The following is a 57,299-nucleotide window of genomic DNA, read 5'->3' on the forward strand; positions in this document are numbered from 1 at the left end:
AATTCGAGTGCCATAATTCAGAACAGCCACAACTTGACCAGCTTGGGCACCTCCTACTCGTAAATCGGCTGCACCGTACCAAAGGACAACAACTAAAACGATGTTCATAGCAAGCATTACAGCTGGCATCGTCAACTCTAATAATCGAAGTGCTTTTTTGTTCTCATCCATAAGGGGGCGATTAACATCATCGAATCGGTGCTGTTCATATTCACCACGATCAAATGCTTTAATCAGCCTCATATTGACTAAATTCTCCCGAATCACCCGGTTCACTGCATCCAACCTATTTTGAACTAACCTGAATAAACGAACCCCTTTTCCCATCATCCAAAGCATAAACAAAAACAGAAATGGCACTGCCAGTAACAAAATACTAGCTAGACCAGCATGGACGGTGAATGCGAGTATAAGACCTCCGATAATAAATAACGGTGCACGGAGCATGATCCGCATGGCCATAAACAAAAAGGATTGAACCTGGGTAACGTCATTCGTCATCCTCGTTATGAGAGAAGAGGTAGCAAAGCGCTGAAATTGATCTGCTGTAAAGGACTGGATCCTTGTAAACAGGTCACGTCGAACATCATGCCCTACCCCCTGACTGACATTTGCCGCAAAAAAGGAGTTCGTTATACCAGATGCGAATGCAAGCAAGGATAAAAAGAGTAGTAAACCTCCCCATACCATAATTGCTTCCATGTCCTGCTCCACTACGCCCTGATCAATGATAATCCCCATGAGCATCGGTTGAAGCAACTCAACTGTTAATTCAACTCCCATAAGCAACAAAGCTATAATAGCCGATTTCTTATATGTAAGCACATACCTAAGAACAGTCTTCATCGTAAAACCATCCAATCTATTGGGAAAATAAGAAAAGAGCAAGCGCCCGGTTAGCGACGTACAAACTGCTGCCCCAATGAGGTTCGATTAGGACCGCTGCCTCACGCAGCAACATCGAACCAACCCACGTCGTGTGGGCCGAAAGGAAACACGGAGAGCGCAAGCGAACCGATGTTGACTTATCGTAAGGAGGAGCAGGAAGTTTGCTAGTCGTTGGGCGCTGGAGCTAGACACATAAACGCCAGAAACTTATACTTTCTTCACTTGTAAAAAAAGAACCTCACGCCTGGAGTTGATTCTTAAGCTTTGAGGTTCCCCTGAAAACAGCTATTCAACGAACAGCTTACTTCTATGCTTATGAATGATAGAACCTTATGATTCAAACGTATTTTTCACTTTATTATAAATTGGTTCCGCTTGACTAAACAGCCATTGAAGCGCGAGGCCATGAAGGATAACGCCTATGACAGACGTAACCACAAACATCCATAACGTAGCGGATGCATGTACTTCAATCGCTCGATGCCCAAAGAACAATAAATGTTGAAACACAAGGCTAAAGGACATCCATAAAGAGGTGATATTCTCTTCAATCCACCATAAAATGAGGGATTGAAGAGCTAACACTCCAAACAACCCACCAAAGATGTATAGCTTCGATTGGTACGTCAGCTTTTGCACAAAGGGCTGTATATAATATTTTGTAATCGTTTTTATTCTAAATAAATAAATGATGCGTACTATACGGGCCATCTGGAAAAATTGATCGAGTGGAATGACAGCTATAACAAGAAACGGATTTTTCTTTAGAAACGTCCATCGTTCTTCTGCTTTCCATAATCGAACCACAAAATCTATAAAAAAGACAAACCAGATGAATCGGTTAATAAACGTATTATAAGCTTGTTCAGTCCATAGTGTGACAATGGTAATCATGACCAAGATAATCATAATACCTTCGTATATCCGCTTAAAAATCTTCATTCCTCACCCTCCCACGAGGAGCGTTACGTCTTAACTATTTCCATTATATCATCATTCAAAGGGCTTGAATGTTCTCAAGTCACATCCTTGTTAAACATTAGGGAACATATGTTATAGTTTTTCGGGTATCGAAATATATGCAGAATCCAAACCTCATGAAGGAGGAACATGATGCAACAAGAAGCGAGTGAACAACAATCATACAGCACCTTTAAAACGGTCATTGTATTAAGTTTAGCTGTCTGGTTAGTTGTTATGAATACGACTATGTTTAACGTAGCTTTACCAAATGTATTGAAAGATTTCTCCTTATCCCCGTCTGAAGGAGCATGGATTGTTTCTGGCTATTCTATTGTATTGGCTATATTTACAATCGGATACACAAGATTATCAGATTACATTCCCTTGCGTCGTTTACTGTTAATGGGGATGTTCCTATTTGGGTCAGCTTCCCTATTTGGTTACTTCACATCGAATTTCGTATGGCTAATTATTGCAAGACTGTGTCAGGCTGCAGGTGCAGCAGCAATACCTGGCCTTTCCTTTGTATTTGCAGGCCGATATGTTCCGTTATCTATACGAGGACGAGCTATGGCATTTATCGCTTCTGCATCTTCGTTAGGCTTTGGTTTAGGCCCTGTAGCAGGAGGTGCGATTACCGATTGGCTAGATTGGAATTATCTATTTTTATTCACCATGATTGTCATCGTTTTAATTCCGGTTCTTTATCGCATGCTTCCGAATGAAGAGGTGAAAAAAGGGACATTTGATTGGATTGGCGCAATCTTAACCGGTCTAAGTGTTACATCTTTTCTACTGTTCATCTCTACATTGCAGTGGTATTACCTTGTGATTGGTGTCGTCGTTTTATATGTATTGTGGAGACGGATTACCCTTCACTCTGTTCCATTTATACAACCGGACTTAATTAAGCATAAGTCCTACAGAATGATCATTTATATGAGTTATTTAGGGTTTAGCACTCACTTTGCAATACTCGTGATTATGCCGCTTATGTTACAGAATGTTTATGATAAAAACCCTACAACTGTTGGTCTCATCATATTCCCTGGAGCACTCTTGTCAGCTGTAGCAGCTATTTTCGTTGGGCGACTGATTGATCGATATGGGAACAGTAAAATCATGCTGCTTGCCCATGTATTGCTCACCATTTCCACCCTTGTATTCTATTTTCTATCCCCGGTGAATGAATACATGATTATGCTCGGCTATATGTTTACGAGTTTTGGATTTTCTAGTCTATCATCCAGTTCTACAAATGAAGTATCTCGCTTTTTACCAGATGAATTAATTGGTTCTGGCATAGGATTAAAGCAACTCATCCAATTTGTGGGCGCTGCGTCTGGACCCGTATTTGCTAGTCTTTTCTTAGAAATGGGAGGCACATCCTATTCCGTTCCCTCCTTTCAATATACATTTCTATTCATCTTTGGAATGATGCTCATTTCGACAGTATTGTATTGGTTATATAGCAAAAAGTAATGATGGTATGACGTATCAAACGTGTATCGCAAGAGTAACGTTATCTCCTACTACCTATTGGCCACCTAGAGAGAATTTTTTCTCTAGGTGGTTTTTTCGTTCACACCAATAATGTAAGCCCTTACCACTTTATCTTTATACATTTAAATGAATATATTTTCATAAAAATCGCTTTTTAACCTAGTTTCATTGTGTTATTATGCATTTACACTAATAAAGATACAAAAAACACGGAGGGTTATGTTATGAAGAAATTCGCAATTATTTTATCACTATTATCTATTATGGTATTAGGTGCATGTGGAAGTTCAAATGCTGAAGGTGAGGAAGGGTCAGATAAAAAAACCCTAGTTATGGGGACGTCTGCTGACTATAAACCTTATGAATTTATCGATACGAAAGAAGGACAAGAAATCGTAGGCTTTGATATCGACATTGCTAAGCATATCGCTAGTGAAATGGGTTATGAATTAAAGATTGAAGACATGGACTTTAACGGGTTGATTGCTGCGTTAAATAGTAACAAAGTAGATTTTGTCATGGCTGGTATGACACCAACAGAGGAACGTAAGGAAAAGGTTCAGTTCTCTGACATCTATTATGTAGCAAAAGATTCCCTTATATCCAAAAAAGAATCCAATATTAATAGCGTAGAAGATTTAAAGAATAAAACCATCGGCGTACAGCTTGGCTCCATTCAGGAAGGTAGAGCCGAAGACATGCAAAAAAACATAGAAGGTATTAAGCTATCTCAACTAGACCAAATCCCACAGCTTGTACAAGAATTAAAATCAGGTCGTATTGACGCAACGATTATTGAGAATACCGTTGCAAAAGGCTACCTGGAGAAAAACGAAGAGTTGACTAGTTTTATTATTGATAGCGAAGACGAGCAAGGATCAGCGGCAGCCTTCCCTAAGGAAAGCGACATTGTAGAGGAATTCAATAAAGAATTGCAAGAAATGAAAGAAAGCGGAAAAATGGACGAACTCATCAACAAATGGTTCGGAAAAGGATCTTCAGAATAGGGAGCTGAACAACAATGATTGACCTAATACCATCCATCCCATTCATATTAAAAGGAATACTCGTTACGCTACAATTCGTTGTTGCTTCAGGTATTGCAGGGTTTATTATCGGGGTTCTATTGGCATTCGCAAAGATTGGTAAGTTCCCTTTGTTAAAACGGTTTGCCGATGCATATACTGCATTTTTCCGAGGAACACCTTTGATTCTACAGCTCGTCTATGTATATTTCGTTGTTCCAGAAGTTACGGGCTGGGAGATTCCCAAGCTAGCTGCTGGAATTATTGCCTTCTCCTTAAACTCAGGAGCTTATGTATCCGAAATCATCCGCGCTGGTATTCAGTCTGTAGATAAAGGACAATTTGAAGCAGCTCAAGCGTTAAATGTTTCGTACTGGAAGTCCATGCGTAAGATTATTTTACCTCAAGCCATCAAGCACATCTTACCTGCGTTAATGAATGAATATATTATGTTACTAAAAGAGTCGGCAGTTATTTCCGTTATTGGCGCACACGACATCATGCGTCGCTCGCAAATTGTGGCAGCAGATACCTTTAACTATTTTGGTGCCTTAACCATCGCATTAATTATTTACTTTATTATGGTGCGTATTTTAGAAACATTCGGAGCGAAACTAGAAAAAAGGTTGCGATACAGTGATTAACGTAAACAACTTAACAAAACAATTTGGAGACAATCAAGTACTAACCGACATTACAACCGAGGTGAAAAAAGGAGATGTTGTCGCCGTCATCGGACCTTCCGGATCTGGTAAGTCCACATTTCTTCGATGCATAAACGGATTAGAAGAAGCGACCAAAGGGGAAATCATTGTCGATGACATCACGTTAACCGAAAAAACGTTAGCCCAGGTTCGGGAAAAAACAGGGATGGTCTTTCAACACTTCCACCTCTTCCCGCACCTTAAGGTAATCGACAATATCACCTTTGCACCGATTGAAACAAAAGGTGTTAAAAAGGCCGATGCAGAAAAACATGCCAAAAAGCTATTGGAAACAGTAGGACTTTCCGATAAAGCAAACACGTATCCCAACCAGCTTTCCGGCGGTCAAAAACAGCGTGTAGCCATCGCCCGCTCTCTGGCCATGGAACCAGAAATCATGCTATTCGATGAGCCAACATCAGCACTAGACCCAGAAATGGTAAAAGAAGTACTGGATGTGATGAAACAATTAGCTCAATCAGGCATGACAATGGTCGTTGTAACCCATGAAATGGGATTCGCCCGTGAAGTCGCAGACCGAATCCTCTTCCTGGATGAAGGAGCTGTTGTAGAAGAAACCACACCTCACGCTTTCTTCCATCACCCAGAAACAGAAAGAGCGCAGAGCTTCTTAGAAAAAGTGCTTTAATAAACAAAAGCGCAAGCGCCCGGTTAGCGACGTATATGCTGCGGCCCACACGACGTGGGTTGGTTCGATGTTGCTGCACGATGCAGCGGTCTTAACTCTATTTAACCTCATTACAGAACCCCTGCCGTATCGGCAGGGGTTCTATTATTATGGAATATCGTATCCCATCGAGCTTGTATAAATCTCAAACCATTGGTCTCTCGATAGATTATACTCTAGTGCATTTACAGCCCGATCGATTCGGTTGATTTTGCCTGAGCCCACAATCGGCATAATGTTCGCTGGGTGATTTAGCAACCATGCATAGAGCACCTCATCAATCCCGTCTGCCCCTAATTCATTGGCTACTTTTTCTAACGTTCCACGTAAGCGAACTGCTTTCTCTTCTTGACTATTAAAAATATCTCCACCACCTAAAGGAGACCAAGCCATTGGTGCCATCCGCTTTTCCATACATAGATCTAATGTTCCGTCTTGTATATTTTCAAGGTTGTAAGCAGATAGCTCAATCTGGTTCGTGACCAACTCTACATCTAAGAAGGACTGCAACATGTTCAATTGATGTTGCTTAAAGTTGGATACACCAAAATGACGGACTTTCCCTTCATCCTTTAGCTCACGAAATGCATCTGCCACCTCTTCAGGATCCATAAACGGATCAGGGCGATGAATTAGCAATAAATCAATATAATCGGTGCGAAGATTCTCCAAAGAATTCTCTACCGATTTTTTAATATGGGCCTTGCTTGTGTTGTAGTGATGGGAGTGATGCTCTGGACGATTTGGTGACTCAATAACAATGCCACACTTTGTAACGATTTCCATACGCTCACGAAGTTCAGGCTTTTTCGCTAGTGCTCTTCCAAACAACTCTTCACATGTATAACTGCCGTATAAATCAGCATGATCAAACGTGGTTATCCCTTGATCTAAACAATGCTCAATCAATTGAATCAGCTCTTCATCCGTGTACTTCCAATCAGATAATCTCCACTCGCCATGAATCACACGAGATAGAGACAAATCAGCCGCTAATTTTATCCGTTCCATATATGTATTCCTCCAAAATTTAGTAACATTCTTATACAATAACTTTACTGCACATAGAAGCAAAAATCTATTGCAACGCTTTCAATTTGTCCAAATCATGACAATGAGCCTAGATGGTTAGAAGTAAACCTTTTCATTCCATTATTATCCTTCTCCTTTTCTGTGAAGGAGGTTACACTTAGTATGTGAAATAATTCACATTATATAAAAAAGGGTGATGAAGCATGACATGGACTCAAGTTTACGATCCATTTAACAACATTTGGTTATCCGCATTTGTAGCAGCTATTCCGATTTTATTTTTCTTCCTAGCTTTGACTGTATTTAAAATTCGAGGAACCATTGCATCTTTATGTACCGTACTTCTTTCTTTCATCATTGCTATAAGTGTATATGACATGCCGACTGTCATGGCTTCTGAGGCGGCAGGATATGGATTTGCGTTTTCCTTTTGGCCTATTAGTTATATTGTCATTATGGCTGTGTACTTATATAAATTATCTGTTAAAAGTGGTCAGTTCAATGTAATCAGAAGCTCTATCGCTTCCATTTCTAAAGATGCACGATTGCAGATGTTACTGGTTGCGTTTTCCTTCAATGCCTTTCTCGAAGGCGCAGCAGGATTCGGTGCCCCTATTGCGATAACAGCTGCACTATTGGTTGGCTTGGGCTTCAAACCTCTTCAAGCTGCCGGAATTTGCTTGATTGCGAATACGGCTTCTGGAGCTTTTGGTGCGATGGGGATTCCGGTCATTGTGGCAGGTCAAGTAAGTGGAATTGATCCAAAGGTGATTGGACAATTCTTAGGAACATCCTTACCGATTATTTCTTTCACCGTTCCATTTTTATTAATCGCTATTCTAGATGGGTTGAAAGGGGTTCGACAAGTATGGCCAGCAGCACTCGTATCTGGCGCTTCCTATGCCCTTGCCCAATACTTTACAGTGACATTCATCGGTCCTGAGTTACCAAACATCACATCTGCTATTGCTAGCTTAGTGGCACTGGCGCTCTTTACGAAAGTATGGCAACCTAAAGAGATTATGGAACTTGACGTTCAAGAAAATGACATGCAACTCGAGTGTCCACTAACTTTCAAAACCATTGTGAAAGCATGGTCTCCTTTTATCGCACTAACAGTGATGGTAACCATTTGGAGCTTATCTTTTTTCAAGCAATTGTTCACACCAGAAGGATTATTCGCAGGCACCATCCTTCATATTCCAATGAATCACTTGCACAACCTAGTTCTTAAAGCTCAACCTATTGTAACAGAAGCAACACCTTATGCTGCTATTTTAAAAATAGACCTTTTATCAGCGACTGGTACTGCTATTTTCATTGCAGCGATCCTATCTATCATTATGCTACGTATCCCAGTCGGTGTCGCTTTAGAAACATTTAAAGAGACGATACAAGAGTTAGCGAAACCAATCTTCACCATTATGATGGTGCTAGGTTTTGCCTTCATCGCAAACTATAGTGGTCAATCTTCCACATTAGGACTAGCGATGGCAGCTACCTCTGACTATTTCCCATTGTTATCACCTGTACTTGGTTGGATCGGCGTTTTTCTAACAGGATCTGTGACATCAAACAATGCCTTATTTGGCAGCCTTCAACAAATCACAGCTGAGCAAATCAGGGTACTACCGCTTATCTTAGTGGCGGCGAATACATCAGGTGGAGTCATGGCAAAAATGCTTTCCCCTCAGTCCATTGCTGTCGCATCTGGAGCTGTAGGATTAGTAGGCAGAGAGTCCGAATTGTTCCGATTCACCCTTAAATATAGCATGGTTTTCCTTTTGATTACTGGCGTGGTTACCTTTGGACAAGCAATGTTTTTGTAAATGGATTCGGCTAGGGAGAAATGTGGGTTATGAGCGGGATTTTGAATTTATGATCGAGATTTCAGATATATGAGCGACCCTTATTTCATCCCCGCAAAAGGCAAAAGAGCAGTCTACTACGCATAACAGACTGCTCTCCTTGTGTTTACATATTCTGCTGTTTATACAATGCTTCTATCATTTTCACATTTTGCAGGGTCAATTCGTGGAAATCTGCAAATGAACCACCATTTTCAATAATCCTCATGAATGCTTCTACTTGTAGCTTGTATTGATCCCCTTCGATGATTTCTTCTTGTTGCCCACTCTCATTTTCAATAATAATCACACCTTGGTGATCGTTATTATCTGGACGATAGGCATGAGGTACAGTGATTTTTCCTTTCGTACCTAATACTTCATATTCATTTCGCAACGGGGCATTAAAGCTACAATCAATCTGAGCCAGTTTCCCATTTTCTAATGTGAGATTAATGAGACTCGTGGTATCGACTCCAAATCGGTCATCTACATGAGACATAATCTGGGCTTCAGTTGGTTGTGAGTCTAATATATTCAACGTGGAGTGAAGGCCGTAGCAGCCTACATCCCATAATGCTCCCCCACCTTTCTCCTTATCCAAACGAATGTTGTCTTTCGTCTTATCGAACATAAAAGAGAATGTAGATCGCATGTATTGTACCTCGCCTATTTCCCCGGCAATAATCAGCTCTTTTACTCGTTCATGTTGCGGATGAAACTGATACATGAACGCCTCTAAGAAATACACATCGTTACGGCGGCACTCCTCGAGCATTTCTTCTACATCTTGAACCGTTAAAGCAGCAGGCTTCTCACATAATATATGCTTGCCTGCCTGTGCAGAAGCGATGACCCACTCCTTATGTACATGATTGGGCACTGGAATATAGACGGCATCAACATCTGAATCAGCTAATAACTCCTCGTAGGTATCATAACCTTTGGTAATCCCAAAATCCTCTGCGATTTGACTTGCATCGCCACTTCTACTTGCAATCGCAACAATCTCAGCATCAGCTCGCTGTAATGCTGGAATCAACGCTTTCTTGGCAATATTAGCTGCACCTAGAATCCCCCAACGCATAATTGGAGCCCTCCTTTTTTTGCTTTTGAATGTGTTCACCTATGTATAGTAGTCAGGAAAATATATCCTAATATACAGAGTAACACATAAGGGGATCATCCAGCACAAAAAACACCGGGGGCTACAAGTCGAAATAAGAAACGATGTATATTAAAATTAAACGTACGTTATGGTACGTAATTGGGATAACAAATGAAACAACATATATGATTGGGGTATCGCATTGACACAAACGCTATTGAATAAGAAAAGCATCTGGATAAAAATCGGACTCATCGTTATTGGGATTACGATGCCTTTATGGTTAGGGGCTGAAGAAGTACGGCTAACCTCTCTTGTCGAAAAACTAGAAACAAATCCTAACGGGAACACGTTAATGATGACAGCTTTTTTACTCGTGATGCTGAATACGGTTCGAGCTCTTCCCCATTATCTTGGAGCTTTGCTATTAGGTGATGAACTCGGCTATCGATTACAGAGACCGTGGCTAAAAATCTTCATCCCCATTGCCATTGTCCCACTGGTATATGCGATTATTAATTTTTATAATCCACTCGACTATTACTTTGGAGGTCCAGCTCTGTTATTAGTTGCGTCGATTGTTGTCCTACAGCGTATCGCAAAAGGCCGTTTACGCCCTGTCATAAAGTCGTTTGTGTTTACTCAATTACTGTTTGGTATCCAATGGTTGGATACCGTCATTTTCCTTACCCCTTATGGCTTTGGTGGAGGGCCTATATCTACCAAAGTAAAAGAAGTAGCCGTATCACTTGGATTTGAAACCACCTTGTCCTTCTACAGCCTTGTTCTGTGCAGTATTTTTGTTGGAAATGCCATCGTTCTGGCTGTCTATTTAACCGTTTCAGAACAAAAATGGACGATGAGTCAGGACTTAACTATTGCTAGAGGGGAAATGATTGAATCACGTTCTGGACGAGAAGCGATGCACTTGGTTCATGATTTAAAAACACCTCTCGCCTTAATTGAAGGACTGAATTCGTTGATTCAAATGAAAACAAACGACAAAGAAATTCAGGATTATACCGAGAAAATTTCCGATTCCATTCAATCCACTAGTAATATGGTGTCTGAGATTCTTTATGACGAGCGAAAGAATTGGTGCACCCTGAAACGACTCATCGAATATGTACGAGCTAATAAGCTATCCTACGCTGCCATCACATTTGATTTTCAGCTCAACGCCCAAGAAGAGACCGAAGTCTATATCAATAAAATTCGAATGACTCGAGCATTAATCAACTTAATTGACAACGCTTGTGACACAGTCGATGGGCACCCAGATGCGCACGTTACGATTCATACTAAAGAGAATGAGGATGGGGTCTTTCTAGGCATTGAAGATAACGGAAGAGGCATGACCACAAAAGAACAGAAACATATTTGGAATCCAGGATATAGTACCAAATCCCACCCTGGTGTAGGGCTAACGTTCGTCAAAAACGTAGTTGAAGAACATGACGCCACCCTTCACATCGATAGTCAAAAAGGGAATGGAACGATTTTTTGGATTCAATTACCAAAGGAGAGTGTAAGACTTGAAAATCCTAATCATTGATGACGACCCTTCCCTTCGTTACATGTTAACGGAGATTTGTAAACATGCTGGGTGGGAATCAGATACAGCTGAAAACGGAAAAGAAGGAGTAGCATGCTTTCAACAGGGACAGTATGACCTTATCCTAGTCGATTATCACATGCCAGAAATGGATGGTCTTCAAACCGTTAAAGAAATACGATCAATAAACACACACATTCCTGTACTAGTGCTAACAGTGGATGAGCGGCAAGAAATTGCCGATCAACTATTGGATGAAGGAGCAACAGACTTCGCTTTAAAACCTGTTAAAGCACCAGATATGATTTCTAGAATTCAACTTCACGTTCAGCTAGCAAATATGCGCCAGCATCAAGAACAAGAGGAAGACGTCTATAGCACGAAAGGCATTAGCCGACATACATTGCAGCATATATCCAACTATCTCAAAAAGCAAAAAGAGCCCATATCTGTCGATGAACTCTCCAAAAATATTGACCTAGCCTATCCGACTGTTTATCGATACCTGATGCATTTACTGGATGAAGGAAAAGTGAACCAAGTGCTAAGTCACCAAAAAATCGGTCGTCCGAAAAAGCTATACCAATGGTACGCCTAAGAACAAAAGCTCAGGGCGCCCAGTTAGCGACGTATATACTGCGGCCCACATGACGTGGGTTGGTTCGATGTTGCTACGTGATGTAGCGATTTTAATCGAACTTCCTCTGTGTATTTTGAGATAAAGGCAACACGAAGAACGAAGTGATTCGATGTTAACTTATCGTACGGAGGCGAGGGAAGCATACTAGTCGCTGGGCGCTGGAGCTGGACGTGGCAAAAGCTCAGGGCGCCCGTTAAGTGACGTACAAACTGCGGCCCACACGACGTAGGTTGTTTCTAGATTAACTAAAGGCTTCTAAATACCCAGTCCAAACGTGAACAAGACAATAGCCAGAATAGCTCCGATCAAAGGTAGGACTACTGTCAACGCTCCCATTGCCCAATATGCCCTTTGGTGTGTTTCATCACAAATAGCACGTATGGTTGTAACAACATAGCCGTTCTGAGGAAGGGAATCCAGCGCACCAGAAGAGATGGCGATGGTACGATGCAAGGCTTCAGGGTTTACGCCCATATCAAGGTAATGAGGAGCCAAAATCGGTAGTGCGATTACTTGACCACCAGACGCGGAACCTGTGAGCCCTGCAATGACACTTACCGCAATTGCTCCTCCTACTAAAGGGCTCCCTGGAATGTTCGTCATGGCTTCTACAGACCTTTCGAATGCAGGAGATGCTTGTGCAACCCCACCAAATCCTACGACAGCTGCTGTATTGCCAATGGCTACGAGCGCACCTGTAGTACCTTCAGACAAAGCATTCGCAAAGTCCTGAAAATACTTCCGATTCAATACATACAGGGAAACCACTCCTCCTAACAAGGCTACGATTAACGCTGACTTTTCAAGCGTACCGTGGAGGAAAAAAGATAATAGTAAAACAATAACTAACGGCACCACACTTAATAAAGGATTGGGAAGTTCACGATTTGATTGATCGGGATCATCTTCTCGTTCCTCAAACTCCTCTCCATTCTCCTGTGCCCGTTTAATCATCTTTTTCAACCACCAATATCCCGTAGTAGCAAGGAATAAAGCTACAATAATACTAACTTCCCAACCTGCATATGGACTGGTATCCAAGTATTCAATTGGAATCCAGTTTTGAATTTCCGGTGAACCTGCCGAGGTCATCGTAAAGGTTACAGAACCAAATGCTAACGTAGCGGGAATAAAACGTCTTGGTAAATTGGCCTGTTGAAAAAGGCTAATTGCCATTGGATACACGGAAAATGCGACCACAAATAAACTCACGCCTCCATACGTTAACACCGCACATGCAAGTACTATGGCAAGAACAGCTCGCTCTATCCCAAGCTTTCCAATTACCCACTTCGAAACACTTTGTGCAGAGCCACTATCTCCCATTACTTTTCCAAAAATCGCTCCCAGCAAAAACATCGGGAACCACGAAGCAACGAAATCAGCAAAGCTATTCATATAGTTGTTTAAAAATGTAGCTGCATCTCCCTCTGTTGTCTGAGGAAAAATGGACAAACCACTCAACACAGCCACAAATAAAGCACATAACGGAGCTACCACTAATAAATTGAGCCCTTTTAAGGTCAGATACACTAAAAGAGCTAAACCGCCAATCAACCCTACGAAACTTAAGACCATATAGACCAATCCCTTAGAATAAGTTGTTCTCATTATGTGTGAAGAGTCGTTTTTTCATTCTTTTCACTTCATGCAGCTACTTTTATTCATTTTTTTCTCTTTCATAAAAAATAAGACATTCTTATAATGCAAATTAAGATTTCAAACAATTCGTATTATTGAGAACTTATCAACAAATTGCTTGGTATGTGACTAATCAACAACTTAGAGAAAGGGGCGTTCACCATGGAGCATTTTGGCATACTATCATTACTTCCTTCTGTTGTGGCTTTGACTCTAGCCATCTTGTCGAAGCGAGTGGTTCCATCCTTACTTGCAGGAATTCTGATTGGGAGTTTAATGATTGATATACGCACGAACGGTGTTCTTCATGCAATTATGTATTCTATAACAAATTTATTCGGGGCCATCGCCGGTCATCCAGCAGATTCAGACGCTGGTATTCAAGGGATGGGGATCATCAAAGAAGCCGGACGTGCTGAATTAATTATTGTCGTCTTTCTTCTTGGCGCATTCATCGGTGTTTTAAATAAATCTGGTGGGGCTTATGCCTTTGGAGAATGGCTCGCTACAAAAGTACGTGGAAAGAAAGGGGCGCAAGTATCTACAGCTGTGATGGGCACCTCCCTTTTCACCAGTGCTTACTTTAGTTCATTGGCTACAGGAACGGTTTTTAAGCCGATTTTTGATCGAATGAAGATATCTCGAGAGAAACTAGCTTTTCTATTAGACTCTACTTCTTCACCAATTAATGTATTGATTCCGATTTCAGGCTGGGTTGCCTTTATGGGCGCACTAATGGTGGACAACATCCCTAGTGTTGATGATCCTATTTCTGGGTTAGCTCAAACCGTGCCGTTCAACTTTTATAACATCGTGATGATCCTGATGGTGTTCTTATTTGCATCAGGAAAAATCAAAGATTTCGGACCAATGAAAAAAGCTGAAGAACGAGCTCAACACGTCAACTATAGTGGTGTGAATCCTGAGGTTTCAGCTACTACAGAAGAGCCTGATACATCTGAAAATACAAGAAAAGCAAAGCCATCCGATATGGTACTTCCATTGGGCGTAACGGTTGGTATGCTCGTTTTCTTAGGTCTATACAATTACACGCTACCTTATTTCTTCTCTATAGAAAAGCTACCTTTAGACGGTAACAAAATGCTTATTATCAGCTTTTCTCTAGGAATCATTGCAGCATTTATTAAGTATATGGCTTCCAACTTAATGGGGCCAAAGGAATTCTCCAATGAGCTTTTTGAGGGAAGTAAATCCGTCATCTTTGGCGCTGTAATCATTACACTAGCCGTAACCCTTGGTGACATCATGCGTGCACCTGCTCCTGAAGGTACTGGTGCTGCTGCATACATTGAACAAATCGCCAAAGGGGTAATCCCAAGTGCGATTATACCGTTTGCCTTGTTCGCTTTATCTGGTTTCGTCGCGTTCTCCATGGGAACTTCATTTGGTACATGGGCAATCATGATGCCAATCGGCGTTTCGTTAATGCTAGCTACAGGCGGAGATCCTATTATCGCAGCTGCAGCCGTTCTTTCAGGCGGTGCTTTTGGGGATCACACGTCCCCTATTTCAGATACGAGTATCATGTCTTCCGTTGGGGCTGAATGCAACCACATGCAGCACATTAACACACAACTACCATACGCCCTGACATCAGCAGGAATAGCATCTGTATTATTCCTTATAGCAGGATTTATCTAGTAGAACAAAAGCGGAAGCGCCCGGTTAGCGACGTATATGCTGCGGCCCACACGACGTGGGTTGGTTCGATGTTGCTGCGTGACGCAGCGGTTTTAGTCGAACTTCCCTTTAATCCGTAGGAGATAAAGGCAACACGAAGAACGAAGTGATTCGATGTTAACTTATCGTACGGAGGCGAGGGAAGCATACTAGTCGCTGGGCGCTGGAGCTGGACGTGGCTACTTCACTTTTTCAGTTTTACACAAGCATTGAATTTTATAGTACGCGTACGCTGTACGAAAAAACCCCTGGCTCTTGAACAAAGAGTACCAGGGGTTTTGTCTTATGAGGAGTGCGTATATTGATTTGCTTCGTGACGATACGCAGGTTTTAACGATGGGGCCTGCTTCGGTAATTTTCCAAACAGCCAGCTCGCAAATGGCGTAAACCTGTGAAATAGCCAAATAATCATAAAACATAGCGCACATGTGACTACATATCTCATTAAGAGCTCTACGTGGAACCAATAATTTGAATGTGTGGGAATAAAACGAGCTACTTCCTTCAGAACAAAAGGGTGAATAAGGTAAAAACCAAAGGAGTAAGCAGCAACGTTTCTCACTACCTTTTGAACACCTTCATACCAACTTTCGCTGAAGATTTCTGCCAAACGGAAGCACAAGTAACTTGCACTCATGATGAAGATTAAATTTATCACTTTATAATAAATGCCTGGCAATTCAATTGTGTTGAGAATATATAGGTGGTAGTGCGTGTACACCGTAGCTACACCTGCACTGACAGCCAATATTCCCAGCAGATAATTGGTCCGACTACGCACCTTCTCCTTTTGCTCTAAGAAATAAATGCCTAGCCAAGCCCCTAACAAGAAGGTGCCTAAACTATTCAAAAAGAAGCTAAAAGGGATAATATCAAATCTTGAATCTATCATAAAATAGATAAGTTCAATGGCAATACCAAACGCCCACATATATTTTTTAAACAGCTGTAGATGCTGAGCAAGGTAGATGAATATCGGTAAGACTAAATATAATTGCACGATAATAAATATGAAATGCAGCTGATAATACGATTCGCCTTGTATAATTCTTAACACAGATTCTGTAACATTCACTTCCCTAAACCCAATTTGATAGGCGTACCACTCATAAAATATTGCCCAAATCACATATGGCAACAAAATAAACACAGCTCGCTTCCGCATATATTCCTTCAAAAACGAGAGAGTAATAGATTTACTAAAATAATTATAGAAAAACACGAGACCTGTAATCATGATAAAGATTCCAGCCTCTATGCGAATGATTCTATTTAAAAAATGGTATTTCTGAAAGGCTCCACTATCCATTGGCAATGTATTGATGTACGTCCCTGTCACATGAACCAATACAACCATAAACATAGCAAAAAACCTCAAGAAATGAATTGAGCCAATTCTTTGCTTACTCATGTGCATTCTCCGTCCTATCTTTCCATTCACTTCACACTCCGTGCCCTAGCTTCTCAGTTGTATAGCCAGCGTTGGAGGTATTCAAGTACAAGACTTACTTACAAAAACTAGTACACTGTTCGTATCTCCTTGCTATTTTATGACGATAGCTTTTTTTACTATTAATCCACGAAAAAATTGCATAAACATATATAAAGACATCACGAAGGAGGCTTTCCATGCAAATACATGTTGTGCAAGCTGGTGAAAGCTTATGGAGTATCGCTCAACGCTACCAAACCACTATACAAGAAATTGCAGATGCAAACGAACTTTCTGACCCGTCCAGACTTGTTGTTGGATTAGCCCTCGTCATTCCTTCCTATTACCGAACTTATACTGTGCAAGCCGGTGATACACTGTGGTCCATTGCACAACAATATAGCATTTCGCTACCGACACTCATTCAAGCAAACCAACTACAAGACGTTAATGTTATATATCCTGGTACCACCCTTAGCATTCCACCACAAACATACATGGTACAGCCAGGTGACACACTCTTTCGTATTAGCAATGCTTTCGATATCTCCGTACAAACGTTATTGGACGCCAACCAAATAGATGATCCTAACCTTCTATACCCTGGCACCCAATTAATCATACCTACTCAACCAAAATATGCTATTGAGGTCAATGGCTACACCATTGATTCAGGGGAAGATGTACGAAACATTATGGAAGATGTTGGCGAATCCCTCACATATATTATGCCATTCGCTTATAAAATTCAAGAAGATGGAAGTCTTATTCCATTTTCAGATGATACCGTATTGGGAATGGCTCCTTCTTTTTCGGTCGTTCCCATCCTCTCTATTACTAATTTCACATACCAAGACTTAGGATCAGACTTAGCAAGTACTATCCTAAACAATCCTTCGCTGCAAAATACTCTGTTAGATAACATCCTTACAATATTAAATACAAAAGGCTACCAAGGTCTGAATGTAGATTTTGAGAACGTATTACCGGAAGACCGCGAGGCTTACAATGCATTTTTACAACGTGCTGTTGATCGATTACACCCAAAAGGATATTCTGTCTCGACAGCTGTAGCACCTAAGTATAGCGCCGATCAACAAGGTTTACTCTATGAGGCACATGATTATGAAGCTCACGGTCGGATTGTCGATTTTGTCGTGTTAATGACGTATGAATGGGGCTATCGTTTCGGACCACCAAGAGCCATTTCCCCTCTCGATGAAATCAGGAAGGTACTAGATTACGCTGTTAGTGTGATGCCGAGAGACAAATTGTTCATGGGATTTCAACTATATGCACGCGACTGGACGTTACCATTTGAAGAAGGGCAAGAAGCAGAAACATTCAGCCCACAAGAAGCTGTAAATCGGGCACTACAGTACGGGGCTACGATTCAATACAACGAATCTGCACAATCCCCTTTTTATCGATATGTAGATGCAGAAGGTAAAACACATGAAGTGTGGTTTGAAGATGCACGCAGTGCTCAAGCGAAGTTTAATACAGTCATTCAGTATGACCTAAGAGGGATTAGTTACTGGGTGCTAGGGTATGACTTCCCACAGAATTGGCTGTTACTTAACGACACATTCAAGATTGTAAAGAGCCCTTCATAATTGCTTCTGGCGACATGATTGAAGAAGGCATTTCTCATGCCAGACCGAGCATAAGCGCAGTGGAACCGAGCATATATCGAACCAAAGCAAGCAAAAGTAGAATCATCCCATATAAAAAAAGGGCTAAATGACACGATGGTCATGTTAGCCTCTTTTTGTCTTATTGATTCAATTTGTCCAGAAATCCACCTAACACGTCATCATAGGATACTTCCTCGTCTTCTTCTGATTCAGAGTCTGATGATATATCTTGACTGAGGCTTTCCCAATCAAGGTTATCTAAATCTTCATCCGTGGAGGTCGTATCCTGCTCTTCAGAAGAGGGTTCCCCTTCATTTGCAGAGGCACTTTCTTGCTGTGGATAGGCGTCTTCGTGTATTTCTGGTTCTGATTCTTGATTAGAAGATGCTTCATCATTTTCTTGTAGATAAAGAGCTTCATTGATATCAAGAGCATTACTGTTAAATGATGCTAATAGAGCACTCGAACGCACAGGATCAGATATAAGCTGATAGAGAATACTTCCTAGTAACGCCTCGGAATATTCATGTTTCACCCAGTCACGTTGCGCTTTATTGAGTTGCTTTGGAAGAGGGATACTAATCGTTTCCCGTTCCTTTGCCATAGACTGGCTAACACCCTTAATCACATAATCAGCGATGGTACTAGAGAAATTTCTCCGTTCGGTTTCTTTCAGGTTCTGAAGTTGTCTTAATATATGGTCCGGTGTGTCAGAGGGAATGCGAAATGTAATCGCTTGTCCCCTCTGTATCCCGTTCTGTGTCATACTATTTCACCCTACTTAGAGGTATTTGCGTGCTGCTTCTGCTCTACTTTTTTATTTTCTTCCTTCTTGTTGTTTTTACGTTGGAAGTCTTTAACGAGCTTGTAGTACGCATTGGCCATCATCCAGATGCTTTCTTTCTCGTCTTCGAAGAAATCGATGTTATAGCCATCTAAGTTATTGTTCAAGGACTTGATGTATTCTTTTAATACAACAGAACCTCCACCTACAAAGTAACAGATTTCTGTTTGAGAATTCTTTTGCCATACGTTACGCAAATGACGGTATTGCTTTTTCGCAAGCTCTAGTAAAATGCGGTCGGTAATATCGTGCACACTTGTACGACTACCTTTTACCATGATGTGGTTACGGTCATTTTTCTTCGTGATAATATCTACTACGTCACGACGACTATCTAACTCTACACCGTGCTTGGAACGAATTTCTTCGCGAATCTTCTCTAATGACTCAGAAACGCCAATGTTAAATCCTTGTGCTTTATCATCATCTACATTGCGATCTTTGATAACGGCAATATCGGTAGAAAGGCCACCAATGTCTTGAATGAGAATACGCTTATCAATTAAATCTTTGTTCGTAATGTTTAAGTCATTATCCATTACTAGATTGATAAAGGAAGCGAATCCTTCTGGGTACACTTTCACTTCATCAAACTTCAAGTTCACCTTGATACCTTGATATTTAGGAGTTACTAGGAATTCAACCTGGTGAACAGAGCCAAGAAGTTGAGAACGGTAACCAACATCTTTGCCTTCTTTTACTTCTCTTAATGGTAGACCAGTGCCAAGCGTATAGTTCGCTTCCACGGTGCCATTGTTTCGACTAAACGTCTTTTCGTTTTTATCTTGAACGGCGTCTAGTGCTAATGAAGCAAATAGCATAATAAGTGTTTGGTCTTCTTCCGATTTACTACTACCTGGGTCTAGTTCAGAAGCGTTATCACTTTTCGTTGCTAGATTACCAACACGATAGATAACATTGTTCTCTTGTAGGGCAGGGGAGTGGACTCGGATGTGGATTCCATCCATAGGGTCCTTCTGATCTAAATCTTCAATTCCGATAATCGGACGGTCTTCTATATCTCTGGCGATCACATTCGGTATGTACAGCTCAGAGTCTAGATTTCCGTATAAACCTTTGAGTGCATCATTACCAACGTCTACTGCAGCTATTCTTGATTGACTCATATGTGAATCTTCCTTTCTATTAAAAGTCCTTTTTAGTTTTTTAAGGATCTATTACTAAAATATAGAAGATTCTCAAAATAGTCAATCAGACATTTGTCGTGCATAATTTGTACACAAAAATGTATACAACACAAACAAAACTGTATACTTGTTTACATTTTTGTACACACCCTTTTAAGTCAATATGCGTACGCTTTTGTTTACTTGTTTACACTTTTGTGTACACTTTGTTTTCAAATTGTTTTCTTGTAATCATTTTTGTATACATCCTATTTTTCCTTCTAAAAATCTAGTAAATGAGTCTTTATGACCTCCCTACTGGCGTGATTGATTTGTATCTATTTTCAACTTATGCCTCTGTTAACATACGTCCACTCCGCCAATTCACCACTTATATTTAATTGTGTTGTGTAATTTTGGAAGTCGAATTTTTCAAAAAATTCAACGACAACGGGATGACTTATTTTAAATTTCTGTTATACTCTTATTAACGGAATATTAAAGGAAAATGTCCATAAATAAAGGAGGTAGTTTATTTGGAGGACATGATACAACATTATATATCCACTATAGAAAGCGATATCATACGTATTCGACGCTCCTTGCACAAGAATCCCGAACTCAGTAATGAAGAATTCGCTACATCTGCTCTTGTTCAAGAGACATTAACGGAATACGGTATTGAATATCGGACAGGTTTCGCTAATACTGGTGTTCTCGGAATTATTAAAGGAAATAAACCAGGGAAAACAGTCGCTCTACGCGCTGATATGGATGCACTACCAATCCAAGAAACCAATACACATGACTACATTTCCGAAACCTCAGGCAAGATGCATGCTTGTGGCCATGATGCTCACACAGCGATGCTATTAGCTACAGGATATACACTCCAAAACATGCGAGATTATATAGAAGGAACGGTACTACTCGTTTTCCAACCTGCTGAAGAGAACTCCCCTACTGGAGGATCGCAGCAAATGATGGACGACGGGGTGTTTGATGAGTTCACACCAGATGTGATTTTCGGACAACATGTATGGCCTTCTCTTCCTGTAGGCGAAATTGGCGTGCGAGATGGGGCAATGATGGGTGCGTCGGATCGTTTTACTGTAACGATTAAAGGACGCGGCGGTCATGCCAGCATGCCACAAGATGGGAATGACGCTATTATTATAAGTAATCAAATAATCTCTAGTTTACAAACGATTGTAAGCCGTAATGTGAACCCAATCGAATCGGCTGTAGTTACGATTGGAAGTATTAATGGAGGTTATCGCTACAACGTTATTCCAGATAAGGTAACGCTTGAAGGTACAGTAAGGACGTATAAACCAGAAGTAAAAGAAAAAGTAAAGCAACGTTTTCATACAATTGTTCAACAAACGGTAGAAGCGTTTGAAGGAGAAGTTGAGATTGAATATCTTGATGGTTACCCTGCTACAATCAATACGCCAAAATGGGCTCAACAAGCTAGACATTCTGCACAAAAGCTTCTTGGTGAAGCGTCTACTCCTAACTTAGACCCAGTCATGGCTGGTGAAGACTTTGCTAGATTTTTGGAACACTATCCTGGCGCATTTATTTGGCTTGGTACTCAAATTGAAGACAAACAAGAGCAAAAGCCTCTTCACGACCCAGCTTTCAAGCTAAACGAAAAGGCATTGCCAATTGGCAGCTCTTATATGGTGAATCTTGCTATTGATACACTCAATACCCTATCAAACCAGGAAAATGGTGAGGTAAGTGAATAAAGAACAGCAATTTGTTCAAACGATCCAAAATCAACTAATGCAATGGAGACGATGGTTCCATCAACATCCTGAACTAGGATTCATGGAGTATTACACCACCTATACGATTGGAAAAGAACTTGAGGCATTAGGTTTTACACTTCATATCGGACAAGGTGCTATAGCAAGCTCATCACGATATGGTGTTCCAGCTGCTCACCTACTACAACAACAAGAGGAAAAAGCTGCCTCATTAGGTGTTGAGTCAGATTGGATGAACTTAATGAAGGGTGGCCACACCGGTCTTGTCGCAACGTGGGATACAGGTAAAGAAGGAGAGCACAAAGCATTCCGTTTTGATATTGATGCATTACCGATTCATGAGACGGAATCAGAAGCTCACCTCCCCTACTCTGAAGGTTTTATATCCTCTAATCCGGGGGTGATGCACGCTTGTGGGCATGATGGTCATATTACCATTGGCCTTGGCCTTGCTCATTATATAGCGGCTCACCATAGTGAGCTCACTGGATCTTTCACCTTCCTTTTTCAGCCTGCAGAAGAAGGTGGACGTGGTGCTAAGGCAATGGTTGATAATGGATGGCTCACAGACGTGGACTCTTTTTATACCGGTCATTTAGGGATTACGCCTATGAATATAGGTACTATTGCAGCTGGTGTGGAAGGTTTTCTAGCTTCCACGAAACTAAACGTTCATTTTAAAGGAGAGTCATCCCATGCAGGGATGAAACCAGAGGATGGACGAAATGCCCTATTAGCGGCAGCAACTGCTTCTACGCAACTGTACACCATACCGCGTCATAGTGAAGGTGCTTCCAGGGTCAATGTAGGCAAGTTAGAAGCAGGTAACGGGCGTAACATTATCTCCGATACCGGCTACCTTGAGCTAGAAACTAGAGGAGTAACTGGGACCATTAATGACTATATGCTTCAAGAAGCAAAGCGTATCATCCATGCTTCTGCTTCTATGTATAACGTAGAAGCAACCATAGAGTTTGTAGGAGAATCAGAAGGGATTGTATGTGATGAAGACATGCTAGCATCCATCCCTCCAGAGGAAGATAGCTACATCAATCAAATACTACCTTCAGCAAAGGTTTCTGGGTCTGAAGATGCTAGTTTTATGATCAATGAAGTACAGGCCCACGGTGGAAAGGCAACCTACATGCTTTTCGGTACAGCCTTACCATTTAATCATCACCACCCCTCCTTTGATTTTGAAGAAGACGCACTTTCCGTTGCACTAGAAACGTACATTCATCTATTACAGGGAGGGACGACAACATGAACGACTTAACAAACTGGTTAGAAAAACACCTTTTACAATTAAATCTCGTTAACGAAATGGACTATGAAAATGGCTTCTCCCGCTTAAGTTACACTCCAGAGGAGGAGCAAGCTCACGAAGCATTTCGAACCATCGCCAAAAACCTCGGATTGCATATTTATGCAGATGAAGCAGGGAATCAATGGGCAACGTGGAAAGTGGATGAACACGCCCCGACCGTTGCTGTTGGCTCTCACTTAGACACGGTTCATGGCGGTGGTGGCTACGATGGTGTGGCAGGTGTCCTAACTGGCTTAGGTGCCATCAAGCTTCTACAAGATTTAAACGTAGAACCGAAGAAAAACATCGCCGTTATTTGTTTTGCATCCGAAGAATCAGCTCGTTATGGCGTTTCGACGATTGGGAGTAAAGCTATATCAGGTATATTAGATAAAAACGACTTAGAACATGTTACGGATGCAGATGGCGTGACGATTCGTGACTCCATCGAAGCATTTGGCCTTTCCTGGGACACAATCGATCAAGCAGAAAAATCCCCTGATGACCTTGAGAGCTTTTTAGAGCTTCACATCGAACAAGGCACGCAAATTGAGGATAATGATGCTGAGATTGGGATTGTACGTGGGGTTGCCTGCCCTATTCGCTTACAAGTGAATGTGAAAGGGATGGCAAACCACACGGGGACGACACCAATGAACAAACGATCCGATGCATTTGTAGCCATCGCACCATTGATTCCTTTCGTAGAAGAACAAGCTAATGCGATGAACAAAGAGCAAGAGCTCCCTATCGTGGCTACTGTAAGTACGGTTCACCTACAACCCAATGCCATGAATGTCATCCCAGGTGACGTACAACTAGGTATTGATATTCGTAGTGTGAATGACCAGTCTAAACGTGAACTCGCCAATCGGATTGAGGCCTACTGCCAGCAAATCGAACGGGAGCGAAACGTAAGCATTTCAATTGAAACACTGGTCGATAATGATTCTGTTTTTCTTGATCAAGACATTCAAGCGAAACTAGCTCATGTTACAAATGATCTGCAATTACAAAGCATCATCATGGATAGTGGCGCAGGTCATGACGTGATGAATATGGCGCAGCGATGGCCCTCTGGTCTTCTTTTCATCCCTTGCCGGGAAGGAATTAGCCATCACCCTAAAGAATATGCCTCTATAGAGGATTTGCACAAAGGCACCCATGTGATTGCAGAATATCTACGAATAGAGACAGGTGATGACAGTGAAGACGAAGATTGGCGTAATCGGGCCTAAAGATTCCGTAAAGCGCATCATGTATGTTGCAGATGAATTTGAAGAAATAGCTTTTTTCCCATATACGTATGAGCAGTTATCTGATGTAACGGATATTTTGACAAACCACCGCTATGAAGTGGATCAGTGGTTTTTTTCAGGAGTACTCAATTACACTTACGCGAAAGAGCAAGGTCTTATTACAGAGGAAGAAGGTACGTACCCTCCTCTTCATGGCTCAAGCTTCTTTGGGATTCTATTAGAAGCTCAACTTACAACAGACAAAGTATTCAAAAGCGTAAGCATTGATACTATCAAAAATGAAGAAATCGACAAAATACTATCCTATTATCAGTTAAGCTCACTAACGTACTACAACCATCCTTTTGAAGGTGGTGGTAAAACCGATCAGTTGGTTGAGTTTCATAGAAATTTATATGAGCAAGGCAAGACAGAGGTCGTCATCACTTCTATTAAAGACGTCTATTATAGACTAAAAGAGATGGATATACCGGTGTTTCGGGTAACCCCGTCCTATCTATCCATCAAACTCGTCATTCAATTTTTAGAAGAGCGGGCTCAATCCAATCGCTACCGTAATGCTCAAGTTGCCGTAATTGGTTGTCGAATGGATTTTAACCCAGATGAACTAGAAGAGCTCTATTATTCCTTTAAAACAAAGCACCAGGAACTCGATTTAAAACGATACTTGCTTACACTAGCGGAAAAAACAAACGGTTCCCTCATGCAGCTTGGAGACGGGTTATTCTTTATCTTTACGACCCGTGGAGAGCTAAGTGATGAGTCTGAAAGTGACCTATATGCCTTAATGGAGGAAGTCAAACTACAAACCAGCCTCCATGCAAAAGTCGCTATCGGATTTGGCGAAACCGTATCCCAGGCCGAACAAAATGTCCGCCTTGGTTTCCGACACACGAAACACTATGAAAAACCGACCATCCTAATCATGGATGAAGATCAAACGATTACACTAAAGCATCAGGAAGAGAATGAAATCTCCTATCAGACGATGGAGACAGGCTCTGCCTGGTTAGAAAAAATCAAAGGGGCTGCATTGAGTCCAGGAGTTGTATCAAAAATCATCTCCTACTCCAATCAATATGGTCGCCAAGAGTTTACTTCCCAGGATTTATCACGATGGCTTCAAAGCACGGAGCGTAACGGACGCAGAATTTTGACCGAAATGGAGCGAGTCGGGTTAGTCCAGCAATGCGGGGAAGCTCAATCAGGTGAACGAGGACGACCTAGAAAAGTGTACACCTTTACAACTGCATAAAAATACAGAGAGACAATGGTTAACTATTTTTGGATAAAAACGGAATGTTTAAGGAAGTTTTCCTAAATCCACAGAAAGGGTGAAACAATGGCTTCCACACAAGAGAACACTCAAGAAAAGCAAAGCAAAGGAATGTCCAGATTTTTAAACTTTATCGAACGAGCAGGTAACAAACTCCCTGATCCGTTCATGCTGTTCGTGTATCTTGCATTATTTATTATACTTCTATCATGGCTTGTATCAAGCTTCGGCGTAACCGTAAAACAGCCTGGATCAGGTGAGGTTCTCCCAATTAAAAGTTTAGTGTCAGCAGAAGGGCTCAAATATATCCTAACCTCCATGCTCACGAACTTTACTGGATTTAAGCCGCTTGGACTCGTATTAGCGATGATGCTAGGTATTGGACTAGCCGATAAAGTTGGACTATTAGAAACAGCTATCAAGAGTACTATTTTAAAAGCTCCTACAGCTTTAACAACGTACGCTGTAATCTTTGTAGGTATCTTAGGTAACTTAGCTTCAGATGCTGCATTCGTTATCGTTCCACCACTTGCAGCGATGGTCTTCTACACGATTGGCCGTCACCCATTAGCAGGTCTAGCAGCTGGTTTCGCCGGGGTTGGATCTGGTTTTACAGCAAACATTATTATTGCCGGAACAGACGCGTTACTATCAGGTATTTCAACAGAAGTAATGCAAAGTCTTGATTCAAGTGTAGTCGTAACACCAGTGGATAACTGGTACTTTATGATGGTATCTGTTGTCGTACTTTCCGTTACAGGTGCACTCGTTACCGAAAAAATCATCGAACCCCGTTTAGGTAAATACGAAGGGGAAATGAATTCGGAAATGCAGGCTTCCACGCCTCTTGAGAAAAAAGGACTTCGTAACGCAGCATTTGCAGGATTAGGTTATATCGCACTGCTTGTCCTTGCGATTGCGTGGCCAGGATCTCCATTACGTAATGAAGACGGTGGCATGGTTCCTTCCCCATTCTTAGATGGAATCATCCCAATTATCTTGTTCTTCTTCATCGTACTTGGTGTAACGTATGGTAAAACAGTAGGCAAGCTTGAAACTGGTAAAGACGTGTCTAAATTCATGGGCGAAGCCATGAAAGATATGTCAGGTTTTATCGTACTAATCTTCGCCGCTGCCCAGTTTATCGCATACTTTGACTGGACAAACATCGGTACTTGGATTGCCGTAAGTGGTGCAAACGCGCTACAAGCGATGAATATGACAGGAATTCCAGTCATCATTGGCTTCGTATTCCTAACCGCCCTAATGAACCTACTTGTCTTTAGTGGTTCCGCACAGTGGGCCCTAGAAGCACCAATCTTTATTAAAATGTTCTATCTATTAGACTATCACCCAGCCTTCATTCAGGCTGCATACCGTATCGCAGACTCATCAACGAACATCATTACACCAATGAACCCATATATCATTATCGTCCTCGCCTTCATGCGAGAATACGATAAAAAAGCTGGACTTGGTACCCTGATTTCACTCATGTTGCCGTACAGCATATGCTTCTTAGGTGTATGGATTGTGCTTCTACTAGCATTCGCATTACTAGGTATTCCATTTGGACCAGGCGTTCATATGTATCTGCAGTAAAAGATGGAATCCAGAGCTATTACAGCTCTGGATTCTTCAAGTTTAAAAAGAATATTGACAATCACGATCCGCGTTGCATAGAATATTAATTAAACTTTAAGAAAAATATTATTACAAAATCCCGACGTATAATCTTGGAGATATGGTCCATAAGTTTCTACCAAACTACCGTAAATGGTTTGACTACGAGAGGGGTTTGAGACCTGACGTATATCAATATACGTCTATCTTCTACCCCCTTTCTGTCAAACTCCAGGTGTTCGGTGCACCTGGAGTTTTTTTAGTATTGAAACGTAATAGATTGGCAATAAAATATCCGTGTCCAGCTCCAGCGCTTGCGCTTTAGATTTAAAAAGGAGGAATGGGAATGACGCACAACAAAGATCAGTTTCAAAAACAAATTGCTGTAGCCAACAAGACAATTCCTGCTGACCTTGTCATCAAAAATGGACGCATCGTCGACGTGTTCAACGGAGAGATCGTGGAGGGGGATGTGGCCATATGTGAAGGTGTTTTTGTTGGCATTGGGAACTATGAAGGAAAAACGGTTATCGATGCTGAGCATCGTTATGTCTCCCCTTCTTTTATAGACGGGCATGTGCATATTGAATCGTCCATGCTAACCCCCAATGAGTTCGCAAAAGTAGTACTTCCCCATGGGGTCACTACCGTCGTAACAGATCCACATGAAATTGCCAATGTAGCTGGCAAACCTGGGATTCATTACATGCTACAGAACTCAGATCACCTGGAACTAGACAGTAGGTTTATGCTTCCGTCCTGTGTACCCGCAACTCCTTTTGAGAATGCCGGAGCAACCCTTGCATCTACTGATTTGAAAGAGTTTTATTCCCATCCACGTGTACATGGCTTAGCGGAAGTGATGGACTATCCTTCCTTACAAAATGGCGCTGACTGGATTGTCGATAAGATTTTACAAAACAATCACCATCGCAACCATATTGATGGGCATCTCGCAGGTTTAGACACCCATGCTATCAACATTTACCGAACAGCAGGAGTCATGACAGACCATGAGTGCAAAACCGAAGATGACGCTCGTGAACGCCTGAGACGAGGTATGTATTTAATGCTTCGAGAAGGTTCTGTAGCCAAAGACCTCACCTCTCTAATTGGGGCAGTTACACCGCAAAACACGCATCGTTGTCTCTTTTGCACGGATGACAAGCACTTAGATGACCTAATCGAAGAAGGAAGCATTGATTATAACGTCCGATTAGCCATTCAATTAGGCCTATCTCCTATTCAAGCGATACAGATGGGAAGTTTGAACGCCGCTCAGTGCTATGACTTCAAGCAAAAAGGAGCTATAGCGCCAGGCTATGAGGCAGATTTTTTATTGCTAGATAACTTGGAGACCATCGATATTCATGAAGTGTATAAAGGCGGGCGGTTAGTAGCGAAAAATGGATCCTACGTTGGAACTGAATCCACTGTAAAACCTGCACCAGCCAAGCTAACGGATACCGTTCACGCACCTGAAGTGAAAGCGGACGATTTACGCATTCCATTGAATGATCAAGCATCTGCATCCATCATCCAAATCATCCCGAATGATTTAGTAACGAAAAAAATCGTAGACACTGTAGATGTTGTTGATGGCTCCTTCTCCCCTTCTGTAGAGAAGGACCTGCAAAAGCTAGTGGTGGTTGAACGTCACCACAATACAGGCAACATAGGCGTAGGTATTGTGAATGGATTTGGCTTTCAATCTGGTGCTATCGCAACGACGATTGCTCACGACTCCCACAATATCGTGGCTACCGGCACGAATGATGAAGATATCCTCGTTGCCATTGAAGAATTAAAAGCAATACATGGCGGCTTGGTAGTCGTCAAAAATGGTGTTGTGGAGGCACACTTACCATTACCTGTAGCAGGCCTTATGTCTGAACAACCATATGAAGTGGTAAATAACCAGCTTCATAACATCCATCAGGCACTTACTAAACTTGGGTTTGAAAACTCGTTTGATCCATTTTTAACGATGTCTTTTTTAACGTTGCCTGTCATTCCTTCCATCAAATTGACCGATACAGGCCTGTTTGATGTGGAACGGTTCACGCATATTCCAGTAGAAGCAGCACAACCAACAAATAATCCGGATGCAATCCCATCCGATTAGATATAAATCATACATCTAGAAGGAGTTTTCCCAATGAAATTTATTTCTCTAAGCAAACACGCACTCATCCTACTCGTCTTATCCGTCGCACTCATCGGATGCGGACAGCAGCAGAACGAGCAAGCTAACGCAGAAGCATCGTCATCAGAAAAAGAAGCAGAACAGAAAGCAGTCGGCATTATCGGACCAATGAAAGAAGAAATTAAAACGTTAAAAGAGGACATGACGGTTGAAAATAAACAAGATATCGCAGGTATGACGTTCTACGAAGGTACATTGAAAGACCAACCTATCGTACTTGTACAATCTGGTATCGGCAAAGTAAACGCGACAATGGCTTCTACACTACTGATCAATGAGTTTGACGTCGACAAGTTAATCAACTCCGGTATTTCCGGGGCAATACATCCAGATGTCGAACTTGGGGACATCGTCATTTCAAAAGATACCGTCCAACACGACATGGACGAGACGGCGAAAGGCTTTGAACCAGGCATCATCCCCCGCTTAGAGAAAGGCTATTTCAAAGCAGATGAACAAATGGTTAAACTAGCTGAAAAAGCAGCCAAGCAACTTCCAGAAGAAACCCAAGTATTCACCCAACGCATCGCGTCAGGCGATCAATTCATCGCCAACGAAGAAAAGAAACAATGGATATTAGATACATTTAACGCCTATGTGGTAGAAATGGAAGGCGCAGCTGTCGGCCAAGTTGCCCACCTAAACGACGTCCCATACATCGTCATCCGCTCCGCCTCCGATGACGCCGGCGAAGAAGCCGTCATGAAATGGGAAGAATTCAAAGCACAAGCAATTGATAACTCCACTACGATTATCAAAGGCATGCTGGACCGTATGGAATAAGGAAAAGCGCTGGAGCTGGACATTTATAAGCTACAGGTTTTATAAAAAACAAAAACCCGCAAGGCTAACGCATCCATAGCCTTGCGGGTTATTCCTCTATCCTACCACCATTATAAAACTCTAAAAACTCACTAAATTCCTCTTTCGATATCCCAGACTCCATTGCTTCCCTTACAACCTTTAACCATTCCTCATCTAATTCCTCAAATGTGTTAGAACTAGAGGAATAAAGCATTTCATCTAAAGAAACCTCCAATGCAGTTGCAATCTTATTCATGATAAACATCGAGGGGTTTGGAATAGCATTTCTTTCAATTTCTTTCAAAATAGGCTTTGGTATTCCGGTTCTTCCGGCTATCCCTTCTAAGGACAATCGCTTTTGGTAGCGAAAATGTCTGAATCGATCCCCAAACATGATGTAACCTCCTGGTCTAGAATAGTTACGAGCGCGTGACCTGGCTTTGTTTTTCTAAGTACAACCGTATGTCTTGTATACTAAACCCTAATGCTTTTGCTTGCTGTACGAGTCTAATCCAATCTGGGTCCAATGCTTTCTTTTCTTCCATTTTCATATACATGTAGCCTCCTAAATTTCAAGGTTGAGTAGAGAGAACATATGTACATTCATGATGAGCACCACGTTTATGACGTCTTGACTAAAGAAGCCTGAACAATAAGTCGATGTGTAGGATCTTGTATGGGGTCACAAGTAATTAACGTAAGTATTGAACCTGTTTCTGGTTGCTTCAAAACAGACAAATCGGTAGGTAGCACACGAAAGACGTTCTCCACCTGATAAGCATATGTGTGATTGCCTGTCTCTATGTGTATGGAATCACCTATCTTAACCTCATCTAGTCGATTAAACAGCTTTCCATACTTATAACTTCGATGCGCCGCTAAAGCTGTATTCCCTACTTCACCTGGAATACCAGTCCCAGACATGCGACCAACAGCTACCTTTAAATTTTCCATACTAGCCCCATTCAAAATAGGTAACTCCAAATTAATAGAGGAGATTTCCATTTTTCCAATCAAGTTCTTAGAGGGTTTCTCCTTTGTTTCAGGAGAGGTTGTTGAAGCTGCCTCCTGGTCAAGTATAGCGTTTAGCTCTTCATACCGTTGAGTAAGCGACTTTTCACCAGAAACCTCTTCTACTTCCTCAGCTTCCAGTTGATGAAGAAGCTTGTCTTGTTCATAAGCAACATACTGATTCTGTACAAACGGAAAACTAATCACACCGAGACCAATGACAATAAAGAGCAGTGCTATCCATTTCATAAGCGAACGAATAGATAACCTATTCTTTCTCCCTTCCAAATGAACTTTCCACAATAACTTTTGTCGCTGGATTTACGTGAGTAGGCAATACAGTCTGTAACGTTAAATCCTTGGAACAATAAGGACAAACCCACTCCCCTCTATCATCACTACCAAAAGACGACTTGTGACAGTAAGAACACTCTTTACGAAACATCCCCTTCCTCCTCCATTAAAAAAGATATATTTCTCCCTTCGTGATGATGTCAACTATGTAAAAGAAAAAGGAGTATCTACTTTCATAAATACTCCTTTGATTCAAAATCATGCTACTCTATTTTTCGTCTGCGATACGTAATGCCATATAATGTAGCTCCCCCAAGCATGAGCAAGCTTCCAATGATATAAAATGCAGTCGGCGCTGCTTCGCCCGTTTGAGGTAGCGAACCATCCTCTGGTGTTGGCTCTGGAGAAGGTGTCGGTGTTTCCCCTTCAACCCCATCTCCCGGTTCACCAGGTTCACCCGGATTCCCATCATCTCCATCGCCAGGCTCACCTGGCTGCTCAGGATCACCATCGTCACCCGGTTCATCTCCAGGATTGTCTGGCGTTTCAGGTGTCTCATCACCTGGGTCCCCCGGATCTTCTGGATCCTCAGGTACATCACTATCACAATTGGTTGGAATAGTGACAGGCTCACTCCACATTTCAACCGTCTCCCCATCTAGTTCATATGTCGTCTTCACAACATAGTTTCCTGGAAGCTCTGGTTTCATCGTCAATGTATGCGAGTCACCTTGATCAACAGAGAACCTATCCGTTTGATCATACTGTGTAATTTTCACACCCTGCTTCGCATCACCAGATTCTTTCCAATACACTTCATAAGATGGGGAAATGCTTGTATCAGAGTCACTCTCATTGGTGTACGTCAATGTCATCTCCTCACACGTACCTGAGAACAAGCTAGACAACTGTACGTCCACTGGAGGTTCCGGTGGTGGTGTATCACAATCTGTCATATCAACATACAACTCATTACTAAGTTCTTTTCCTTTTGAATGCTTAGCAGATATTTTGTAAAAGCCTGTCTTAGTTGGAGTGAAATTGATAGAATCACTCTCTCCTTTTTTCAAGCTTATGGATTTTTGATTCTCTAACTCTATCTTTTCGGAAGTAGTGAAATCATCTGTTTCGGAATAGCGTAATTCGTAAGTAGGCTTAATGGTGGAGCGCTTTTTGCTGTTGTTTTCGAAGGTGGCAGTTGCTAGGTCACACGAGCCGGTTAGGGTTATGTCTAGGTCAAGATCTGATGATGTTGGTGGCGGTGGTGGGGTGTCTCCTTCAGCTACGAAAGTGAATAGTACTGATGTGGCTAGACCTTGGTATTCGTTTCCGGATTCGTAGGGAAAGGTTACGGTGATGGTTATATCTTCTTCAGTTGAATAATCTAATGAGCGACTTTTTAATCCCTCAAAATTCTCAAGCTTCCCATCAAATAATATTTGATTTTGGCTTTCCACTCTTAAATCAAGTTGATTATAAAATTTGTTATTTCCTTCTAAGTATGATGAAGTCATTTGATAAGAAAAATCTTTATTTCCGTTATTTTGCACTGTCAATGTACGGGTAGCCCAATCACCGGGAACCATTTTATCTACTTTAAACTCTCGTTTCGTAGGTTTTAATGAAAGATCGATTACTGGGTCACTTTTATTTGCTCCAGTACTTCCAATCGGGGATAAAATAACAAATATAAAGACTACCAAACTGTATATGGAAAGGTAACGCAGGAATTTTGTGTTCATCTATACACCTACTTTATTTTAGAGGTTACTTTCGGTAACCTCTCGTTATACTTTATCTATTTTGCCCAGGATATTGTGTTGCCTCGAGGTTAAATTGTACATTTAGATTCAAACCTTGATATTTATTTTGTAAATATAATCCTGAGTTAGTGTCTTTTTGTTTGTCATTTATAAATTTCACTTCCATAACGATGTGATCATCATCGTTTATAGGAAGATTCGGTTTTAAAGGAAAAATCCAAACTCTCTCTAAGTATGTTGTGATATCAGGCGAATTACCACTCTCTGTTAAATCCTTCAATTCAGATAATGTCAGACTATTAAAAGGTGTTATGATTGGTTGTAAATCACTTGTAAGCAAACGAACTTTAAACTGGGAACCAAGGTCTTCATCAATAGGATTACCATTCTTATCTGTGACAGTATAATCTGTATGCATTAATACTTTCTCAATATCAACATTTCCTGTATTAGTAATCTTAAAATCTCGAAGCATATGATCGCCCGGCACTAATTTATCAATATCAAAAATGATATTAGGGTTTACACTTAAATCTAATTCACCAGCTGTATATGTTCCAGTTGCAGACTCGACATCATTAAAAGCTGCATACGTTCCTCCACCTACTAATGAAAAACCTAACATAGCCGTAATCGCACCTATAGCTAATTTTCTTTTCATAGCTTCACCTCATAATTTTAATAAGAAAAGGTGGGTTCTAAACCCACCCTTTCTAAAGTAATTATCTTGCTCCACCGTCTTTTTGAGTTGCTTCGAAGTTGAAGTCTAGAGTTACACCTTCACCCATGTATTTGTTCTGCTCATACTCTCCGTTACCATCTTTTGCTTTGTTGTCTTTAAATGAAACTTTAATATGGAAAGTATCAGAATCTTTTCCATTAAAATCGCCATCTTTGTTATTAAAACCATCACCAGATGCAACATCAAATGCTGGTGCATTAATCAAATCTTGCATAGAGATTTCACTCTGGTGTAGATCAGCTTTTAAGTCAGCTAACACATCACGGCTATCAGAGTTAAAGATTTCTACTTTAAACTGCTCATAAAATTCACCATCTGTGTTATCACCACCTACTTCTGTGTGGTTAGTAGCAGTAACATCAAATAGAACTTCCTTAATATCAACGTTACCATTGTTCATAATTTCAAATTCTCTTTCAATGGAATCCCCTGGTACTAATTTGTCTACATCCATAGTTCCTGAAACAAAATTACCTAATTCAAGATCAAGTGTCCCTGCAGAGTAAGTACCTTCCGCTGATTCAACATCGTTAAAAGCTGCATAAGTTCCTCCACCTACTAAAGATAGTCCAAGCGCACCTGTCATAACACCCATTGCCAATTTTGATTTTAAACCCATGTTTCTCATCCTCCTAATAATTTTTTTTTTTATTGAAATCCCTATGTATGAAAAGGGAATAACAAACTTACTTACAAGCTTTCATTATTCGTTGATTTCTTTTTCACAATGTTTCTTTCAAACTCTTTAATACCTTGCCAAATCGAATATCCAGCATAAATTAGTAGTAATAACCCTGGAATGATCATCAACGCGATACTTCCAGCTTTAGAGTTTGCATACTGCATGACATAACCAGCATATGGAATCGTGAAATCCGCATATTCACCCACAACATTTTGGGCTAAGACAGGTTCTCCGTCAGGGGCTTCATTGTTGTCACCTTTTGTTTGATAGGTCATTGAATTACCTGTTTCACTTGCTTCTACAATTCGGTGAGTAACCAAGGTTTCATCATCTTTCAAATACGTAATGATGTCCCCTTTTGCTAACGATTGTTTTTCTGCTTCTTCTAAAGGTGTAATTGCAATGATTGAGCCTGTTTTAAAGGTCGGCTCCATAGACCCTGACAACACTGTTTTCAATTGATATCCAAATACACTAGGTTCTCCTCCAGAAGCTCTTGAGGATATTACGATAAAGATCATACATACCATGACTAGAAACAGTAAGATATTCAAACCGCTACCTAACATGGAGAGAGATTTTTTCCAAGTCAATGTTTCGCACATCCTTTCTACTAAACTATCTATTTTTCATTAGCATTGGATTCTTCAGGTTTATCTTCTTTTTCAGCATTATTTGATTTATCTTTTCCTTTGGAGTCTTTTTTCTCCGTTGTACCTTTTGGTTGTTTATCTTCAGTTGATTCTTTTCCAGAGGTAGGACCTTGTTTTTCTTTCTCAGTAGTAACCTTTTTATTTTCTTTTTTTTCAGGGTCGCTTGTAGTTATCGAACCACTATTCGAACCTGTATCTGCTTGTTTCTTTGGTGCATCTGAATTATTGTTACTTTCTTGGTTATTTTCTTTTTTATTTGACACCTCAGATTCACTGGATCCCGGTTTAGTTTCATCTTCAGAAGTCTTCTTTTTCTCTTCTATACTTTTTTCTTGCTTTGGTTGAGGATCATTACTTTCGCCTGAATCTGATGAAGCTTCTTTTTCTACTACTTCTCCTGCTTTTATCTGTTCATCTTTCTTGCTTTGTTCTTCAGCTAATCTCCTTTGTTCTTCTTCCTGTTTACGCTTTTCTTCTGCTTTCTTTTCGGCTTCCTCTTCTTCTTTTTTCTTAGCTTGTTTAGCTTTCTTTTGAAGATCTTCTTTTTGGTTCTTAAGCTTTTCAATTGAGGATTCTAATTCTTCCTCTTGATCTTTGATATCATCCATCATATTGTTGATACGATTTAGTAGCTGATTATCTGATAGGGAATAGGCTTCACTAGATGATGAAGATTTTGTGTTACCGGAAAAAGACGACATCCTAATCGAATGACTACTGGAGCCAATATCTAAATTACATCTTAGAAGAATTAATTTAATGTCTTTCCATAAAATATGTTTTTCTGTTCCTAAACAATGTGAATTTGTGCCTTTGGTCATATTGTTAAGTTGTTCCACTGTTTTACTTACTTCATGAATTTGCTTTTTAATCTTAAATTTTAATTCTTTAAATCTATGCCATTTAGAATATAATTCTTGCAAATTTGATTCATAGGAGTGGATTCTACTCGACAATTTCTCAGTTGCTTGATAAAGTTCTTTTGAAGTTGCTCCTTGAAGTACATCCACCGTACTAGTAAGGGAGAAATTGCCCACATTTAGATTAAACAAGTCCTCCAATAAACCATATAATTCATCAATCTCTTGCTCTAGTTTTTCCAGCTTATTCTCAACTGCACCAGGAAACACCTTACAAGCTTCCACTTGACCGGTTACTCTTTCAACATCATTAAACTGACTATACGTAGGTGTAGATGTCAGATAAGACATGCTGCTTATAAGCAATGATGAAAGTGCTATTCCTGATGTTAAGGTTTTCGCGATTTGTAGAGATTCTTTAGCCTTATTCTTTTGTTCTCTTTTGATACGCTTTGATCTCTTTTCCAGAGGAATCTCCTCCTTCTCACTCTTGCTTTTTCGTTCTGTTTCGTTCTCTATATCGAACTTACACTTATGAGTATATAAGCCCTTCCTTAAAAAGAAAAATGCCAAATTCGCCCAAATTTCTCAATAAAGAACAACACAACTCTCGTTTCCTCTTGTTTCCTTTTAATTTCTTACTTTTTCGTTTTTTATATAGAACGAACGGTATTATAAAAAGAACGATACTAAAACTTATCTACACCGCCTATTTCATCAACTCAATCAACTTCCGAAGCTTTTCTTTATCTACATTGATCTCTCTCAGTTCTCTTGCTAGTTCCAATACATCATAGTCCAACTCATTCATGTTAGATCTTCTTTGCCGTTCATCTGTTAGAACTGTATGGACATCTACCTTCAAGGCATGAGCTATCTTTTCAATCACTTCGATACTTGGATTCTGTTGCATGCCTCTTTCTAAAAAACTCAAATAGGATTTGGATACGCCTGATTCTCTCGATAACTCGGTTAAGGAGAGCCCTCGCTTTGTTCGTAAGTCTTTTATTTTCTCTCCATTCATTAGCTTTTCTCCTTTATATTTCGTAAATTCCCCCTCGACACCAACCTCTATAACGAACGTGCGTAATAAAGAACTTACAGTCAAAAAATATAACTCCGTTCTTTATTGGAGTTTTTCAGAAATGCGTTTATTCGAATCGTTTCCTTGTATTTCTCCAGATTATGAAGAATATTTACAAGCCTATTTAATTGGTCTGTACCCTCCTTTAACCGAAAGGTATAGAGAAATCCGTGGTTCTGTTCTCTTGTTATATTAAGAATATTTCCTTCTAGCTTTAACACTTCATGACTGTATTGAAACTGAAGACGATACGTCACTTCTTCCCCTTTTGGCAAAATCAATGAACTTCGAAACTGTACAATAGTTGACTGTACCTTTGTTACAAGAATGATGCTAGGCTTTGTTTTCACCTGTTTCCCATAGCATTCCTCAATCGTTAGCTTGCCTTTCAACTGTGTTTGCATGGCTTCCTCATCACCTTCGTTCTTTATAAGATTCCATTAAGTTCTTTTTAAAGAACGTTAAATTATATATATTATAGAATTTTTTCTATCAAAAAGAAAGATAAATTCTTAAAAACTAGCCTATTCACCTAGTCTCTAGACAAATCTTATGATTCTATGAAACAGTATGATTAGTACTTAATCTACAAAGCAGGTGAACCTATGGATATCAGACACCTTCAATATTTCATCGAAGTGTCCCGTTTTAGCAGTTTTACAAAGGCAGCTGAACATTTATTTATTACTCAGCCCACCATTAGCAAGATGATTAAAAATTTGGAAATGGATCTCGGGGTGGAGTTGTTTGATCGGTCGAAAAAGCAGCTCGTGCTCACTGATGCGGGGCGGATTATTTTGGTGCAGGCGCAAACCATTGATAAAGCGTTTCAAAATTTAGAAACAGAAGTGGATAATCTGTTGGGACTTAACAAAGGGCATATTCGCATTGGCTTGCCCCCTATCATTGATTCCCATAAGTTCATGGATTTGTTGCGTAGCTTTCATGATCAATATCCAAATATCACCTTTCAACTTGTCGAGGATGGTTCGAAACGGGTTGAAGATGATGTGAGACAGGATCAATTGGATATTGGAATTGTCGTGTTACCTACGCAAGAAGATATTTTTCACTATTTCCCGTTTATCAAGGAAGATATTAAACTTGTCGTCCCTCCTTCTCACCCCTTAGCCCATCGACAAGAGGTTGAGTTACAAGCATTGCGTCAGGAAGCTTTCATTATGTTCAATAATGGGTTCGTACTGCATGACCGCATTCTATCTTCTTGCAACCAGGCCGGATTTAATCCGTATATCATTTCAGAAAGCTCCCAGTGGTACTTGATTGAAGAAATGGTAGCTTCTGAATTAGGTGTGGCGTTGCTTCCTGAGAGCATTTGCAACCACCTTCAACGAAATCTAGTCACAATTAATGTAACGAATCCATCCATTCCGTATCACCTGGCTATGATTTGGCAAAAGGATCAATACTTGTCCTATGCCACAAAAGAGTGGCTACGCTTCACGCAGGATAAGCTTTCAGATGACACAACAAATGTATAAACATACATTAGACAGCCCCGGATTCGGAGCTGTCTTTTTTTTATAGAAAAGTATGATGTAGATGTCTATGTCTAGCTCAGTTCATAGCCAATATACATAAGTGAAAGCCATTACATAGATAGCTTCTATGAGTCCCATGAAAGATAACCATTTTACCATGAGCTCCACGCGGGACTATACTGTGATTGTACGAAACAACGTTGTTATAGGAAAAGCGCAAGCGCCCGTTCAGCGACGTATGGGCTGGACTGAGCCGTAGGAGATAAAGGCAACACGAAGAACGTAGTGATTCGATGTTAACTTATCGTACGGAGGCGAGGGAAGCACACTAGTCGCTGGGCGCTGGAGCTAGACATGTAAACGTCAGAAGGAAGGCTTTATTTTATCTTGAAAAGACATGTCTTACCTAGAACCGATAGAAATCATGCATAAAGAAAGGACCGAGGTAAGATGGAAGCAAAACGAGCGAAAGAAAGCTTAATTGTTAGTACCGATCAAGTATTAGTTAGTGACCTAAATAATTACAACACGCTGTTCGGTGGCGTATTGATGAAAAAACTAGATAACTGCGCTACATTATCTGCCCGTAGACATTCAAGAGTCCGCGAATGTGTGACGGCCTCAACCGACTCGATAGATTTTCTCTATCCGATTCATCAATCTGATTCCGTTTGTGTGGAATCGTTCGTCTCCTCGACTGGAAAAAGATCGATGGAGATTTTCTGTAAAGTGATCGCAGAAGACATGATTCATGGGGATCGACGAGTTGCAGCTACGGCATTTTTAACCTTTGTCGCGCTGGATGATGATAAAAATCCCGTGGAAGTGCCGTCAGTGATTCCACAAACAGAAGAAGAAAAGTTTTTATATGAATCGGCCAATGAACGTGCGGAACGAAGAAAGACGAGACGGAAAGAAAGCAAAGAATTAGCGGAACATATTACTTTATTAAAACCTTGGGATGAATAAAGGAGGAGCCATGATGACAAAGTTAAGTAGTCTTGATGAATTGTATGATGCGAAGGCAGCGATTGAACAGCTGAAAGCAACGGAACCGAAGCTTCACGAAAAATTCGTCCACGTCGTAAGCCTGACTCGCCAACTGCAAATTCAGTATCACTATATGGGTTGTCTGTTAATGGACGATGACCCATGTAATCATACGCCTACCTACGTAAAAAGCTCTGTATTGGAGCTATATCATGCGGAAATAGAGAGACTAAAGCAAGACAGCGATTTTGCTTATGTCCAACAGCTTCTCATAAACCACCAAAAAGTAGGATATCCTAAGATTAGTCTACTAGTGTTAGGTGCGAAGCCTGAGAAAATTAAAGGTTCTACCATTATAAAATAAGGACCCTCAACCCAGGCCAGCCTAAGACCTGGGTTATTTTTCTCGTGCTAAAAAAAGTAAATTATGATAACCTCAAGGTAACCAATAGGAGGGATTCCATGTCCACGACAACGATTTCTGTTAAAGATCAAAAACACACCTACACGTTCAACTTAGAACGTATGACCATTTATAAACAAAGCAAAATAATAGAAGCCAGAGATGCGGAAGCCCAGCTCTTTTACTTGTTCTTTTACAAAGATTCGTACATCAACACTGTAAAAGCGAAAGAGCTTAAGCCCAATTCTCATGCCGCGAATGCCTTCGAACATGGCGTTACCTTCCAAGCTCCTCACCCACTCATCGATGCCACTCTAGCTGCATCAGGACCGTATAAAAAGCACCGTTTCAACGATCTTTTCCCGAAGCTTCAAAAGCAACACACTCTCCAGGAAACAACACTCATTGCAACCTTTTTTGAATCGTTTATTAAAAAAGAACAGCTCATGAAATTTATTAAGACACTCTATAACGAAGACCGTCGCTCAGGGAAAATGTATGCGTGTTATCGCATTTATCGAGTGGCACAAGCCTTTGCGCCAACACACAGCTGGGTGAAATCACTCGCAGGTGAACTCGATTTTAAAAAATATGCACCTCTGTACGAAAAACTAGATGCCTCTCTTTTTGAAAAAGATCCAATTTACGTCGAGCAATTTTTATATGAGAACCGTGACACACCTGAACGGTTTAACCAGCTGTCCACTTTCCTCCAACAACAAGGACGCTGGATTGACGACATAGCCCTTTCCATCGACCGATTTAACAAACAGCAAACCAATGAATTATATGAAGCAATCCACGAAAAGATAAAGGTTCACTTCGAGAGTGATGAATTGATTCGTCTGCTGGAAGACTTATATGAGCGCGCACCTAATCTTGAACCGCTCCAACAGGATATTTTAGACACGTACTTGAAACAGGATCAGCCTGAGAGAGCGTTGAAGCTGATTGCGACGCATCATATAGAGCTGCACCCTTCTCAGGTCAAAACGTTTGATCACATCGTTGACCACATTGACTTGGAATCAAGCTCCGTCTCAATTGAAGAATTAAACACGGTGATTGGCTCCCTTTTCACCTCGATACCAAAGCAAGCAGAAACCTTGTTGCAAAAAGCGCTTCGCATGCTGATGAAAGAGCACAGTATTTCATATATCCAGCAATGGCTCAACCCACTGCGAGATGTACCAGAAGCACAGCAAACAATAGCAAAAGTGGACCAAATCCAAGAGCTCGAGGACGATCCGAACAAACAACTGCAACTGGGCGAACTATATTACGAGTTCAACCAACTAAATCAGGCAATTGAGTGCTTCAGCTGGGAGATGGAGCTCAATGAGCAAAATCCGAAACCAGTGCAGTGGTTGTCGAAACTATACAACGAGCTGGGCATGAACCATGAGGCGAAAGCGTACCAACAATTGTATGTGGATATGGTGAAGAACGGATGAAATTCCGTAGATGCTCCGAAATGTTAAAAGTTGATCCGAAATCGAGAAATTTGCTCTGATATTTAAAATTTTGCTCTGAAATTGAAAAAAATGATCGCAAACTTCAAATTTTGCTCGCAAACCAAAAAAGCGCAAGTGAGGCTTCACCCATTACCTCACTTGCGTTTTTGTTTTTCTCACCTTTTTCTGAATCTGATTAATTACTTCCGAGAACACGAGCCCAAATGCAATCGCTCCGGATATCATAAATGCTTTCGCCGCAATGGAGATGGCGAGACTGTAGTCATTTTGCACAAAACTTCGCATGGCGTCATACGCGAGACTACCTGGTACGAGAGGGATAATTCCCGCTACACTAAATACAATCATCGGCGTTTTGTATATCCTTGCCAGCATCTGGCTTACTATGGCGATGACAAAGGAGGCGGTAAGTGTAGCTGGTACGCTGTCGACGTCTTCCCATACTAACGATATGTAAATGACCCAGCCAATCATGCCGACAAGGCCGCATTTGATGAGCGTATTTCTTGGCGCCTGAAAAATGATTCCAAAGGCAGCTGATGCAAAAAAGCTTGCTATGGCGTGTTCAATCAACATAGTCATACCTCACGATCTCTAAAATAGTGAAAACATAACAGCAATACCTGCCCCAATCGCAAATGCCGTTAGAAAGGCCTCCGCCCCTTTGGCGAGTCCTGAAATAAGATGACCTGCCATCAAATCCCTTACGGCGTTGGTGATAAGCAGACCTGGTACTAAAGGCATGACAGCACCAACAACCACCTTATCAACTTCCTCTCCAATACCTAATGAAAAAAGGGAAAAGGCGGTAAAACCAATCATCAACGAAGCAATGAATTCAGCAACAAATTTAATTTCAAATAATCGAATAAAATTAATTAATGCAATAAATCCTAGCCCTCCCGCTATGCAGGCTGGTAGGAAATCGTACCAACTCCCCTCAAACATGATACTAAAGAACCCACTCGCTAACGTCGCAGCGATGATTTGCATTAGCATGGTGTAATCGGTAGGACTGGTTTCAATTTTTCTAAGCTCTTTATACGCTTCCTGAATAGACATGTCTCCACTTGTAATATTTCTAGAGACATTATTCGCAAGCTTTACTTTTTCGAGATTTGTCGCTCGATCTGAAATCCTTACCAATTTTGCAGGGGCACCAGGGCTAATCGTGAACACAATCCCGGTAGGGGTTACATAACTTTGTGCTTCATCCCGTCCAAAAGATTGGGCAATCCGCGTCATCGTATCTTCCACACGATAGGTCTCCGCTCCATTTTGCATCATCATTTTCCCTATTAATAAACACAATTCAATTAAGTCCTCTGTACGCTCCACGCGGTCACCTCAATTCGTATTACAGTATGTTTAGTGTATCTAAATAGGTGATGGGAATCAATAGTACAAAAAATCAAGCGCTGGAGCTGGACGTGGCCTCTATCATTAGTAAAGTTGTTATGCCATAATCTTTATAACTTATTGATTAGAACATAAGAAAAACCCGTCGTTAGTTACAAACGACGAGTTTCAGCCATCATATGTGCCGTATGGTCGATACGTTCATCGGAAAGAGCAGAGCAACTCTTTTTTATCCCCTTCATGCGTAACATAAGCTTTTCAACCAGGTTCATCTTATCAAAATGGTACTCATGGCCAACAACCTCTTTCACAATAGCATGTTCATATAATGATTTCGGGAAGCTGTCCACCAATTCTTTGGACTTCACTTCTGGGTCTTGTTCTCCTGCGCAAATATAAAGACCTACTCGTTTCTCTAAAAGCTCCTCTACATGGTCATTCACATAATTGCTTAACTGTTTCTGGATGGTTCCCATGTAGATGGAGCCACCTAAGATAACTGTATCGAACTCTGTAAGCGGCGGTGGAGCATCTTTCATAATGGATATCGTCTGTACATCACCAGTTAGTTTTGTTGCTAGTTGATGAGCTACTTTTTCTGCACTACCATATTTAGTTGCGTACAAGATTAGTGTCTTCATCCATGATCCCTCCTGGTATTCGTGGCTCTTGAACGTGTTTCAACAAGACGTATAAGCAATACATAACGACTATGTTAAATGCAGGAAACAGAGCATATTCCATCACGGTCATAGGTATTCCTGCTCTGGCCTGATTCAAGATCATCGCAGTGATGGCCGTTAACATCGTAATGCCTTTTACAATTAAAATGGCTGCGAGTAAATAGCCAATTCCATTGCGCTTCAAGACTAGTATCCCTCCCAAAATAGCAACAGGGACAATAAATGCTAAATCAAGTACCTGAATAACGAGTGTCGTATAATGTTCCAGACCAACAGGAACTCCGCCATTCAATAGAGGAGGAACAATTCGACCAAGCCATAAGAACAGTAATAAGAAGGAAAGCGAGAACAGAAAGCCGCCAATGAATTTTGTAGGTAAGTTGTTATGAAAGTATGTGTGGAGATTCTCATAATCAAATGACATCATGACTAACGTAAATGCAAAAAAGCTAGCTGATAACAGAATGACATAGAGTAAAAAAAGAGGGTTATACATTAACAAGAAAGCGTACGAGGCATAGGTGTATAAAAAATAACTGATCGTTCCAACGAGCATAAGTCTTCCTTTTATGCTTCCTTTTCTGGACCAAAACAGGGATATAAACAGTAACGGAATGCTTAAACACAACGTCACAATATCTTGGGCTATAACTTGAGAAGCGCCGCTAACAGAATCAAACTGATACAATCCTTTTCCGTGTAAGGTAATGACTTCATCATGAAGCGTTCGTATTTCCTTAGGCCCAACACCTCCACTTGAGAAAATACCAACAACGGTAGCAACAAAAGCCAAACAACCAATCACCAGTACAAGAGTTGTTATCGATTTATTGTACTTCACTTCTCCCTTTCCTCCTTATACAAAGACTCTCTTCCCTTTTGTTATACCATAAGAGATGCTTGTCTCGTATTAGGTAATATGGCAGTATCGTGAACTTTCAAACTATATGTTAAAATGAGGAAAATGACATACAAGGAGTGTCTATATGTACGCCTTATTTGCCTTTCTAGCTGAAATTGTTAATGCCGTAACTTTTAAGCGTTGGAAAGATAGCGAGAACACCGTCATCCATAACTTTCCTGTATCTGTGATTGAAAAAGTTCCCGATCAAAATATCCTATTAGTTAAAACCGTCGCACCTGATAACGAAGATCAACATGGCAAGGTATTCGAAGTGCCAGTTAATCGAGTAGAGAAGTATGATGTTGGTCAACAACTGGATTTCACAGTGTATTCGAATTCCTTCGATGATGTATGGAACCTAGATGAAACGAAATTCAAGCTAGCTCCTGCAACAACAACATAAAACGTAAAAAAGACTTGCCAAGGAGGTAAGTCTTTTTTTACATTCAGGAGTACCTTCACCTAATAATACTAAAAGGTTACGTGATTGCTCCATTTGGGACTTGCTTAAGGGGGGATTTACTATGAAATAGTTTAGTTTTACATAGTAAAATAACCCAAAAAGAAAGCGCTTTCTTCCATTTTTATCTATTAAATACTAAAATAGCCATTGTGAGCATTTTAAAAGATTAGGAGGTATCCTATGGATAACAAAAGAAAAGGACTCTTTAAAAAGTTCCTAGACTTCATTGAAAAAGTAGGTAATAAATTACCTCACCCCATTACTTTATTTGCTATATTAGCTGGGGTTGTCCTAGTTTTATCTGCAATCATATCCTCTCTAGGTGTGGAAGTTGAGCATCCAGGGAAGGAAGGCGAAATTGTAAAAGTTAAGAATCTATTAAATGGTGAAGGAATTCAGTACATTTTGGGTAGTATGACAGATAACTTCATCGGATTCGCACCGCTTGGAATTGTTTTATTAACTATGCTGGGGATTGGCTTAGCAGAACGTTCAGGTTTAATTAGTGCGATGTTACGTGGGTTTGTTCAATCAGTTCCTAACCGACTTATCACATTAGGCCTGGTTTTTGCAGGTATCATGTCTAGTGTTGCTTCTGATGCTGGTTATGTCGTCTTACCACCATTAGGGGCCGTGATTTTCGCAGCGCTTGGAAGACACCCATTAGCAGGTCTTGCAGCTGCATTTGCCAGTGTATCTGCAGGCTTTAGTGCCAATCTGTTATTATCTGCTACAGATCCTTTGCTTGGTGAGTTAACCATTGATGCTGCGCGTATTATTGACCCTGAATATGCTGAAACAATGAATATCGCCATGAATTACTACTTTATCTTCGTATCCGTGTTTCTACTCTCCGTTGTCGGCACATTGGTTACAGAAAAAATAATCGAGCCAAGGTTAGGTACCTACCAAGGAGAATACGTTGGGTCGATGGAGAAATTAACGACTACTGAGAAAAAAGGTATCAAGTGGTCACTAATCTGGGTACTTGTTTCAGCTGCCGCCTTTTCATTACTAATTGTTCCTGAAGGAGCTCCTTTACGTGGGGAAGATGGGTCGATCGTTCAGTCACCTTTCATGAGCTCTCTTGTCCCAATTATCACGATTCTGTTTTTCATCCCTGGTTTAGTATATGGAATTGTTACGAAAGAAATTAAAAGTGACAAGGATGTTGCCAACCAGCTCTCTGATACGATGGCTTCTATGGGCATGTTTATTGTATTAGCATTTACGGCCGGTCAGTTTGTAGCTTACTTCTCAGAATCGAATATGGGATTAATATTAGGCGTATTAGGGGCTGAATTTCTGGAAACAATTAATCTTTCTGGAATACCGTTAATCCTTACATTTATTGTCATTTCAGCGTTTATTAACTTGTTCATCGGAAGCGCTTCAGCTAAATGGGCTATGATGGCCCCTGTATTCGTACCGATTATGATGCAACTTAACTATTCACCTGAATTGACACAGATGGCTTATCGTATAGCTGATTCAAGTACGAATATTATCACTCCGTTGATGACGTACTTCGCTATCATCATTGCTTTTGCACAGAAATACGATAAAAATATGGGAATAGGTACGATGATCTCTGTCATGGTCCCTTACTCTATCTTTTTCTTAATAAGTTGGACCTTACTATTAATTGTTTGGATGTTATTAGGTATTAATTTAGGACCTGGTTCTCCAATCATGTACAACCCATAAGCTTATACAAAAACTTTCATTATAATCCTTACTGTATAGAAAGGAAACGTATAGTACAGAGTTGGACAGGCGAAACATCCAACTCTGTACTTTTTTAAATAGCTTTTGAAGATTAAGTAAGCTTCAGAGTTGAACGATGTTTCCATATAAAAGTACATAATTGATACCTTCTCTATTAGAAATAGGCACCAGTACTTGTAAGTAGATTTTACCTCTAAGTAATGGTCCATCAACATCACGTTTTATTCTAAAATAGAAACAGTGACTCTGAAGAAAAGTGCCTAACTCATTCACATAATAGGTTTTTGTACAATCACCTCAACATTCTAAACATAGTATTTCATTAACGATTATTTTTTAGAGGTGATGACATGCGTAATAATAAAAAAACACAATGCGATGTAAATAGATTACTTCCTCCTGATGGATGTGATTTCTTCCCTCCACGTTGTCCTCCCGGGCCCCCTGGACCCCCAGGGCCTCAAGGACCAGCAGGACCGGAGGGGCCAGCAGGACCTGAAGGACCTCAGGGACCACCAGGTACTCCTGTTTTAACAGGGGTAGGGGCTCCAACATGTGGTATCGGTAATACAGGAGATCTTTATATCGATCTATCCACAGGGAATACATTTTACAAGCAAGAAGAGCCTGTCCCTCCTGAAACGAGGTCCATCCCAGCCCCAACTGGAAATACCTTGCTTGTAGGTTCAACGCAAACTTATACCACTATTCAAGCTGCTTTAACTGCCGCTACGAATGGTGACCGATTATTGCTTGATGCTGAGACTTTTACGATTAATTCGAGCCTAAATGTCAACAAGTCAGTAACCATTGAAGGGCAAGGAAAAGGTGCAACTACTGTGATCACATCAAATAACTCAGTAACCTTCATGTTTAATGTGACCGTATCGAATGTGGTTTTCCAAAACATGTCCATAATCCAAGATTTCCCTTCTCTCACATCAAATGAATCCGTCATTAGAGTAGGGAATTTGTTAGCCATAGAAATATATGTCGATAATTGTGAAATTTCGGTATGCGAGTTTGGTGTTTCCCTTATTGCAACTGAGTTTCAGATTACAAATTGCGATTTCACTTATGCCCCTAATGCTTTAGCTGGTAATAGCTATCGATATATCAGTATTGCTTCTACTTCAGGCCAGAGTATTATTGATACCAATACATTTGTTTCTGATTCAGGTGATACAAGATGTAGTTTTATCATCATTACGAATGTGGGTTCTAGCTCTGGTACACTACAAGGAGACTTGGTCATAAGAGATAATACCCAATTGACCTCGCCTAATACGTTACGACATCTTCTTGTGATGGAAGAATTTATCGGTGAGAATTTTGGATTGTATATTATTGATAATACTACTATTAGTGAAGGGAATGTACCTGTCTTACTGTTTGGTGCAAATCTGAATCTTTTTAAGTTTATTGCTGTTTATGGTAACACCGTACAAAACACTGACGGGAAAGGACTCATTGGAATTGATTCCTTTTATTTAGGGACTACAGATATATTTAGTTCGAATAATACAATAGTGGATGAATTTTTCGCTACTGGATGGGCTTCTGCTACAGTTCCAGACAGTTTCATCGTAGGATATAGAGCAGACGACATTCCCGTACCACCAAACCTTCCTTTAAATCCTCCTTGTTATTGGCTTTTATTGAGTGAATTCATTTAACGCTTGGGAATCTTATAGATAAGTAGGGAAGGGACTTGTTCATCTTCCCTCAACATCCCTTATAGTGGATTAGGATATGCGTATCCACTATTTGCGCTTTCTCCAAGGTCCATTCTGTAACACCAAGACCCGCTGCCCATTCACTATTACGACTCCTACAATGATTATGATGCCACCTAGAACACTTATGAAGATGATCTTTTCCTGTAAAAGTAAAATCGCAGCTATCAACGTAGCGACTGGCTCAAGGTACATAAACACAGATGCTTGCGATGCCTCCAGCACCTCATGCGCCTTCCCCCAGTACCAATACGCTACGCCTGAAACAAAAATTCCCAAGAACAGCAAGTGAGCCCATTCTACTGTCGTTAACGAAGACATATGCACCCAGCCTTTAGTTTTAATAAGAATGGGAAGCGTTAATACAAACCCAAGCAAACTCATATAAAACGTAATGACAAGAGAGGGGAGAGGTATCCTCAATCGCTTCAGCAGTATGGAAAACACAGCCCAATTGAATGTACTTAGAATCATTAATATGAATCCGATATTTAAGGCAAAATGAAGAGATTGTCCATTCCGTGAGGTCGTAACAAGAAGAACGCCAAAGACGGCTAGCATAATCCCTATAGCTCTAGGTAAAGTGATCTTCTCATGTAAAAAAATCATCGACAGCATAACGGTGAAAACAGGAGAAAACGAGATTAACCATCCTGCATCGGAAGCGTGAATCGTAAGTAGGGCAGTAGCTTGCAAGATTTGATGGACGAAGACGCCAATAATCCCAAGCACGATTAGATGTGGTATATAGGTGAGTGGAATCTTTAGAGAAGAGCGCATAAGGAGTAACAACAGACATAAAAACAAAGCCCCAATCCCAAATCGAATGACAAGTAATGTGTAGGGATCGAGCTTATCCAGTACAGCTTTAGTGGAAACAAACGAAATGCCCCAAAAACTAATCGACATCGTAGCATACAAAGACGCCGCAACCTTCGCTCTATTTGAAATCATAGACAAGCATATCCTTTCAAACTTAAATCTTAGTTGTTATCATCCTATGCTTGTCTTATGAAGATAGAACCAGAGAGCATCCCTGGTTTGGAGGCTGAAAACATGATGCATGTATCACCACCCGACATGGGTGTGTCGCCCCCCGATATGGATGTGTCGCATACCGCGATACGTTGGTATTCATGCGATATGGCTGTATCGCCACCCGATATGCAATGAATTTGTGCGGGTTCATGTATAGCTCCCCTACTCTTACTTTATAATTCTATCTCCCACTCCTCGTGCATCTGAAGGTAGAATGCTAGTAATAGTTCCTCTAATTCCGCCATCTGCTTCTGCTCAATATCGTACCCAATCATCGGAAGTAGTATAGCTGCAATTTCCCGGGTGAGTTCTTTACGTTCCAAATTGTCTAACTGGGGAAACCTAGAAGCGTACGTGTTGATTAATTCCCATTCCCTTGAAGTCATTTGCTTCAGGGTCCACTCTTCTATGACGAGGTCATCTTTTGTAATAGACCGTTGTTCCAATACCTTTTCCAGTGGGGTGAGCTTTTTCTTCCTTACTTTCGATTTACGTTCGTGAACGACGATCGTCCCTGCTACTAGATCACCTAGTCGTTTATGCTTCGAGTGAAGGAAAATCATTAACATCCCGACAAAATAATAAGCGGGTAAAAAATCGACAATTCGTAGTAAATTTCGAATAAGTAAGGATAAGGCTGTTGCACTTTGCCCATTCTCATGTATGACCCTTATGCCAAATAATTTCTTTCCTGGAGTTTTTCCTCCCATAAACAATTCGAATAAAAAGAAATAGCCCCAGTAGATCGAGAAAATAAACAGAATGACAATAGCTATCAAAAAATTAGAAGTAAGGTTTGGTGTCGTCGCTACGCCTCCTGTGTTAATGTAGTTCACACTAACAATAAGTCCAATATACATAAGAGCAATGATTATTGTATCGATGATTTGTGCTGAGGCTCTACTCCCTAACCCTGCTAGCTTATATTGCAGAGACACGTGCTCTGGTGTTTTAATGTTCACTTGTTCAAGGCCCATAATAGCTTCCTTTCCTCACATGATGGCATGGAATTACGTCCATGAATTTCTGTTTCTTTTTTCCAATAGAGTCTCTATAATGAAACTAAACAATTAATTCGTTGCAAAGTAGGTGTTTTGATGAATTATAAGCACTTTGTCCAACAACACCGTCAGGAATGGGCGCAGTTAGAAGAGTTAATCACAGCACTACATAAAAACAATCAAAAATCAGCTGAACAACTTGAGTCCTTTCAACGGTTGTATCAAAAGGCAGCCCAGCATTTGTCCTATAGCCAAACGTATTTTCCAGACGCAGAATCTACTACTTATTTAAATGAGCTCGTTGGAAAAGCGCATAACATGCTTTATCGAGACCAAGTATCGAGTCTTCAGCAATTGAAACAATTCTTTGGGTCATCATTTATACAGCTTCTCGCCAACCAATGGAAGTTTGTCTTCGTTGCCATGGCCCTATTTATACTTGGAGCTGCCGGAGCATACATAGCTGTGTGGCAGGATGCGATGCACCTCTACGCCATTTTGCCTGATTCCATGTCTACAGCTATCCAGCCTGAAAAAATTGGCTCCCATAACGGAGGCGTCAACTCACCTGTCATGTCTGCTGAAATTATGACCAATAACATTCGAGTAGCCGTTCTTGCTTTTGCGGGAGGAATTACCTTTGGACTGCTAACCGTGTATCTATTAATCTATAACGGCATCATTGTCGGAGCCCTCGCAGCGTTCTTCTGGCACTACGGAAAAGCCTATGATTTCTGGGCGTTTATTGTTCCACACGGCTTGATTGAGCTTACAGCTATATTTATTGCAGGTGGATCTGGATTATTAATGGGTTACAAATTACTCGTTCCCGGAGAGCTTCCAAGAAGTTATCAACTGAAAACACAGGCTCTTCGCTCCGTTAAGTTATTCTTAGGGACAATCCCTCTGTTTATCGTAGCAGGCTTGATTGAAGGATTTATCACACCAGCTTCCATTTCTCTTGAAGCAAAATACCTCGTCGCTTTTATCACAGTAATTGGTCTCGTTCTATATGTGTCGATCGGGAAGCTACTTATTCGACAAAAACAACAGCCTACAGCAGCCCTCGATTCATAATATCAATATAGTGGCTAACCGCACTGGTGGCTAGCCTTTCTTCTGGGGTTTCGATTAATTGGAGCCCCTGTTTCTCCCACTTGGCTAATTCTTTTTTCTTCTCGAGGACATGACGTTGAGCCATACTTTTAACCATCGCTGTCTGTTGGTCTGTTGGAACTTCTCTCGTCCACGCATCTGTCATTTGATTTTCCACCCCAAGCATCATGAATACATGCTTGCGACGTACCCGTTGCAAATAAAATAAATGAGCCTCTTCATATAAAAATGTACTCACATCACTAAAAAGAAGAATGAAGCTTCGTTTCTTTTGTACCGTCTGCAAATACTGAAGCACACTGGCATAATTGGACTCATAAGGATCTACTTCTATATTATATAGCTCATGGATAATCGTTTGCAGATGCTTCATCCCTTTGTTAGGAGGCACATAAGCTTTCACATCCTTGGAAAAGGCAAGGACTGACACATAATCCCCTTTTTGCAATGCAGCGGCCGCTACTGTTAGAGCGGCTTCGAGTGACCGCTCTAATCGATTGTGATGTTCAAGCTCGACACCCATCATACGGCCACAATCGATAAGGATGGATATGTACTTTCCGTGCTCTGGCTCGTGCTCATTTGTCATGAGTTCTTGTAGCTTTGCTGTTTGACGCCAATTGATCTTACGAAGGTCATCCCCGACCACGTATTTCCGTATTTTTGCAAACTCTCCTGTGCCTAACTGACGTTTTTTAATGGTTTGCCCTTCATAGAGTAAAAATTGCTGTGCATTCTCTAAGAAATGACGCGTCTCCGTCATATCCGGAAGAACGCGAATATCAGTATGAACATTTGGCGATACTTGACGCTTCCATAGTCCAATTTTAGAACGATACCGAACATATACCTTCTGAATCTGATAATCCCCACGAAAAGGCGCCTTCGTCTTGTATTTTACATGGAGCTTTGCTTGACCAGGTATAGTACCTTTTACAGGGAAATTTCTCGTAAATGTGATAGGAAGCCCATCCATTAAGTCAAATGTAGCTTGATAGGGTGATGCATTTTGTATGGATATCTTCACTTCATACTCTGCATTGCGCTCGATTTCTTCCTTCATCGTTCGCTCAAGGGTTAAATCCTTTTTCTTCGGCATGAACAAAAAATCACTGAAACTGAGCAGGATCGCCACAACATTACTTCCTACTACAACCGTCCAGGATAAATCCGTGATAAAAGATAGCACAATCAACCCAAACGAAAGACATGCTAGAAGCCCTATCAAACGAAAGGTAGGAAGGATTCCCCTATCGCGGAACAGGAACCGCTCCCACAATGTCTTGAATGATTTGGTCATGGGTTGCTCCCTCCAATTCCATATGAGGGGCTAACAGAATACGATGGCGCAAAGCAGGAATCGCGACCATTTTAATATCATCTGGTGTTACATAGTTCCTGCCAGCCAGGTAAGCCCAAGCTCGACTCACCTTAGCGATGGATATGCCAGCACGCGTGCTCGCCCCAAAACGTATCGCATCGGTTTCCCGTGTCTTGCGAACAATTTGCATGATATAGTCATACACACTATCGTTTACGGTAACCTGTTTAATTTCCTCACTCATCGTCAAAAATGTCTCCATATCTAAGAACGGTTCAGGATCTTCATCAGAGGCTAGTGCTTCCACCGTTTGTTTCACGACGTCCATCTCTTCCTCATAAGTAGGGAATTCCACATGAAGCTTAAACAAGAACCGATCCTGTTGTGCTTCGGGTAACGGATATGTTCCTTCAAATTCGACGGGATTTTGTGTAGCAACCACAAAGAAAGGGGCAGGCAAGGTGTATGTTTCGCCTTGAATGGTCAACTGCTTTTCTTCCATTGCTTCAAGCAACGCTGCTTGGGTTTTGGCAGGAGTTCGGTTAATTTCATCCGCTAATAACACATTTGTAAAAATAGGTCCCTTCAGTGTATAGAAGGTTCCTTCTTTCATGTTGTACACCATGCTACCCGTAATATCACTTGGTAATAGATCCGGAGTGAATTGGATACGGTTATAATCCCCACCTAGTAATCTAGCAAGTGTACGTACCATTTGTGTTTTCCCTGTTCCAGGAACTCCTTCCAATAGAACATGCCCCCCTACTAAGATAGAGGATAGTAGTAAACGAAGGTTATGACTTTGCCCAATAATTCGTTGATTGTATTGTTCCATTAGTGCACTCAATCGTTCATTCATCCTTCTTGCACCCCTTTACGTATATCATCTAGTTTCTTTGACCATTCTACATATTCTTTTTTCGACCATTCATGGTGTTGTTCTACATAATCTAGTTGATTCGCACGTTCTTTCCATAGGTCCACTTGCTCTTTTGACAATCGAGATTCAAGGACTTCCATCATATCCTGGGCTTTATAATGATGAGGTATCCCCCATCTCTCATTCATGGCATGCCTTACATATTCGGTTTGAATGGCTAGTGATTCATTGTAAAAAGACGATCGCCTATACCAGGCTGCCAATGCTCGCAATCGTTCATCACCAAATCGCACTTCCGCCTCTCTGGGTAAATAAATCGGGCCAAAGCGTTTCCCTTTCATCCATATAGCAAGTAGCGAAAGGATTGCTGCTTGAAGGATAAACACCAGTAACATTTTGGGATATACGGTTATAAACGTTGGCATGTTTTCCTGTCCATGAACGTACTCATCCATCCAAATAGCTTGCATTTCGGCTTGTTCCATCAAGTGCAAAAGGATTTCTATGTGATCCTTACGTAAGATTTCTCCATTCTCCATCCAATCAGGCTGCATCGATACAAGTAAGTGCCCATCCCCTATAGGCCTTTTCAATGCAACGGTTCCTTTATCATCAAAGAGGATTTCTTCATCCTCTTCTTCTAGCTGAAGACGAACATTTCCCGTAAGCGTACCCTGAAGGGAGTTTCCGTCTATTGTTTGAAACGTAGTGCTTCCATTCGTTTCACTTACATTCTCTACATCAACATTAAAGTAATCAACTGGATTATCTTTTAACAAAACGATGGTGTTACCGCTCTCCATCCAACTCCGATACTGATTTGTTTCCTCTTTGTTAAAGCGAAAATAAGGTCCAACCATGATAAGAACTTGATTACCTTCAGTCGTTGGAAGGGTAGATGGATTACCGTACCACCGATCTACATTACTGCCTTCTTGTTGCAAATATGTATAGAAACCCTTCACACCAGTTGGAGCAGGGGAATCGGATCGAAAGCTTGTGTACTCTTTAGGTTTACTCCCTGCGAAAAGGATGCCTAAGGTGATAAATACGATTAACACAATTACAAGCCATAACCATGTTTGATTTCGAAAAGCAGCTTGCCGCATCGTTACTCAACCTCCTTCCTGACTCGAGCTTAACTGCTTTCTTCTTGCTGATATAGCCAACCCAAGACTTGATGTTGGTAAGAATCAAATTCTTCTTTTTGTACGATTCGATTCCCATAGGTAATCTCATCAAATAACAATGCTAATTCATAGAATTGCTTCGCCCATGATTCGTTTACTTTTTTTAATTCATCATAATAGTCCCAGTTTGTTTTCCATACTCTTGCTTCGACCCACTGTTGATTATCAAAGTGCAAAAGCATTGCTAAAAATACGTGACGTGTCGCTTGCGTGTACTCCTCTTTGTCCTTGAGTATCTCGGATTCTTTTAAGTGGCGCTCAACAGACCACTCTAGCTCATGGGCGTGATCGATTGGCCGTTTATTCGCTCGTAATGTACTGTTGTTGTTTAGATTACGCTGGATTAAGAAGAGAAACCAAACCAACAAAACAAGCCCTATCGCACCTGCAATATAAAGTGTGACGTCAATGGTACCTTCTGTAATCTTAATATTTGGAAACAGCCTTTGAAACTGTTGGAGAAGCCATTCTCCTCCTTTACGAAGTAAAAAAACAAGCGCATTTTGATCTTCCTCATAATAGACTTGATACTCTTCTTTATTTAGGATGTTTTCAAGCTCTTGCCTTGCTTTTTCTGATTGGCTCATGCCGGCTCACCTCAATTTTATAGAGAAGGTGTTTCTGGATTCTCATCCTGTTTATAGGAGGAAATCATGTCTTTTAAATCTCCTGCCTCGTTCCTCGTTTTCAAATCGATATATAATAACGTGTACGCCACAAAGAAAATAATCGTCGTAATCAATGTAACCAGATAGGACACCATCGACCCAAGCACACTACCACCTAATATAGCCGTCATGATTAGATTAACAACAGAGCCCACCATCGAAATGATAATATAGCACACGACATACATTCCAAAAGTCGGCCAAAACCTTCCCTTAATTAAGTTCCAGCTTTTCTTCATACCAGGAGCGACATGCTCAAAGGTTACGGCCACAAAGAACATGCTCACTTTGGTGAATAAGAAAATAAATAGAGCAGCTAATGCGAGCGTAGCAATGATAAATAGAGCAATAGTGCCTCCGATGCTAGTCAGGTATGTTCTCGCAACGCCTACATATGTAAGCACAGTGAAAGCAAAAGCACCTACAATCATAAGAATGAATAACAGACTACTACCTAAAAGCGGCCAAAATCTAGAAAATGCTTGCTTGATGACCTGCTTGATGGACCACGCTTCCCCTTCATGGATTTTTTTCGTAGCTAATACAATGGAAGATTGAGAGATAATATAAAGGACAATACCTGTGATTGAAATAATTACTATATATGTAATGAGCAATGCTATACTATCTGTATTTATTGGAAGTGTACCTTGAAAATCAGCTCCATTTTCCGTTTGGTTTAAGTTGGATAAGAAGCCTCCCTCCCCCGTTTCTCTAAAAAAGCTTTTTCCGCTCAGTAACATAAATAACGCTTGAATAAGATAAAGAGGCCCCAATGACACGAGCACAAGAAAGAATAACGACGAAAAATTCTCTTTCACGAGTCTGAATGTATCGTCTAGTATTTCTGAAAATGATTTTGGTTTCGTTTGTTTAACGTTCACTTACATCCCCCCTAAGTCACATACATATTGTGGAATATACCTTTCATTCTACCATTTATTCGTCTTTTTTTGACACGATTTGGATTTATATTTTATACAATTAATGGTAATTATGCTGTTTTACACTCCACCCTCTATATGTACGATTCACATCAGTATTTGTTCCAAAAGGAGCATAAGATAAGTAAGTAACGTTTATATACTAGGCTGTGTTAAAGTTTGGTGTTGCCTTTCATATAAGCACCATTATGTTGAAGACTTGGATTCGAGATATTATGGATT

Annotated in this window: 54 protein-coding genes and 1 riboswitch (1 of these 55 only partly in view); of the genes, 24 read left to right on the forward strand and 30 right to left on the reverse strand. The window is 40.8% G+C overall.

Annotated elements, in window-relative coordinates; genetic code table 11:
• Positions 1 to 846: the 5' end (the start) of an ABC transporter ATP-binding protein gene (locus tag N782_RS03215; protein WP_036816073.1), read on the reverse strand. The gene continues 885 nt to the left of window position 1, outside the view; 846 of the gene's 1,731 nt are visible here — the first part of the coding sequence; it begins with the start codon at positions 844 to 846; its stop codon lies off the left edge, out of view.
• 372 nt (positions 847 to 1,218) lie between these two features.
• Positions 1,219 to 1,830, reverse strand: coding sequence for a hypothetical protein (locus N782_RS03220; RefSeq protein ID WP_036816076.1), 612 nt, complete (start codon positions 1,828 to 1,830; stop codon positions 1,219 to 1,221).
• Positions 1,831 to 2,001: 171 nt separating this feature from the next.
• On the opposite strand from N782_RS03220, the gene N782_RS03225 reads away from it, so the two are divergent.
• From N782_RS03225 to N782_RS03240, 4 genes are all read left to right on the forward strand, one after another.
• On the forward strand, positions 2,002 to 3,333 hold the full coding sequence (locus N782_RS03225; RefSeq protein WP_036816079.1) for an MFS transporter: 1,332 nt from the start codon (positions 2,002 to 2,004) through the stop codon (positions 3,331 to 3,333).
• Positions 3,334 to 3,578: 245 nt separating this feature from the next.
• Positions 3,579 to 4,361, forward strand: a complete 783-nt coding sequence (locus N782_RS03230; RefSeq protein ID WP_036816081.1) for a transporter substrate-binding domain-containing protein — start codon at positions 3,579 to 3,581, stop codon at positions 4,359 to 4,361.
• 14 nt (positions 4,362 to 4,375) lie between these two features.
• Positions 4,376 to 5,023 (forward strand): amino acid ABC transporter permease, encoded by a 648-nt coding sequence (locus N782_RS03235; RefSeq protein ID WP_036816083.1) that lies wholly within the window; start codon positions 4,376 to 4,378, stop codon positions 5,021 to 5,023.
• Positions 5,016 to 5,732, forward strand: a complete 717-nt coding sequence (locus tag N782_RS03240; protein WP_036816085.1) for an amino acid ABC transporter ATP-binding protein — start codon at positions 5,016 to 5,018, stop codon at positions 5,730 to 5,732. Before N782_RS03235 ends, N782_RS03240 begins: the two co-directional genes overlap by 8 nt.
• 147 nt (positions 5,733 to 5,879) lie before the next feature.
• Here the strand turns inward: N782_RS03240 and N782_RS03245 are convergent, their stop codons facing one another.
• A complete protein-coding gene (locus N782_RS03245; protein ID WP_036816087.1) occupies positions 5,880 to 6,782 on the reverse strand; it encodes an aldo/keto reductase in 903 nt (300 codons plus the stop codon).
• Between the two features lie 224 nt (positions 6,783 to 7,006).
• Here N782_RS03245 and N782_RS03250 point away from each other — a divergent pair, with 224 nt between their 5' ends.
• On the forward strand, positions 7,007 to 8,632 hold the full coding sequence (locus N782_RS03250; protein ID WP_036816088.1) for a lactate permease LctP family transporter: 1,626 nt from the start codon (positions 7,007 to 7,009) through the stop codon (positions 8,630 to 8,632).
• Positions 8,633 to 8,777: 145 nt separating this feature from the next.
• Here N782_RS03250 and N782_RS03255 read toward each other — a convergent pair whose 3' ends face one another.
• Positions 8,778 to 9,737 carry a Gfo/Idh/MocA family protein gene (locus N782_RS03255; protein ID WP_036816090.1) on the reverse strand — a complete coding sequence of 320 codons (960 nt, stop codon included), beginning with the start codon at positions 9,735 to 9,737 and terminating at the stop codon, positions 8,778 to 8,780.
• Between the two features lie 223 nt (positions 9,738 to 9,960).
• Between N782_RS03255 and N782_RS03260 the strand changes: the two genes are divergently transcribed.
• The gene (locus tag N782_RS03260) at positions 9,961 to 11,313 is read left to right on the forward strand and encodes a sensor histidine kinase (protein ID WP_036816092.1); all 1,353 of its coding nucleotides are present in this window, start codon (positions 9,961 to 9,963) and stop codon (positions 11,311 to 11,313) included.
• On the forward strand, positions 11,294 to 11,911 hold the full coding sequence (locus tag N782_RS03265; RefSeq protein ID WP_036816094.1) for a response regulator: 618 nt from the start codon (positions 11,294 to 11,296) through the stop codon (positions 11,909 to 11,911). Before N782_RS03260 ends, N782_RS03265 begins: the two co-directional genes overlap by 20 nt.
• 297 nt (positions 11,912 to 12,208) lie before the next feature.
• On the opposite strand, the gene N782_RS03270 is transcribed toward N782_RS03265, so the two are convergent.
• A complete protein-coding gene (locus N782_RS03270) occupies positions 12,209 to 13,531 on the reverse strand; it encodes a GntP family permease (protein WP_036816096.1) in 1,323 nt (440 codons plus the stop codon).
• Between the two features lie 225 nt (positions 13,532 to 13,756).
• Here N782_RS03270 and N782_RS03275 point away from each other — a divergent pair, with 225 nt between their 5' ends.
• Positions 13,757 to 15,256, forward strand: a complete 1,500-nt coding sequence (locus N782_RS03275) for a Na+/H+ antiporter NhaC family protein (RefSeq protein WP_036816099.1) — start codon at positions 13,757 to 13,759, stop codon at positions 15,254 to 15,256.
• 322 nt (positions 15,257 to 15,578) lie between these two features.
• Here N782_RS03275 and N782_RS03280 read toward each other — a convergent pair whose 3' ends face one another.
• A complete protein-coding gene (locus tag N782_RS03280) occupies positions 15,579 to 16,706 on the reverse strand; it encodes an acyltransferase (protein ID WP_036816101.1) in 1,128 nt (375 codons plus the stop codon).
• A gap of 218 nt (positions 16,707 to 16,924) precedes the next feature.
• On the opposite strand from N782_RS03280, the gene N782_RS03285 reads away from it, so the two are divergent.
• Positions 16,925 to 18,343, forward strand: coding sequence for a LysM peptidoglycan-binding domain-containing protein (locus tag N782_RS03285; RefSeq protein ID WP_036816105.1), 1,419 nt, complete (start codon positions 16,925 to 16,927; stop codon positions 18,341 to 18,343).
• A 160-nt stretch (positions 18,344 to 18,503) separates the two neighbouring features.
• Here the strand turns inward: N782_RS03285 and N782_RS03290 are convergent, their stop codons facing one another.
• On the reverse strand, positions 18,504 to 19,130 hold the full coding sequence (locus tag N782_RS03290; protein WP_036816107.1) for a hypothetical protein: 627 nt from the start codon (positions 19,128 to 19,130) through the stop codon (positions 18,504 to 18,506).
• 11 nt (positions 19,131 to 19,141) lie between these two features.
• On the reverse strand, positions 19,142 to 20,335 hold the full coding sequence (locus N782_RS03295; protein ID WP_036816109.1) for a ParM/StbA family protein: 1,194 nt from the start codon (positions 20,333 to 20,335) through the stop codon (positions 19,142 to 19,144).
• Between the two features lie 545 nt (positions 20,336 to 20,880).
• Here N782_RS03295 and N782_RS03300 point away from each other — a divergent pair.
• The 7 genes from N782_RS03300 (at position 20,881) to N782_RS03330 (ending at position 30,563) form a co-directional block, all read left to right on the forward strand.
• On the forward strand, positions 20,881 to 22,089 hold the full coding sequence (locus tag N782_RS03300) for a M20 metallopeptidase family protein (protein WP_036816181.1): 1,209 nt from the start codon (positions 20,881 to 20,883) through the stop codon (positions 22,087 to 22,089).
• On the forward strand, positions 22,082 to 23,377 hold the full coding sequence (locus tag N782_RS03305; RefSeq protein ID WP_036816114.1) for an amidohydrolase: 1,296 nt from the start codon (positions 22,082 to 22,084) through the stop codon (positions 23,375 to 23,377). The genes N782_RS03300 and N782_RS03305 overlap by 8 nt, the downstream gene beginning before the upstream one ends.
• Positions 23,374 to 24,654: a M20 family metallo-hydrolase gene (locus N782_RS03310; RefSeq protein WP_052111146.1), complete on the forward strand. Its 1,281-nt coding sequence runs from the start codon at positions 23,374 to 23,376 to the stop codon at positions 24,652 to 24,654. Before N782_RS03305 ends, N782_RS03310 begins: the two co-directional genes overlap by 4 nt.
• A complete protein-coding gene (locus tag N782_RS03315) occupies positions 24,623 to 25,930 on the forward strand; it encodes a hypothetical protein (protein ID WP_036816185.1) in 1,308 nt (435 codons plus the stop codon). Before N782_RS03310 ends, N782_RS03315 begins: the two co-directional genes overlap by 32 nt.
• Positions 25,931 to 26,017: 87 nt before the next feature.
• Complete coding sequence (locus N782_RS03320; RefSeq protein WP_036816116.1) at positions 26,018 to 27,553, forward strand: AbgT family transporter; 1,536 nt, start codon at positions 26,018 to 26,020, stop codon at positions 27,551 to 27,553.
• A 104-nt stretch (positions 27,554 to 27,657) separates the two neighbouring features.
• Positions 27,658 to 27,759: riboswitch (purine riboswitch) on the forward strand.
• A gap of 161 nt (positions 27,760 to 27,920) precedes the next feature.
• Positions 27,921 to 29,699, forward strand: coding sequence for an adenine deaminase (gene ade, locus N782_RS03325; RefSeq protein ID WP_036816118.1), 1,779 nt, complete (start codon positions 27,921 to 27,923; stop codon positions 29,697 to 29,699).
• Positions 29,700 to 29,732: 33 nt separating this feature from the next.
• The gene (locus N782_RS03330) at positions 29,733 to 30,563 is read left to right on the forward strand and encodes a 5'-methylthioadenosine/adenosylhomocysteine nucleosidase (protein WP_084102961.1); all 831 of its coding nucleotides are present in this window, start codon (positions 29,733 to 29,735) and stop codon (positions 30,561 to 30,563) included.
• 88 nt (positions 30,564 to 30,651) lie between these two features.
• Here N782_RS03330 and N782_RS03335 read toward each other — a convergent pair whose 3' ends face one another.
• The 11 genes from N782_RS03335 to N782_RS03380 form a co-directional block, all read right to left on the reverse strand.
• Positions 30,652 to 30,978 carry a helix-turn-helix domain-containing protein gene (locus N782_RS03335; RefSeq protein WP_036816120.1) on the reverse strand — a complete coding sequence of 109 codons (327 nt, stop codon included), beginning with the start codon at positions 30,976 to 30,978 and terminating at the stop codon, positions 30,652 to 30,654.
• A gap of 25 nt (positions 30,979 to 31,003) precedes the next feature.
• Positions 31,004 to 31,135: an anti-repressor SinI family protein gene (locus N782_RS21235; RefSeq protein WP_160909851.1), complete on the reverse strand. Its 132-nt coding sequence runs from the start codon at positions 31,133 to 31,135 to the stop codon at positions 31,004 to 31,006.
• 70 nt (positions 31,136 to 31,205) lie between these two features.
• Positions 31,206 to 31,844, reverse strand: coding sequence for a class D sortase (locus N782_RS03340; protein WP_036816122.1), 639 nt, complete (start codon positions 31,842 to 31,844; stop codon positions 31,206 to 31,208).
• A gap of 19 nt (positions 31,845 to 31,863) precedes the next feature.
• Complete coding sequence (locus N782_RS21440; RefSeq protein WP_161783069.1) at positions 31,864 to 32,040, reverse strand: hypothetical protein; 177 nt, start codon at positions 32,038 to 32,040, stop codon at positions 31,864 to 31,866.
• A 112-nt stretch (positions 32,041 to 32,152) separates the two neighbouring features.
• Entirely contained in the window at positions 32,153 to 33,631 is a 1,479-nt protein-coding gene (locus N782_RS20595; RefSeq protein WP_052111147.1) for an LPXTG cell wall anchor domain-containing protein, read from the reverse strand.
• A gap of 52 nt (positions 33,632 to 33,683) precedes the next feature.
• Positions 33,684 to 34,313, reverse strand: a complete 630-nt coding sequence (locus N782_RS03355) for a TasA family protein (RefSeq protein ID WP_036816124.1) — start codon at positions 34,311 to 34,313, stop codon at positions 33,684 to 33,686.
• A gap of 61 nt (positions 34,314 to 34,374) precedes the next feature.
• Positions 34,375 to 35,022, reverse strand: coding sequence for a TasA family protein (locus tag N782_RS03360; protein ID WP_084102963.1), 648 nt, complete (start codon positions 35,020 to 35,022; stop codon positions 34,375 to 34,377).
• A gap of 62 nt (positions 35,023 to 35,084) precedes the next feature.
• A complete protein-coding gene (gene sipW, locus N782_RS03365) occupies positions 35,085 to 35,648 on the reverse strand; it encodes a signal peptidase I SipW (RefSeq protein WP_036816197.1) in 564 nt (187 codons plus the stop codon).
• A gap of 53 nt (positions 35,649 to 35,701) precedes the next feature.
• The gene (locus N782_RS03370) at positions 35,702 to 36,862 is read right to left on the reverse strand and encodes a hypothetical protein (RefSeq protein ID WP_152600704.1); all 1,161 of its coding nucleotides are present in this window, start codon (positions 36,860 to 36,862) and stop codon (positions 35,702 to 35,704) included.
• Positions 36,863 to 37,301: 439 nt separating this feature from the next.
• Positions 37,302 to 37,700, reverse strand: coding sequence for a helix-turn-helix domain-containing protein (locus tag N782_RS03375; protein ID WP_237582517.1), 399 nt, complete (start codon positions 37,698 to 37,700; stop codon positions 37,302 to 37,304).
• The gene (locus N782_RS03380) at positions 37,697 to 38,080 is read right to left on the reverse strand and encodes a hypothetical protein (protein ID WP_036816130.1); all 384 of its coding nucleotides are present in this window, start codon (positions 38,078 to 38,080) and stop codon (positions 37,697 to 37,699) included. The genes N782_RS03375 and N782_RS03380 overlap by 4 nt, the downstream gene beginning before the upstream one ends.
• Before the next feature lie 201 nt (positions 38,081 to 38,281).
• Here N782_RS03380 and cidR point away from each other — a divergent pair, with 201 nt between their 5' ends.
• The 4 genes from cidR to N782_RS03400 all read left to right on the forward strand — a co-directional run bounded on the left by cidR (position 38,282) and on the right by N782_RS03400 (position 42,025).
• Complete coding sequence (cidR, locus tag N782_RS03385; RefSeq protein WP_036816132.1) at positions 38,282 to 39,178, forward strand: cidABC operon transcriptional activator CidR; 897 nt, start codon at positions 38,282 to 38,284, stop codon at positions 39,176 to 39,178.
• A 450-nt stretch (positions 39,179 to 39,628) separates the two neighbouring features.
• Positions 39,629 to 40,147 (forward strand): acyl-CoA thioesterase, encoded by a 519-nt coding sequence (locus tag N782_RS03390; protein ID WP_036816135.1) that lies wholly within the window; start codon positions 39,629 to 39,631, stop codon positions 40,145 to 40,147.
• A gap of 13 nt (positions 40,148 to 40,160) precedes the next feature.
• The gene (locus tag N782_RS03395; protein ID WP_036816138.1) at positions 40,161 to 40,532 is read left to right on the forward strand and encodes a hypothetical protein; all 372 of its coding nucleotides are present in this window, start codon (positions 40,161 to 40,163) and stop codon (positions 40,530 to 40,532) included.
• Between the two features lie 98 nt (positions 40,533 to 40,630).
• Positions 40,631 to 42,025 carry a hypothetical protein gene (locus N782_RS03400; protein WP_036816140.1) on the forward strand — a complete coding sequence of 465 codons (1,395 nt, stop codon included), beginning with the start codon at positions 40,631 to 40,633 and terminating at the stop codon, positions 42,023 to 42,025.
• Positions 42,026 to 42,175: 150 nt separating this feature from the next.
• On the opposite strand, the gene N782_RS03405 is transcribed toward N782_RS03400, so the two are convergent.
• The 4 genes from N782_RS03405 to N782_RS03420 all read right to left on the reverse strand — a co-directional run bounded on the left by N782_RS03405 (position 42,176) and on the right by N782_RS03420 (position 44,929).
• A complete protein-coding gene (locus N782_RS03405) occupies positions 42,176 to 42,622 on the reverse strand; it encodes a threonine/serine exporter family protein (RefSeq protein ID WP_036816142.1) in 447 nt (148 codons plus the stop codon).
• A gap of 18 nt (positions 42,623 to 42,640) precedes the next feature.
• A complete protein-coding gene (locus N782_RS03410) occupies positions 42,641 to 43,384 on the reverse strand; it encodes a threonine/serine exporter family protein (protein ID WP_036816144.1) in 744 nt (247 codons plus the stop codon).
• 173 nt (positions 43,385 to 43,557) lie between these two features.
• Entirely contained in the window at positions 43,558 to 44,046 is a 489-nt protein-coding gene (locus N782_RS03415; protein ID WP_036816146.1) for a flavodoxin domain-containing protein, read from the reverse strand.
• On the reverse strand, positions 44,018 to 44,929 hold the full coding sequence (locus N782_RS03420) for a hypothetical protein (protein WP_052111150.1): 912 nt from the start codon (positions 44,927 to 44,929) through the stop codon (positions 44,018 to 44,020). Before N782_RS03420 ends, N782_RS03415 begins: the two co-directional genes overlap by 29 nt.
• A 145-nt stretch (positions 44,930 to 45,074) precedes the next feature.
• Between N782_RS03420 and N782_RS03425 the strand changes: the two genes are divergently transcribed.
• The 3 genes from N782_RS03425 (at position 45,075) to N782_RS03440 (ending at position 48,859) form a co-directional block, all read left to right on the forward strand.
• Positions 45,075 to 45,395 (forward strand): hypothetical protein, encoded by a 321-nt coding sequence (locus N782_RS03425; RefSeq protein WP_052111151.1) that lies wholly within the window; start codon positions 45,075 to 45,077, stop codon positions 45,393 to 45,395.
• Positions 45,396 to 45,635: 240 nt separating this feature from the next.
• A complete protein-coding gene (locus N782_RS03430) occupies positions 45,636 to 47,162 on the forward strand; it encodes an AbgT family transporter (protein WP_036816148.1) in 1,527 nt (508 codons plus the stop codon).
• A gap of 371 nt (positions 47,163 to 47,533) precedes the next feature.
• Positions 47,534 to 48,859, forward strand: a complete 1,326-nt coding sequence (locus N782_RS03440; RefSeq protein WP_237582518.1) for a right-handed parallel beta-helix repeat-containing protein — start codon at positions 47,534 to 47,536, stop codon at positions 48,857 to 48,859.
• A gap of 87 nt (positions 48,860 to 48,946) precedes the next feature.
• Here the strand turns inward: N782_RS03440 and N782_RS03445 are convergent, their stop codons facing one another.
• Together N782_RS03445 and N782_RS03450 are read right to left on the reverse strand one after the other, a co-directional pair.
• Positions 48,947 to 49,873, reverse strand: a complete 927-nt coding sequence (locus tag N782_RS03445; RefSeq protein WP_036816151.1) for a DMT family transporter — start codon at positions 49,871 to 49,873, stop codon at positions 48,947 to 48,949.
• Positions 49,874 to 50,130: 257 nt separating this feature from the next.
• The gene (locus N782_RS03450; protein ID WP_036816154.1) at positions 50,131 to 50,934 is read right to left on the reverse strand and encodes an RDD family protein; all 804 of its coding nucleotides are present in this window, start codon (positions 50,932 to 50,934) and stop codon (positions 50,131 to 50,133) included.
• A gap of 120 nt (positions 50,935 to 51,054) precedes the next feature.
• Here N782_RS03450 and N782_RS03455 point away from each other — a divergent pair, with 120 nt between their 5' ends.
• Positions 51,055 to 52,035 (forward strand): stage II sporulation protein M, encoded by a 981-nt coding sequence (locus N782_RS03455; RefSeq protein ID WP_036816157.1) that lies wholly within the window; start codon positions 51,055 to 51,057, stop codon positions 52,033 to 52,035.
• On the opposite strand, the gene N782_RS03460 is transcribed toward N782_RS03455, so the two are convergent.
• The 5 genes from N782_RS03460 to N782_RS03480 are packed head-to-tail and all read right to left on the reverse strand — an operon-like array spanning position 52,013 to position 57,017.
• On the reverse strand, positions 52,013 to 53,374 hold the full coding sequence (locus tag N782_RS03460; protein ID WP_036816159.1) for a DUF58 domain-containing protein: 1,362 nt from the start codon (positions 53,372 to 53,374) through the stop codon (positions 52,013 to 52,015). The genes N782_RS03455 and N782_RS03460 overlap by 23 nt on opposite strands.
• Positions 53,325 to 54,254 (reverse strand): AAA family ATPase, encoded by a 930-nt coding sequence (locus N782_RS03465; RefSeq protein ID WP_036816160.1) that lies wholly within the window; start codon positions 54,252 to 54,254, stop codon positions 53,325 to 53,327. Before N782_RS03465 ends, N782_RS03460 begins: the two co-directional genes overlap by 50 nt.
• Positions 54,251 to 55,384: a DUF4350 domain-containing protein gene (locus N782_RS03470; protein WP_036816162.1), complete on the reverse strand. Its 1,134-nt coding sequence runs from the start codon at positions 55,382 to 55,384 to the stop codon at positions 54,251 to 54,253. Before N782_RS03470 ends, N782_RS03465 begins: the two co-directional genes overlap by 4 nt.
• A gap of 29 nt (positions 55,385 to 55,413) precedes the next feature.
• On the reverse strand, positions 55,414 to 56,052 hold the full coding sequence (locus tag N782_RS03475) for a DUF4129 domain-containing protein (protein ID WP_036816163.1): 639 nt from the start codon (positions 56,050 to 56,052) through the stop codon (positions 55,414 to 55,416).
• Between the two features lie 17 nt (positions 56,053 to 56,069).
• Entirely contained in the window at positions 56,070 to 57,017 is a 948-nt protein-coding gene (locus tag N782_RS03480; protein WP_036816165.1) for a hypothetical protein, read from the reverse strand.
• Positions 57,018 to 57,299: the final 282 nt, after the last annotated feature.

This window comes from Pontibacillus yanchengensis Y32 (assembly GCF_000770635.1).
Classification (GTDB): Bacteria; Bacillota; Bacilli; order Bacillales; family BH030062; genus Pontibacillus; species Pontibacillus yanchengensis.

Excerpts from the sequence above, each read along its gene's own strand:
- N782_RS03280 (WP_036816101.1), bottom strand. The coding sequence starts at position 16,706 with ATGAGTAAGCAAAGAATTGGCTCAATTCATTTCTTGAGGTTTTTTGCT.
- N782_RS03425 (WP_052111151.1), top strand. The coding sequence starts at position 45,075 with ATGTACGCCTTATTTGCCTTTCTAGCTGAAATTGTTAATGCCGTAACT.
- N782_RS03455 (WP_036816157.1), top strand. The coding sequence starts at position 51,055 with ATGAATTATAAGCACTTTGTCCAACAACACCGTCAGGAATGGGCGCAG.
- N782_RS03395 (WP_036816138.1), top strand. The coding sequence starts at position 40,161 with ATGACAAAGTTAAGTAGTCTTGATGAATTGTATGATGCGAAGGCAGCG.
- N782_RS03270 (WP_036816096.1), bottom strand. The coding sequence starts at position 13,531 with ATGGTCTTAAGTTTCGTAGGGTTGATTGGCGGTTTAGCTCTTTTAGTG.
- N782_RS03400 (WP_036816140.1), top strand. The coding sequence starts at position 40,631 with ATGTCCACGACAACGATTTCTGTTAAAGATCAAAAACACACCTACACG.
- N782_RS03460 (WP_036816159.1), bottom strand. The coding sequence starts at position 53,374 with ATGACCAAATCATTCAAGACATTGTGGGAGCGGTTCCTGTTCCGCGAT.
- N782_RS03440 (WP_237582518.1), top strand. The coding sequence starts at position 47,534 with ATGCGTAATAATAAAAAAACACAATGCGATGTAAATAGATTACTTCCT.
- N782_RS20595 (WP_052111147.1), bottom strand. The coding sequence starts at position 33,631 with ATGAACACAAAATTCCTGCGTTACCTTTCCATATACAGTTTGGTAGTC.
- N782_RS03380 (WP_036816130.1), bottom strand. The coding sequence starts at position 38,080 with ATGCAAACACAGTTGAAAGGCAAGCTAACGATTGAGGAATGCTATGGG.
- N782_RS03470 (WP_036816162.1), bottom strand. The coding sequence starts at position 55,384 with ATGCGGCAAGCTGCTTTTCGAAATCAAACATGGTTATGGCTTGTAATT.
- N782_RS03275 (WP_036816099.1), top strand. The coding sequence starts at position 13,757 with ATGGAGCATTTTGGCATACTATCATTACTTCCTTCTGTTGTGGCTTTG.
- N782_RS03290 (WP_036816107.1), bottom strand. The coding sequence starts at position 19,130 with ATGACACAGAACGGGATACAGAGGGGACAAGCGATTACATTTCGCATT.
- sipW (WP_036816197.1), bottom strand. The coding sequence starts at position 35,648 with ATGTTAGGTAGCGGTTTGAATATCTTACTGTTTCTAGTCATGGTATGT.
- N782_RS03230 (WP_036816081.1), top strand. The coding sequence starts at position 3,579 with ATGAAGAAATTCGCAATTATTTTATCACTATTATCTATTATGGTATTA.
- N782_RS03295 (WP_036816109.1), bottom strand. The coding sequence starts at position 20,335 with ATGAGTCAATCAAGAATAGCTGCAGTAGACGTTGGTAATGATGCACTC.
- N782_RS03430 (WP_036816148.1), top strand. The coding sequence starts at position 45,636 with ATGGATAACAAAAGAAAAGGACTCTTTAAAAAGTTCCTAGACTTCATT.
- N782_RS03320 (WP_036816116.1), top strand. The coding sequence starts at position 26,018 with ATGGCTTCCACACAAGAGAACACTCAAGAAAAGCAAAGCAAAGGAATG.
- cidR (WP_036816132.1), top strand. The coding sequence starts at position 38,282 with ATGGATATCAGACACCTTCAATATTTCATCGAAGTGTCCCGTTTTAGC.
- N782_RS03450 (WP_036816154.1), bottom strand. The coding sequence starts at position 50,934 with ATGGGCCTTGAACAAGTGAACATTAAAACACCAGAGCACGTGTCTCTG.
- N782_RS03330 (WP_084102961.1), top strand. The coding sequence starts at position 29,733 with ATGAAATTTATTTCTCTAAGCAAACACGCACTCATCCTACTCGTCTTA.
- N782_RS03225 (WP_036816079.1), top strand. The coding sequence starts at position 2,002 with ATGCAACAAGAAGCGAGTGAACAACAATCATACAGCACCTTTAAAACG.
- N782_RS21440 (WP_161783069.1), bottom strand. The coding sequence starts at position 32,040 with ATGTTTCGTAAAGAGTGTTCTTACTGTCACAAGTCGTCTTTTGGTAGT.
- N782_RS03475 (WP_036816163.1), bottom strand. The coding sequence starts at position 56,052 with ATGAGCCAATCAGAAAAAGCAAGGCAAGAGCTTGAAAACATCCTAAAT.
- N782_RS21235 (WP_160909851.1), bottom strand. The coding sequence starts at position 31,135 with ATGAAAATGGAAGAAAAGAAAGCATTGGACCCAGATTGGATTAGACTC.
- N782_RS03390 (WP_036816135.1), top strand. The coding sequence starts at position 39,629 with ATGGAAGCAAAACGAGCGAAAGAAAGCTTAATTGTTAGTACCGATCAA.
- N782_RS03405 (WP_036816142.1), bottom strand. The coding sequence starts at position 42,622 with ATGTTGATTGAACACGCCATAGCAAGCTTTTTTGCATCAGCTGCCTTT.
- N782_RS03250 (WP_036816088.1), top strand. The coding sequence starts at position 7,007 with ATGACATGGACTCAAGTTTACGATCCATTTAACAACATTTGGTTATCC.
- N782_RS03300 (WP_036816181.1), top strand. The coding sequence starts at position 20,881 with ATGATACAACATTATATATCCACTATAGAAAGCGATATCATACGTATT.
- N782_RS03355 (WP_036816124.1), bottom strand. The coding sequence starts at position 34,313 with ATGAAAAGAAAATTAGCTATAGGTGCGATTACGGCTATGTTAGGTTTT.
- N782_RS03445 (WP_036816151.1), bottom strand. The coding sequence starts at position 49,873 with ATGATTTCAAATAGAGCGAAGGTTGCGGCGTCTTTGTATGCTACGATG.
- N782_RS03335 (WP_036816120.1), bottom strand. The coding sequence starts at position 30,978 with ATGTTTGGGGATCGATTCAGACATTTTCGCTACCAAAAGCGATTGTCC.
- N782_RS03360 (WP_084102963.1), bottom strand. The coding sequence starts at position 35,022 with ATGAGAAACATGGGTTTAAAATCAAAATTGGCAATGGGTGTTATGACA.
- N782_RS03340 (WP_036816122.1), bottom strand. The coding sequence starts at position 31,844 with ATGAAATGGATAGCACTGCTCTTTATTGTCATTGGTCTCGGTGTGATT.
- ade (WP_036816118.1), top strand. The coding sequence starts at position 27,921 with ATGACGCACAACAAAGATCAGTTTCAAAAACAAATTGCTGTAGCCAAC.
- N782_RS03235 (WP_036816083.1), top strand. The coding sequence starts at position 4,376 with ATGATTGACCTAATACCATCCATCCCATTCATATTAAAAGGAATACTC.
- N782_RS03415 (WP_036816146.1), bottom strand. The coding sequence starts at position 44,046 with ATGAAGACACTAATCTTGTACGCAACTAAATATGGTAGTGCAGAAAAA.
- N782_RS03465 (WP_036816160.1), bottom strand. The coding sequence starts at position 54,254 with ATGAATGAACGATTGAGTGCACTAATGGAACAATACAATCAACGAATT.
- N782_RS03310 (WP_052111146.1), top strand. The coding sequence starts at position 23,374 with ATGAACGACTTAACAAACTGGTTAGAAAAACACCTTTTACAATTAAAT.
- N782_RS03245 (WP_036816087.1), bottom strand. The coding sequence starts at position 6,782 with ATGGAACGGATAAAATTAGCGGCTGATTTGTCTCTATCTCGTGTGATT.
- N782_RS03285 (WP_036816105.1), top strand. The coding sequence starts at position 16,925 with ATGCAAATACATGTTGTGCAAGCTGGTGAAAGCTTATGGAGTATCGCT.
- N782_RS03220 (WP_036816076.1), bottom strand. The coding sequence starts at position 1,830 with ATGAAGATTTTTAAGCGGATATACGAAGGTATTATGATTATCTTGGTC.
- N782_RS03255 (WP_036816090.1), bottom strand. The coding sequence starts at position 9,737 with ATGCGTTGGGGGATTCTAGGTGCAGCTAATATTGCCAAGAAAGCGTTG.